Here is a 53220-nt window from a genome sequence, read left to right on the forward strand (position 1 = left end):
GCCCGCGCCGGTGACGCGGGTGACCATGACGGGGGGCGGGGCGGCGCTGATCACGCCAGCGCCTGCGCGGCCGCAGGCGGCGGCGCGGCCGCCATCGGTGACGAGCACCCGCTGCGCGCCGCGCGCGAGCAGCCCTTCGGCGGCGGCACCCGCGCTGGCGAAGTCGCACTGGCACAGGATGCCGGCTTCCTCGAGGTTCACATAAAGCGTCGCCCGGCCATGGCGCAGCAGCGGCTGCAGCCGCTCGGCCTTGCCGGGGCTTGCGGGCGCGACCCGCAGATCGGCGCGGGCAAACAGCGGCGAGCGCGCGATCTCGGCGATCAGCGCCTCGGTCAGATTGCCGTCGAGCGCCACCGGCCCCTCCCAGGGCGCCTCCGCGCGGCCAAGCCGGCCATCGGCCAGCGGCCGCAGGATCTTGTCGCCTGCGGCCTCCAGCGAATGCGCATCCGCAATCGCGGCCACGAGCCCGTTCGCGCCCTCGATCGCCATGTAGCGGTCGGTCGGCAGATCGTCCGAGAGATACACATGGCTACAGTCGATCCCGAGCACCCCCGCCGCCCCGATCAGCTCCGCGCCCTGCGGATCGCGCCCGATCGCGGTGAGCACCGCCGGGCGCAGGCCGAAGCGGGTCAGCGTCATCGCGATGTTCATCGCCACGCCGCCCGGGATGCGGGTGATCCGGCCGGGCACATCGGCGCCCGGGCGCATATGGACGGGGGCACGGCCGATGATGTCCCACAGGACCGAACCGATGCACAGGATGTCGGGTGTCGCGCTCATCCGTCCTTGGTGCTATGACGGCGCGGCGCGCGCAAGGGGTATCGGCTTTGTTGCCGGGGGGCTTGCCAGCCCGGCGTTTCGCCGCTATATGGCGCGCACTTCACAGGCGGAGGCGGGCCTTCGGGGGAGACATCCCCGCAGGTCCACCGGTTGGGAGAGATCCCTGATCCTCCGCTCAGGCGCAAACCGGAAAAGGAATGGACATGGCGCTTCCCGATTTCTCGCTGCGTCAGCTGCTCGAAGCTGGCGTTCACTACGGCCACCAGACGCAACGCTGGAACCCGCGCATGGCGGAGTTCATCTATGGCGAGCGCAACGGCATCCACATCGTCGACCTGACCCAGACCGTGCCGATGCTGGACGCGGCTCTGCAGGTGGTGCGTGACACCGTCGCCAAGGGCGGCCGCGTGCTGTTCGTCGGCACCAAGCGTCAGGCTGCGAAGGCCGTCGCGGAAGCCGCTGAAAAGTCGGCGCAATACTACATGAACCACCGCTGGCTCGGTGGCACGCTGACGAACTGGAAGACCGTGTCGCAGTCGATCCAGCGTCTGAAGCAGATCGACGAAGTCCTGGCTTCGGGCGCCGAAGGCCTGACCAAGAAAGAAAAGCTCCACATGGAGCGCGAGCAGACCAAGCTTCAGGCCTCGCTCGGCGGCATCCGTGAAATGGGCGGCCTGCCGGACCTTCTGTTCGTCATCGACGTGAACAAGGAAGATCTGGCGATCCTCGAGGCGCAGAAGCTGGGCATCCCGGTCGTCGCCGTCGTCGACACCAACTGCTCGCCCAAGGGCGTGGACTATGTGATCCCGGGCAACGATGACGCCGCCCGCGCGATCGCGCTCTATTGCGACCTGGTGAGCCGTGCCGCGCTCGACGGCATGACCGCCCAGATGGGCGCCGCCGGCGTCGATCTCGGCGCGCTCGAAGACGCCCCGGCCGAGGAAGAAGTCGAGGCCTGAGCCTCGGCACTGTCACCGGACTGACATGGGGGCGGGGTTACACCCGCCCCGACACATAATCTGAGGAGGCCGCTATGGCGATCACCGCTGCTATGGTGAAGGAACTGCGCGAAACCACCGGCGCAGGCATGATGGATGCGAAAAAAGCGCTGACCGAGACCGACGGCAACATGGAAGCCGCGATCGACTGGCTGCGCACCAAGGGCCTTGCGAAGGCCGCGAAGAAGGCCGACCGCGTTGCGGCCGAGGGCCTGGTCGGCGTCGCCGTTTCGGGCGGCAAGGGCGTCGCGGTCGAGGTGAACTCGGAAACCGACTTCGTCGGCAAGAATGCCGATTTCCAGAAGCTGGTCTCGGGCATTGCCAAGGCCGCGCTGAACGTGTCGGATCTCGAGGCGCTGAAGGCGGCCGATCTGGACGGCACCCCGGTCGCCGAGGCGATCACCAATGCGATCGCCGTCATCGGCGAGAACATGACCCTGCGCCGGATGGCCGGTGTCGAGGGTGATGTCGTCGTCTCCTACGTGCACAACGCTGCTGCCCCCGAGCTGGGCCGCATCGGCGTTCTGGTCGCGCTGAAGGGCGCCGACAATGGCATCGGCAAGCAGATCGCGATGCATATCGCCGCGACCGCGCCGCTGTCGCTGAACGAAGAAGCGCTGGATCCGGCGGTTCTCGCGCGTGAGCTGGAAGTGCAGACCGCCAAGGCGCTCGAAGAGAACGCGTCCTCGGCGAAGCCGAAGCCCGAGCAGGTGATCCACAACAACATCATCCCGGGCCGGATGCGCAAGTTCCTGGAGGAAGTCACCCTCCTGAACCAGAAGTTCGTCATCAACCCCGACATCACCGTGGCCCAGGCCGCGAAGGAAGCCGGTGTCGAAGTTCTGGCCTACGAGCGTATCGCCGTCGGCGAAGGCATCGAGAAGAAGGAAGAGGACTTCGCTGCCGAAGTGGCGAAGACCATGGCTGGCGCCTGAGCCGTCCCTCCTGCGTAAAGCACGCCGCCCTCCTGGGCGGCGTTTGCATTTTGCGAGTGCAATTGCCCGAATCGCTGGGAAGCGCTTCGAAAATATGTATTTTTAAGGTATCTTTCCCTGAGACGGCCAGGCGACTGGAAATACAGCCGCCTGAACCGAACCCGGTAACCGGGGTGGAATGATTGCCGGATCAATCCTCGGCGCGCATCCCTGTTCCTGGCCGAAGCCACCACTCACGGAACATGATCATAAAGCGCCTTGTCGGGCGGATTGGCCAGTGGGGATTCCCTTACTTTTCGCCTTCGGCGATGGCCGGGTTCAGCACATGATTCTGATAGCCCCCGCGCAGGAATAGCTGCTTCTGCATCGTGGCCTTCAGCACGGCCTGCGCCGTGGTCTCCACATCCAGCGCCTCGCGCGCGAGGCGCAAGTGCTTTTCCACCGTGGCGACGGTCAGCCCCATGATCAGCGCGATATCGGCAATGGTCTTGCCGTCGGCCACCCATTCCAGCACCTCGCGCTGGCGCACGGTCAGGGCGCGGCGCGCCGTCACCAGCGGCAGGTTGGAGATCTTCAAGTGCACGATCAGGTTCAGCACCATCAGCTCGCGCTCGTGCCGCGCCCAGATGTCATCGACCTCGGTCTGGCTCAGGCCACGCTCGGCGCAGAGCCCGATCCCGCCCTTGGAGCGGGCCGAACTGTCGGCGAAGGCGATCGAATAGCCGGCGATCACACCATGGGCGGCGTTGATGCGCAGCACCTGTTGCTCGGTCTCGCTCAGCAGGCCAAGGCGGCGCTGATCCTCGACCCAGTTCCAGGAGCAGACCCCGGTGTTGGACATGGTCCAGCGCACCATCGGCGATTCCAGGAACATCTTCTCGTGAAGGAAGCTGCGCAGATAGGCGGTATCGTAGTTCGACAGGATCAGCGCATCGGCGATGTCGTCGTGGCCCGGCACGGCGCGATAGGGAATGAAGGCATAGATCAGCCTGTCAAACCCGTATTGCGCCATCAAGCTGCAATGCATGCTCCAGATCGTTTCCACGTCGTCCGAGAGCAGCACCTTTTCCAGATGTTCGAGCATCAATATCCTTGCACGGCGGTGGCAGCCCACCCCATGCGGTATCTCACATGGTGGAGCGCGTCATTGCAATCCGGGAGGTGGGGGCTGACGTCGCGGAAATCGGCCGGGTCGCGAGTTGTCAGGCGGTTTCGGCGCGCGCGGCGATCAGCGGCGCGAGGCCGCTATGGTCGTAGCCGGCGGCACCGGCCAGCGCCACGATCTCGGCGACGGGGCGGTAGGGCGCCTCGGCCAGGGCCCAAAGATGCGAGGAGCGCGTGCCCGAGCGGCAATAGGCCAGCACCGGCTTTTCGGCCTCGGCGAAGGCTTCGGTGAAGGCATCGGCGAGGCGCGCCGTCAGCTCGCCCGGGTAATAGGGCAGGTAGTGGAAGGCCAGCCCCGCCGCCTGCGCGGCTTCGGCCATGGCGGCGCTGTCGTAGCCCGGCGCGGTCTCTTCGTCGGGGCGGTTGCAGATCAGCGTGCGAAAGCCCAGCCGCGCCGCTTCGGCCACGTCCTCGGGGGCGATCTGCGGCGAGACCGTGATATCCGGGGTGATCTGATGCAGCTCCATGGGGACCTCCTGTGCGCGCGTGCCGCGCATCTTTACGCCAGCAGCATGCGGGCGCAAGCGCCGTTTAGCGGGGCGCGGGCCAGTGTGCGACGATGCCGGGCAGCATCGCATGGTCGCTGAAGGCGATGTCATGGCGGATGGCGTGAAGATCGCTGCGGCGATAGCCCTCGGTATAGAGCGCGAAGCCGAGGCCCGCGCGTTCGGCGGTCTCGGCGTCAATCTCGCTGTCGCCGACATAGAGCACCGGGCCGCGGCCGAGCAGGAAATGCGCCTGATGCAGCGGCGCCGGATCGGGCTTGCGCACGGCGAGGCTGTCGCCGCCCACCACGGCGCCGAACAGCGCCTCGAGCCCGAAGTGGCGCAGCACCGCCAGCGTAGGCGCGACCGGCTTGTTCGTGCACAGCCCCAGCGGATGGCCCGCCGACGCCAGCGCCTCCAGCGCGCCGCGCACACCGGGATAGAGCGTGGTGAGCGCGACCGCATCGCTGTAGCGCGCGACGAATTCCGCCACCATCTGCGCATGCAGCGGCCCCTCCGGGTCGGCGTCCGATGCCGCGATCAGGCAATGCACCAGATGCGGCACGCCGCGGCCAACGAAGCCGCGCACCTGCGCCACCGGAAGGGGCGCGAAGCTGTGCAGCGCCAGCACCGCATTCGCCACCGCGTGGATATCGGGCGCGGAATCGATCAGGGTTCCATCGAGGTCGAAGATCACCGCCGTCTGCATCACGCCACCTTCCATTTGATCGAACAGCCCATCGAGGGGATCTGCCGCTCCGGCCCGTGCCCGGTCCGGGCGATCAGATCCATCGCCTCCACCAGCTCGCGCCGCGCATCTGCCGGCCCTGCGCTACGCCCCGAGGCATCGAGCCGGCCGCGGTATTGCAGCCCGTCCTGCGCGTCGAAGCCGAAGAAATCCGGCGTGCAGGCGGCGCCCCAGCTCCGCGCGACCTGCTGGCTCTCATCATGCAGATAGGGGAAGGAGAAGCCGCGCCCGATCCGGGCCATGTTCTCGAAGCTGTCCTCGGGGTATTCGGCCGCGTCATTGGCGCAGATCGCAGCGACGCCGATCCCCATCGCCTGTACCGCCGCCGCATCGCGCACGATCCGGTCCAGCACCGATTGCACATAGGGGCAGTGGTTGCAGATGAACATGATCAGCGTGCCCCGGGGGCCGCGGATGTCGTCCAGCGTCCAGATCCGGCCATCGGTGCCGGGCAGGGAAAAGGGCAGGGCCTTCCAGCCGAAATCGCAGACGGGCGGGCTGACCGCCATCAGCGCGCGGCCTCGGCGGCTGCGCGGATCGCGCGGATATTGGCGCCATAGGGCGCCGGGTCGGCGACCGAGCCGCCCTTGAACACGCCCGATCCTGCCACCAGCACATCGGCGCCGGCCGCGGCCATCAGCGGCGCGGTTTCGGGGGTGATGCCGCCGTCGATCTCGATATGGATCGGGCGGTCGCCGATCAGGGCGCGCAGGCGGCGCGTCTTCTCGACCTGGCTGTGGATGAACTTCTGCCCGCCGAAGCCCGGGTTCACCGTCATCACGCAGACGAGATCCAGCAGGTCGAGCAGGTTCTCGACCCCGTCGAGCCCGGTGCCTGGGTTGATCGCGAGGCCCGCCTTGCAGCCCGCGGCGCGGATCGCTTGCAGCGTGCGGTGGATATGCGGCCCCGCCTCCAGATGCGCGGTGAGCACATCGGCGCCCGCCTCGGCGAAGGCCTCGATATAGGGATCGACCGGCGCGATCATCAGATGTACGTCCATCACCGTCTTGATATGCGGCCGGATCGCCTTGCACAGCGTCGGGCCGAAGGTCAGATTCGGCACGAAATGCCCGTCCATCACATCCACATGGACCCAATCGGCGCCCTGCGCCTCGATCGCCTGGATCTCCTGCCCGAAATTGGCGAAATCGGCGGAGAGGATCGAAGGGGCGATCTTGATCGAACGGTCCAAGGTCATGGCTGTCTCCTGTGGGGGCAGGGCGGATATGGCCGCGCCCGCGCCCCCGGTCAAGTCAGAGTTCGTGGTCCGGCAGGTGCCCGGCGCGCTCGGGCGCGTCGTGATAGAGCGCGATCCGCTTCACCTTCACCGCCGTGCCAAACACGAAGGGCGTGCGGCCATGCAGCGCCTGCGGCACCAGATCGAGGATCGCGGTCTGGCCATCGGTGGCGAGGCCCCCCGCCTGTTCGATGACGAAGGCGATGGGCGCGCATTCATACACATGGCGCAGGCGGCCCCGCTCATAGCCCTTGCGGTTGTCCGACGGATAGAGGAACACCCCGCCGCGATGCAGGATCCGGTAGCTCTCGGCCACCAGAGAGGCAATCCAGCGGGTGTTGAAATTGCGCTGCCGCGGGCCTTCGGCGCCGGCCACCAGATCGGCCACATAGGCCTGGATCGGCGCCGTCCAGTGGCGCTGGTTGGAGGCGTTGATCGCATATTCGGTGGTGTCCTCGGGCAGGGGGGCGAGGTCCGCCAGCCGCTCGAACCGGCCGGTATCGGGATCCAGCACCCATTTCAGCACGCCCGCGCCGAAGGTCGCGATCAGCGCGCATTGCGGCCCGTAGATGAAGAACCCGGCCGCGATCTGCGCGCGCCCTGCGCGCAGGAAGCTCGCCTCCGGGGTGGCTTCGGCCGGAAACACCGAGAAGATCGTGCCGATCGAGACATTCACCTCGATGTTGGAGGAGCCGTCCAGCGGGTCGATCGCGAGCGCCAGACGCCCGGGCCAGAGGGTGATGAAATCCTCGTCCTCCTCGGAGGCGAAATGCGCGACCGCCGAGCCCTCGAGTGCGGTCTTGAAGGCCTCGTCGGCAATCACGTCGAGCGCCTTCTGGCCGTCGCCCCCGGCATTGGTGCCTTGTGCCGCCGCCAGGTCCTGGGTGATCCCGTTGCGCGCGATCACGCGCTGCAGCCGCGCGGCCACTCCGGTCAGGCGTTGCATCAGGTCGGACAGGTCCGGCGCGAGCGCCAGACCCTGCAGGTCGATGGACATGGGCACCTCCGTTTTCCGCTGCTTGCGCCAAATCCGCGCGCCGCGCAACGCCTATCCGAGCGATCGTGCCGGAGGCCCCCGCTCAGAGCCCGCGCGCGATCACCAGCCGCTGGATATCCGACGTGCCCTCATAGATCTGGCAGACGCGGACATCGCGGTAGATCCGCTCCACCGGGTAGTCCGCCAGATAGCCATAGCCGCCCAGCGTCTGGATCGCGGCAGAGCAGACGATTTCGGCGGTTTCGGAGGCAAACAGCTTCGCCATGGAGGCCTCGGTCAGGCAGGGCCGCCCGGCCTCGCGCAGGCTCGCCGCATGCCAGACCATCTGCCGCGCGGCCGCGAGCCGCGCCGCCATGTCGGCCAGCCGGAAGCCCACCGCCTGATGGTCGATGATCCGGCTGCCCATGCTCTGGCGCTCCTTGGCATAGGCCACCGCCGCCTCCAGCGCCGCGCGCGCCATGCCCACCGATTGCGCGGCGATGCCGATCCGCCCGCCCTCCAGGTTCGCGAGCGCGATCCGGTAGCCCTCGCCCTCGGCGCCGAGCCGGTTCTCCACCGGCACGCGCATGCCGCTGAACGCCAGCGCGCAGGTATCGGAGGCATGCTGCCCGAGCTTGTGCTCGACCGAAACGACCTCATAGCCCGGCGTATCGGTGGGCACGATGAAGGCCGAGATCCCCTTTTTGCCCGCCGCCGGATCGGTCACCGCAAAGACGATCACCACATTGCCGTTCTTGCCGCTGGTGATGAACTGCTTCGCGCCATCGATGATGTAGTGATCGCCCTCCCGGCGCGCCCGCGTGCGCAGCGCCGAGGCATCCGAGCCCGCATGCGGCTCGGTCAGGGCGAAGGCGCCGATCCATTCCCCCGCCGCCATCTTCGGCAGGAACCGCGCCTTTTGCGCATCGGTGCCGAAGCGCAGGATCGGCGCGCAGCCGACGGAAGAGTGCACCGACAGGATCGTCGAGGTGGCGCCTTCGGCCGCGGCGATCTCCTCCAGCACCAGCGCATAGGCGAGGGTGCCGGTCTCGGATCCGCCATGCGCCTCGGGCACCAGCATGCCCATGAAGCCCAATTCGCCCATCTGCCGCAGCCCCTCGCGCGGGAAGGCGTGGTCGCGGTCGCGCGCGGCCGCCCCCGGGGCCAGTACCTCCTGGGCGAAAGCGCGGGCGGCGTCGCGGATCTGCTCCTGTTCCTCGCTCAGGATCATAGCAGTTCCACCGCCATCGCCGTCGCCTCGCCGCCGCCGATGCACAGGCTGGCGATGCCACGCTTCATCCCATGCGTGCGCAGCGCGCCCAGCAGCGTCACCAGAACCCGCGCCCCCGATGCCCCGATCGGATGGCCCAATGCGCAGGCCCCGCCATGCACATTGACCCGCTCCGGATCGAGGCTGAGCGCGCGCGTCGCGGCCATCGTCACCACCGCGAAAGCCTCGTTGATCTCGAACAGGTCCACGTCCTGCAGCGCCCAGCCGGTTTTCTCCGAGAGCTTGCGGATTGCCCCGATCGGTGCCGTCGGGAACAGGTTCGGGCGGTCCGCATGGGTGGCGTGCCCCACCACCCGCGCAATCGGGGTGAGCCCCCGCGCCGCCGCCGTCCCGGCTCGCATCAGTACCAGCGCCGCCGCCCCATCCGAGATCGAGGAGGAATTCGCCGCCGTCACCGTGCCGTCCTTGCGGAAGGCCGGGCGCAGGGTGGGGATCTTGTCGAGCCGCGCCTTGCCGGGCTGCTCGTCGGTGTCCACATCGCCCACGGCGGTGATCTCCGCCCGGAACCAGCCCTCGGCGATGGCCTTCTGCGCGCGCTGCAGCGAGCCGATGGCGAAATCGTCCTGCGCCTGGCGGGTGAACTGGTAGGTCTCGGCGCAGTCCTCGGCGAAGGTGCCCATCAGGCGGCCCTTGTCATAGGCGTCCTCCAGCCCGTCGAGGAACATGTGGTCCTTCACCTCGCCGTGGCCCATGCGGTAGCCCGCCCGCGCCTTCGGCAGCAGGTAGGGCGCCCTGGACATGCTCTCCATGCCGCCCGCCACCACCACATCGGCCGAGCCCGCGCGCAGAAGGTCATGGCCGAACATCGCGGCCTTCATGCCGGATCCGCACATCTTGTTGATGGTGGTCGCCCCGGCGCCGAGCGGCAGCCCCGCCTTCAGCGCCGCCTGCCGGGCGGGCGCCTGGCCCTGGCCCGCGGGCAGCACGCAGCCCATGACGATCTCCTCCACCGCCTCGGGCGGCAGCGCGCCCAGGGCCGCGCGGATCGCGGCCGCGCCCAGCTCGGATGCCTCCACTTGGGCGAAATCCCCCTGAAACCCGCCCATCGGCGTGCGGGCCATGCCGGTGATGACGATGTCTTCCATGCTTGCCTCCCTCACTTCGGCCCCATCCGCAGCGCGCCGTCCAGCCGGATCACCTCGCCGTTCAGATAGGGGTTCTCGACGATATGGCGCACCAGCGCCGCATATTCGGCAGGCCTGCCCAGCCGCGACGGATAGGGCACCGAGCCGCCCAGGGCATCTTGCACCTCCTGCGGCATCGCGGCCATCATCGGCGTGGCGAAAATGCCGGGCGCGATCGTCACCACCCGGATCGCGTGGCGCGCGAGCTCGCGTGCCGCGGGCAGGGTCAGCGCCGCGACGCCGCCCTTGGAGGCCGCATAGGCCGCCTGGCCGATCTGGCCGTCCTGCGCGGCGATGGAGGCGGTATTGACGATCACCCCACGCTCGCCGCTGTCGCCCGGCACTTGGCGCGCCATGGCATCGGCCGCGAGGCGCAGCATGTTGAACGTGCCGATCAGGTTGATGCTGACGGCGCGGGCGAAGCTCTCCAGCGCATGCGGCCCGGATTTGCCGACGATCTTCTCTCCGGGCGCGACGCCCGCGCAATTCACCAGCACATCCACGCGCCCGAAAGTGCCGATCGCGGCCTCGACCGCTGCCTGGCCCTCCGGCCCCGAGGTCACATCGGTGCGCACGAAGGCCGCATTCGCGCCCAGCTCCGCCGCCGCCCGCACTCCCACTTCGGCATTCACGTCGAGCAGGACGGCCTTCGCCCCCGCCTCGACCGCCATCCGCGCCACAGCCGCGCCCAGGCCCGAGCCGCCGCCCGTGACCAGGAACACCCGGTTCTCGATCTGCATGAAGTCCTCCCTCGACTTCGCGCCAGAATACCCGCGCCCCCATTGCAGGCAATGACAAAACCCCGCACTATCGCTGAGCGGAAATGCCATGGAGGCCGGGTGGAGCGACGCACGATCACGCCGGGGTTCGTCTCGGATGCGCTGGCTGCGGTGCCGGGGCCGGAGGCGCTGATGGCGCGGGTGGGCATCGTGCCCGGCCAGCCCGTCAGCCACGAGGCCTATGGCCGGCTCTGGCGCGCCATCGCCGCCCAGACGGAGGATGAATTCTTCGGCCTCGGCGCGCGGCCGATGCGGCCGGGTAGCTTCGCGATGATGTGCCATGCGGTGCAGCATGCAGGCACGCTGGAGCGCGCCTTGCAGCGCGCGGTGGCGTTCCTGAACCTGGTGCTGGATGCGCCGCGCGGCGGGCTCAGGGTGGCCGAGGGCGTGGCCGAGATCACCCTGACCCCGGCCGGGCCCTTTGCCACCCGCACATGGTGGCTCCTGCTGATGGGGCTGGCCTGCTGGCTGGCGGGGCGGCGGATCGCGCTGCGCCGGGTGGATTTCGCCTGCCCGGCGCCGGTGAACCGGGCCGATTACATGCAGTTCTTCGGCGCCCCGGTGCGCTTCGATGCGCCGGTGAGCCTGCTTGCCTTCGATGCGCGCTACCTCGCGCTGCCGGTGGCGCGCTCGGACCGGGCGCTGGCCGCGTTCCTGAAAGGGGCGCCCGCGAACATCCTCGTGCGCTACCGCCATGATGGCGGCCTTTCGGCCCGGCTCCGGGCGCGGCTCCGGGCGCTGCCGCCCGCGCAGTGGCCGGGGGCGGAGGCGCTGGCCGCCGATCTGGGCCTTTCGCCCGCAACCCTGCGCCGCAGGCTTCAGGCGGAGGGGCAGGGCTTCGCCCGGATCCGCGATGCGCTGCGCCGGGAGGCGGCAGAACGGCTCCTGCGCGAGAGCGCGATGCCGGTGGCCGCGATCGCGGCCGAGCTCGGCTACAGCGAGCCCGGCGCCTTCCACCGCGCCTTCCGCGGCTGGACGGGCGCTGCTCCGGGCGCCTTCCGCGCGCGCGCCCTGCTGCCCTGAGCGGGGCATCTGCGCAATGGCGGCTTGCCGCCTGTGCATTTTGCTGGCACTGGCGCGCCGGACGGGCACAATCCTGCGACGGAAAGCTTTCGCTGCGCCGTAGCATGGCGAAACCGGGCGCGTCGGGCGGGCCGGTCATATGGGCGCGGCGATACGGGACGCGGGTACGAAACATGGCATCGGGCGGAAACATGAAGAAACGCGGCTGGATCGTCGCCGCAGCCGTGGCCGCGGCCGTGGCCATTGGCGGCTCCTGGGCCTGGCAGCGCGGGGCGGCCGAACAAAGCGCCGATGCACCGCTGACGTCGGCGGTGACCCGCGGCACGGTGGAGCTCGCGGTGCTGGCCACGGGGCAGGTTGAGGCGAAGCAGCTCGTCAGCGTCGGCGGCCGGGTTTCGGGGCAGATCGAGACGCTGGCCGTGGGGCTTGGAGATACGGTGAAGCCGGGGGACCTGATCGTACAGATCGACTCGCGCGATCAGGAGAACAACGTGGCGCAGGCGAAGGCGAACCTCGCCAATATCGACGCCCAGATCGCCGCCACCGAAGCCAACAAGCGCAAGGCCGAACTGGAGCTCGAGCGCCAGCAGAGGCTGGCGAAATCCGATTACAGCTCGCGCCAGACGCTGGAGACGGCGGAGGCCGATCTGCAGGTCTATGCCGCGAACCTCGATGCGCTGGACGCGCAGAAGACCAATGCCCGGATCGCCGTCGGCAATGCCCAGATCGCGCTCGACCGCACCACGATCAAGGCGCCGAGCGCGGGGACCGTCGTCGCCGTCAACGTGCAGCAGGGCCAGACCGTGAATGCCACGCAATCGGCGCCCACCATGGTGAAGCTCGCCGATCTCGATACCGTCATCGTCAAGGCGGAGATTTCCGAGGCGGATGTGGTGAATGTGGTGCCCGGGCTGAATGCCACCTTCACCATCCTCGGCGCCGAGACCCGGTTTCGCGCGAAGGTGACGGCGGTGGAGCCCGCACCCTCCGAGATCAAGGACAGCGACACGATCTCGACCGACAGCGCGATCTATTACAACGGCATCCTCGAAGTGCCGAACCCCGAGCATACGCTGCGCATCGGCATGACCACGCAGGTGACGATCGTGCTCGACCGGGCGGAGAATGTGCTCACGGTGCCGGCTTCGGCGCTGCAGCGCGAGCGCAACGGCACCTTCGTCGAGGTGATGGGCCTGATGGGGCCGACGAAGACCGCGGTCGAGGTCGGCCTCAACGACCGGGTGACGGCCGAGATCCGGTCCGGCCTGTCGGAGGGGGACCGGGTGGTGATCGGCCGCCAGCTCGCCTCTCGCGCCCAGAGCGGGCAGAGCACCCAGCGGCGGATGCCGCCGATGGGGTTCTGAGATGGCCGCGCCGCTGATCTCGCTGCGCGGTGTCGGGCGCAGCTTCCAGGCCGGCGAGGAGAAGATCTCCGTCCTGCGCGGGGTCGATCTCGATATCTGGCCGGGCGAGCTGGTGGCGATCATCGGCGCCTCCGGCTCCGGGAAATCCACGCTGATGAACGTGCTTGGCCTGCTCGACCGGCCGAGCGAAGGCAGCTACCGCTTCGCGGGCGAGGATGTGGCGGCGCTCGACGCGGATGATCAGGCGCGCCTTCGCCGGGCGCATTTCGGCTTCATCTTCCAGCGCTACCAGCTGCTGGGTGACCTCGATGCGGTGGAAAACGTGGAGGTGCCCGCGGTCTATGCCGGGGAGGGGCGCGGGGCGCGGCGGCGGCGGGCGGAGGAGCTGCTGCGCAAGCTCGGCCTGGGCGACAGGATGGACCACCGGCCGAGCGAGCTTTCGGGCGGGCAGCAGCAGCGGGTCTCGGTTGCGCGGGCGCTGATGAACGGCGGTGAGGTGATCCTTGCCGACGAGCCCACCGGCGCGCTCGACAGCCGCAGCGGCGAGGAGCTGATCCGGCTTCTGCTGGAGCTGAACGCCCAGGGCCATACGATCATCATGGTCACCCATGACCCGAATGTGGCGGCCCATGCCAGCCGGGTGATTGAGATCCGCGACGGCGAGATCATCGCCGACAATGGCGGCGGGCCGCCCGCGGCGCCCGCGCTGCCGCCGCCCCCCGCCACCGGGCGCGGCCCGGGCGTGCTGCTGCGCCGCCAGCTGGAGGCGCTGAGCATGGCGCTGAAGGCGATGCTCGCGCACCGGATCCGCAGCTTCCTGACCATGCTCGGCATCATCATCGGCATCGCTTCGGTGGTGCTGGTGGTGGCGCTTGGCAATGGCACGCAGGAGAAGGTGCTGGAGGGGATCTCTTCGCTCGGCACCAACACGATCACGGTGCGCTCGGGCTCTGGCTTCGGGCGGCGCGATGCCTCCAGGATCCGCACGCTGGTGCCCACGGATGCGCTGGCGATCGCGCAGCAGAACTATGCGCTCGGCGCCGCGCCCGCGGTGAACACGACGAAGAATGTCGTCGCGGGCAATGTCAGCGCCAGCTCTGCGATCAATGGTGTGAGCGGCGATTATTTCGAGGTGCACAATTACGTCACCGTCTCCGGCAAGGTCTTCGATCCGGCCGATGTGCGCGCACTGGCGCAGGTGGCGGTGATCGACGAGGACACCCGCAACACCTTCTTCCCGAACGGCGCCGAGCCCCTGGGCGGGGTACTTATGGTGCAGCAGGTACCGGTGCGGGTGATCGGGGTGGTGCGCTCCAGCGGCGCGACCTTCGGGCCGAGCTCGCTCAATGTCTGGATGCCTTATACTACAGTGATGTCGCGCGTGACCGGGCAGAACTACCTGAGCAGCATCGGCGTGCGCGTGGCCGACAATTACGACATGACCGAGGCGCAGGAGCGGATCACCGCGTTGCTGCGCCAGCGCCACGGCGCCGAGGATTTCTGGCTGCAGAACAGCGATTCCATCCGCCAGACGCTCACCTCCACCACCCAGACGATGACCTATCTGGTCGCGGCGATCGCGCTCATTTCGCTTGTCGTGGGCGGGATCGGGGTGATGAACATCATGCTGGTCTCGGTGACCGAACGCACCCGCGAGATCGGTGTGCGGGTGGCGGTGGGGGCGCGGCGCTCGGATATCGTCAGCCAGTTCCTGATCGAGGCGGTGCTGGTCTGCCTGGTGGGCGGCATGCTCGGGATCGCGATGGCGATCGGCGTGGGCGCGCTGATCGCGCAGCTCTCGGAGGAGGTCCGGCTCACGTTCTCGGCGGTGTCGATCGTGGTGGCGTTCCTGTCCTCCACCGCGATCGGGATCACCTTCGGCTTCCTGCCCGCGCGCTCCGCCGCGAAGCTCGACCCGGTGGTGGCGCTGAACCGGGAGTGAGACCGCACGGGCCGCTGCGGTGCGGCCCGTGGCCACACCGCAGCGCCCATCTGGCGGCCCGCGTAGCGCCTGGCCTGACCGGGGGGGCCGAAGGCCGTTTGCGGCGGGGGGCACCCTGCGCCCACACCTTTGCGCCCCTCTGGCGGCCGGGGCGCTCCGGCCTGGCGGGCCGGACCGAAGGCGGCTTGGGCTTGCCGGAGGGCACATCTGGCCTTCGGCACGGGTTCCGGTCTGCCTCTCCGGGCCTTGGCCGTGATGGGCGCCTACAGGCGCGGAGGGCGTTTGCGCGCCGCCGGGGCGTTACTCCACCGCGAGGATCATATTGCGCACCACCGGATAGATCTCGTTCTCCCATTTGCGGCCGTTGAAGGTGCCGTAATGGCCGACGTTCGCCTGCAGGTGGTGGCGCTTCAGATGCGGGCGCAGCGAGCAGCACAGGTCATGCGCCGCGGAGGTCTGCCCGAGGCCGCAGATGTCGTCGCGCCCGCCCTCCACGGTGAGCAGCGCCGTGTTGCGGATCGCGCCCGGATCCACCCGCCGCCCGCGCCACATGAATTCGCCCCGCGCCAGATCGGCGTTCTGGAACACGCGCTCGATCGTTTCCAGGTAGAATTCCGCGGTCAGGTCCAGCACGGCGAAATACTCGTCGTAGAATTCCTTGATCTTGCGCGCCTCGGCGGTATCGCCTGCGGCGAGGTGATCGTAGAGCTTCTTGTGCTGGTCCTGATGGCGCTCCATGTTCATCGCCATGAAGGCTGTCAGCTGCACGAAGCCGGGGTAGACCTTACGCCCGCCGCCCGGGTAGCGCGGCGGAACTGTGGCGATCACGTTCTGCTTGAACCAGTCCAGCGGCTTTTCATTGGCGAGGCCGTTCACCTCGGTCGGGCTTTCGCGCACGTCGATCGGGCCCGCCATCAGCGTCACCGAGCGCGGCGTGGCGGGGTTGTGGTCTTCGGACATGATCGCCACCGCCGCCAGCGCCTGCACGCAGGGCTGGCACACCGCCAGCACATGCGACCCGGGGCCCATGGTCTCGAGGAAGCGGATCACATAGTCCACATAATCATCGACACCGAAGGCGCCCGCGCTGCGCGGCACGTCGCGCGCATTGGTCCAGTCGGTGATATAGACGTCATGGTCGCGCAGCATGGTGCGCACCGTTCCTGCGAGCAGCGTTGCGAAATGGCCCGACAGCGGCGCGGTGATCAGCACCTTCGGCTGCGGCGTGTCCATGTCGCGCTTGAAGCGCAGCAGCTTGCCGAAGGGCAGGTCCAGCACCACCTCCTCCGTCACCGGCACGTCGCGGTTATCGACCCGCACCGAGGTAATGCCGAATTTCGGCCGCTCATGATGCAGCCGGAACCGGGTGATCATCTCCAGCGCCGCCGCCTGCTGGCGCAGCAGGCCCGCGAAGGGGCCGGCTGCCCGGGGGGTAAAGGACAGGGCTAGATTCGCGGCGGTTCGCAGGGGGCTGAAAAAATCATCAAGCCCCTGGTATGTTGCATAAAGCATGACGTCTTTCCCCGATTCTTGCCGGCCAGAAGGCACAGTAGCCACGCACAGCCTGCGCCGGAATTGGACCAAGGTGCAGTCTGATCCCAGTTGGAGGATGCTACGATGCAGGCAACGCTTACTATTTCATCGAAAAACTACTCGTCCTGGTCGCTGCGCGGCTGGTTGTTGTGCAAAATGGCCGGGCTGGCCTTCGACGAGCAGCCGGTGGACCTGACCGACATCCATGCCCGCCAGGAGCTGCTGCTGCTGTCGCCCTCCGTGCTGGTGCCGCGCCTCACCCATGGCAAGGTCGAGGTCTGGGATACGCTGGCGATCGCGGAATACCTCAACGAGGCCTTCCCGAAGGCCGGGCTCTATCCGGAGGACAAGGCCGCGCGCGCGCATTGCCGCTCCATCTCCGGGGAGATGCATTCGGGCTTTTACAACCTGCGCTCGGCGCTGCCGATGAACCTGAAGGCGCGGCACGAGAGCTTCAAGATCTTCTCCGGCGCGCGCCCCGATGTGGAACGGGTCAAGACGATCTGGCGCGAATGCCTGGCGCAATATGGCGGCCCGTTCCTGTTCGGGGCGGCGCCGAGCGTGGCCGATGCGATGTATGCGCCGGTCTGCACCCGGTTCCGCACCTATGCGGTGGCGCTCGATGCGCGGCTGGAGGCCTATGTGGAGACGATCCTTGGCTGGGCGCCGATGCAGGACTGGACGGCGGGTGCCCTTGCCGAGCCCGAGGAAATCGCCGAACTGGAGGTCGAATTCTGAGCGGCGCTTGACCGTCACGGGGAAACCCGTGACAATCGCACGAATTCGCCGGGGAGACAGGATGAACGAGAAGCCCAATATGCGTGAGCGCCTGTCCCAGAACCCGCATGCCCTGCGCGACAGCCGCGAGAAGAACCTGGAGGTGGCCATCGGCCGCCAGGTGCGTGAGCTGCGCAAGCGCCAGCGCATGACCGGCACCGACCTTGCGCAGCAGACGGGCCTTTCGGTGGGGATGCTGTCCAAGATCGAGAATGGCGTGATCTCGCCGTCGCTGACCACGCTGCAGGCGCTGGCCAATGCGCTGCGGGTGCCGCTCGTGCAGCTGTTCTCGGGCTTTGAGGAAGCGCGCGGCGCGATGCATGTGAAGGCGGGGCAGGGCGTGGAGATGGAGCGCGCGGGTACGCGCGCGGGGCATCAGTATCACCTGCTCGGCCATATCGGCTCCAACAATTCGGGCGTCGTGGTGGAGCCCTATCTGATCACGCTCACGACCGAGAGCGACCGTTTCCCGACTTTCCAGCATGAGGGGATCGAGATGCTCTACATGCTGGAAGGGACGGTGGATTACCGCCACGGCGAGCAGATCTACCGGCTGGAGCCCGGCGACAGCCTGCTGTTCGATGCCGATGCGCCGCATGGGCCCGAGAGCCTGCTGACGCTGCCGGCGCGCTATTTGTCGATCATCACCTATCCGCAGGCGAAATAGGAACAGATCAACCGAAAATTCAGTGTTCCCGCGCCAACCTTCGCGAAATCTGGTTGGCGAGGGAAGCAAATCAGATTTGGTTTGTTCTGGGCGGCGGGTTGATCGCGTTGGTCTGGTTGGCGGCGCGGTGGTTTTCGCTGTTTCGCGCGTCCGGATCCCGCTCACGCGCGCGGCGCCGGAGATGGCGAAGATGTCGGCTTGGCCCTTTGGCAAGGAAGTGGTCCATGTCCGTGACCTCGGCCAGAAGGGGCTTTCGGTAATGACGGGCACGATCAGGTTTGTCTTTAGCCTGATCTGGGCCGTGACTTTTGGGATCGGGCTGTTCTTTGCCTGTCTTGTCGCCGGGGTCATCAACTGCCTGACACTGATTGGCATCCCGCTCGGGCTGCAGAGCTTCAAACGCGCGGCGCTTTCCCTGTGGCCGGTTGGGCGGAGGGTCGTCCCGGTCGAAGCGGCGCAGATCGTGCGGGCGGGAAAAGCGGCGGCGCTGGTGGAAAAATACCGCGCCGCCTGAGCGATGCCCCGGCTTTCGCCGGGGCTCCGGCCTCAGGCCAGCATCGAGCCGGTTTCCACGAACCGCTGATGCCAGGACAGCGCCTCATCGAGCAGCGTCGGCGCGTGCCGGCCCCAGCTCGCGGCGAGCGCGCGGTCGTAATAGTCTTCCAGCAGCGGCCGGTAGGTCGGATGCGCGCAATTGGCGATGATCGCGGCCGCGCGCTTTTTGGGGGCGAGCCCGCGCAGGTCCGCAAGGCCCTGTTCGGTCACGATCACCTGCACATCCTGGCTGATGTGATCGACATGCGCCGCCATGGGCACGATGGCGGAGATCTTGCCGCCCTTCGCGGTGGAGGGGGTCATGAAGATCGACATGAAGGCATTGCGTGCGAAATCGCCCGAGCCGCCGATGCCGTTCTGGATCCGCGAGCCCATCACATGGGTCGAGTTGACGTTGCCGTAGATATCCGCCTCGATTAGCCCGTTCATCGCGATCACGCCGAGGCGGCGCACCAGTTCGGGGTGGTTCGAGATTTCCTGCGGGCGCAGGATCAGCTTGTCGCGGTAGCGGTTGGCATTGGCGTTCATCTCCTCGGCCCGGTCGGGCGAGAGCGAGAAGGCCGTGGCCGAGGCCATGCGCAGCTTGCCCGCGTCGATCATGTCGAGCATGCCGTCCTGGATCACCTCGGTGAAGGCGGTCATCGGCTCGAACGGGGCCTCCACGAGCCCGGCCATCACCGCATTGGGCACGTTGCCCACGCCCGATTGCATCGGCAGGAGCGCGGCCGGCAGGCGGCCCTTCTTCACTTCGTTGCCAAGGAAATCAAGGATATGTTCGGCGATCGCCTTCGCCGTGGCATCGGGCGGGCTGAAGGGGGCGTTGCGGTCCGGCGCGTCGGTCTCCACGATCGCCACCACACGCGCGTGATCGACGTGGAACGCGGGCTCGCCGATGCGGTCATCGGGCTTCACCAGCGGAATCGGCACGCGATGCGGCGGCAGGCGGGTGCCGTAATAGATGTCGTGCATCCCCTGCAGCGCCTCGGACTGCCAGCGGTTCACCTCGAGGATGATTTTCTCGGCGCGGTCGAGCCAGGTCTTGTTGTTGCCGATCGAGGAGGACGGGATCAGCCGCCCGTCGGGCGTGATGCCCGAAACCTCGACCACGGCGAAATCGAGATGCCCGTAGAGCCCCTCCCAGACCATGGGCGCGACCTGGCTCAGATGCATGTCCACATAGTCCATCTCGCCCTTGTTGATCCGGTCGCGCAGGATCGGATCGGAATTGTAGGGCAGGCGGAATTCGATGCCGTCGGCCCGCGCCAGCGCGCCGTCGAGCTCGGGCCCGGTGGAGGCGCCGGTCAGCACCCGCACCCGGAACGGGCGCCCGGCCTCATGCTCGGCCTCGGCGCGCTCCGCGAGCGCCAGCGGCACCGCCTTCGGATAGCCCGCGCCGGTGAAGCCGGACATGCCGATGGTGGCGCCATGCGGGATCAGGGCGGCCGCATCGGCGGCGCTGACAATCTTCGCGGCAAGGCCGGAATGACGAATGCGGGAATTCAATGTCTGGCTGGCGGTCACTCGCCCCTCCCTGACCACGGTGAAATCACAGGCGTGTTGCATGCAGGAACACGCATATGGATTTGACGGAACCATGGCGGCCCGCAATTGTCTATGGCGCGGCAGCCATGCATTGTATGCATAGGTATGCCGTTTGAGCCAGTCGCTCCGGCGATGGCTCCTGGCGCAACCGGCGCTTGCTCCGGCGCTGCGGGCAGGGTTCAACAGATGGATCGCCGCAGCAAGGGGAATCGGCATGGACGGATCAGGACGCGCCTCCGGGCCCGCGCGCGCGCGCCGCGCGGCACCGGCCCGGCCCGTGGATGCGGCCTCGCGGATCGATGCGGCCTATCTGGAAGAGACCCCGGCGCGCCACCGCAAGGCCTATGCCCAGGTGCTGACCCCGCCCGATCTCGCGGCCCTGATGGCGGAATGGGTGGCGCGCGGCGCGCCCGATGAGGTGCTCGATCCCGCCTTCGGTACCGGGGTGCTGGCGCGGGCGATGGCTGCGGCCCGGCCGGGCCTGCGGATCCGCGCGCATGAGGTCGACCCGCGCATCGCTGCCGCGGGGCAGGCGGCCTGCGCGGCGGCCGGGGTCGTGCTTGCGCTGGAGCCGGGGGATTTTCTGGGCAGCGCGCCTGCGCCCGTGGCCGGGGTGATCGCCAATCCGCCCTGGCTGCGGCCGCGGGTGGGCGATGGCCTCTCGGCGCAGATCCGCGCCCTCTCTGACCGGGCGGGGCTGGTGCTGGGCGGGCAGACCAATGCCTATGTGCTCTTCGTGCTGGAATGCTGCCTGCGGCTGCGGCCGGGCGGATATGGGGCGTTCCTGCTGCCTGCGGAATGGGCCAATGCCAACAGCTGCGCCGGGCTGAAACGGTTCCTGATCGAGCGCGGCTTTCTGCGGCGGCTGGTCTATGTGTCGAACCTGCGCCCGGTCTTTGCCGATGCGCTGACGACGGCGAGCCTCGTGCTGGTGCAGGCGCCCCTGCGCCCGGGGCCGGTGGCGGAGGTCGAGACGCTGTTCGTGGGCGAAGGCGCCTGCCTGCCGGGGCCGGAGGCGCCGGGGCGGCTGGTTCCGGCTGCGGCGCTGCTCGGGGCTGCGAAATGGGATGCGCTCCTGCGCGGGGCGGAGCCGGGCTTGCCTGCGGGCCATGTGCGGCTGGGCGATCTGGCGCGGACGCGGCGCGGACTTGCCACCGGGGCGAACGGGTTCTTTCACCTGAGCGCGGTCGATGCCCAGGCCCGCGGCATCGCGCCCGCGCGGCTCCGGCCCTGCGTGGCGAAGGCCGCCGATGCACCAGGGCGGCTGTTCCGGGCGGGCGACATTGCCCGGCTGGAGGCGCGCGGGCGGCCCGGCCATTTCCTGGACCTGACGCCGCCGCTGTCTGAGGCTGAGGCGCGCTATGTCACCGAAGGCGCGGCGGCGGGGCTGGATCAGCGCTTCCTCACCCGCAACCGCACGCCCTGGCATGCGCCCGAGCGGCTGCATGTGGCGCCGATCTGGGCCTCGACCTTCGCGCGCGAGGATCTGCGCTTCGTCTATAATGCGGCGGGGGCGCTGCAGATGACGGCCTTCCACGGCATTTTTCCGGAGCGGACCGATGCGCCCTGGCTGCGCGCGCTCACCGCCTGCCTGAATGCGCCCGAGACCCGCAAACGGGCCGAGACGCAGCTGCGCCGCTATGGCGGCGGCCTGCGCAAGATCGAGCCGCGCGACCTGCTGGAGATCGCCGTGCCGGACCTGCGCCGGGTCGCTCCGGCGACGGTCGCGGCGCTGTCGCGCGTATTGGAGGGGCCGGAGACCGCGCTGCAGCGGCGCGTGGCAGAGGCGGTCGAGGAGGCACGATGAGCATCGAGGCGGATTTCGCGCGGCTGGCGCGGGGCAATGCGCGCAGGCGCACCGGGTTCGATCTGGCCGCGCGGCGCCAGGTGCTGCGGTTGCTGTCCGCGGCGATCCGGCGGCGCGAGGCCGATATCATCGCCGCGCTGGCGGACGATCTGGGCAAGCCCGAGGCCGAGACCCGCCTGACCGAGATCCTCCCCGTGCAGGCCGAGATCCGCCACGCGCTGCGCCATCTGAAGCGTTGGATGCGCCCGTGCCGGGTGCGTCCGACGCTGGCCATGCTGGGCACGAGCGCCCGGATCCGGATGGAGCCGCGCGGCACGGTGCTGATCATCGCGCCGTGGAACTACCCGTTCGGGCTCGCGCTCGGGCCGCTGGTGTCGGCGCTGGCGGCGGGGAATGCGGCGGTGGTGAAGCCCTCGGAGATGGCGCCGGCCACCTCCGCGCTGGTGGCGCGGATCCTCGCGGACCTGCCCGGGGAGCTGGTCGCGGCGGCGGAGGGCGGGGCGGAGACCGCGACCGCCCTGCTGGAGCTGCCTTTCGACCATATCTTCTTTACCGGGTCGCCCGAGGTGGGCCGGGTGGTGATGGCCGCGGCCGCGCGCACGCTTGCCTCCGTCACGCTGGAGCTTGGCGGCAAATCGCCGGCGCTGGTCGGGCCGGGCGCCGATCTCGCGCGCGCGGCGCGGATGATCGCCTATGGCAAATTCGCCAATGCCGGGCAGACCTGCGTCGCGCCCGATCATGTCTATGTGCCGCGGGTGCAGATGGGCCCGTTCCTCACCGCGCTGCGCGCGCGGATCCGGGCGATGTATGGCGCCGAGCCGAAGGCCTCGGCGAGCTTCGGGCGGATCGTGAACGCGCGTCATTTCGCGCGCCTGACCGGGCTGGTGGATGCGGCCCGCGCTTCGGGCGCCGAAGCCGAAGGGGCGTCCAGCGATGCCGAGGCGCGCTACCTGGCGCCCACGCTCCTCACCGGCACCACGCCCGCGATGGAGGTCTCGCGGCAGGAGATCTTCGGCCCGGTGCTGCCGCTGATCCCCTATGACAGCCTCGACGAAGTGCTGGCCCGGATCGAGACCGGGCCGAAGCCGCTCGCGTTCTATCTGTTTGAGCGCGACCCGGGCACGATCGCGCGGCTGACGGCGGCAGTGAGCGCGGGCGCCGTGGGCGTGAACGTGACGCTCGCGCATTACCTGCACCTGAACCTGCCCTTCGGCGGCATCGGCCAGTCCGGCATCGGGGCCGCGCATGGCCAGTGGGGCTTTCGCGCCTTCAGCCACGAAAAGCCGGTGCTGCGCGACCGCTTCTCCCTTCTGCCGCTCCTGATGCCGCCCTATGAGGGGCTTTCGGGGCGGCTCGCGCGGCTGGTGCAGCGGCTGCTGGGCTAGACCTCGCCCGGCGCGGGGGCTAAGGGAGCGGGGGCACAGGAGGCAAGAATGCGCGGCATGGGACGGATCGGGCCGATGGCACTGGCGGCACTGGCGCTGCCGTCGCTGTTCTGGGCGGGGAATTTCATCGTGGCGCGGGCGGCGCGCGGCGAGGTGCCGCCGATGGCGCTGAGCTTCGGGCGCTGGCTGATCGCGGGGCTGTGCCTGCTGCCCTTCGCGCTGCCGCATCTGCGCCGCGACTGGCCCTGGTACCGCGCCAACTGGAAGCTGGTGGTGGGCACCGGCATCCCCGGGGTCACGCTATTCAATGCGCTGGTTTATCTCGGGCTGCGCTATACGGTGGCGGCGAACGGGATGCTGCTGAATTCCACCATTCCGGTGCTGATCCTGCTGATCGGGGCGCTGTTCCTCGGGCGGCCGTTGCGGCTCGGGCAGGGGCTCGGGCTCGCGGTGTCGCTCATCGGGGTGGCGGTGGTGATCCTGCACGGAGACTGGGCGCGGCTGGTCGGGCTCGAATTCTCCCGCGGCGACCTGATCATCTTCGGGGCGATGCTGTGCTGGGCGGTCTATACGCTCGGGCTCACGCGGGTGCCGCGCGAGGTGAACCGGCTCGGGCTGCTCACCGTGCAGATCGGGATGACGCTGGTGCTGCTGTTGCCGTTCCTCGCCTGGGAAGTGGCCTCGGGGCAGGTGCCCAGCTGGTCTCCGGCCGCGATCGGGGCGCTTCTCTATGTAGGGATCGTGCCCTCGGTGATGGCGACGCTGCTTTACATGAAGGCGGTGGCGCTGGCGGGGCCGCAGCTCGCGGGCCAATCGGTGCACCTGATCCCGCTTTATGGCGCGGTGCTGTCGATGCTGTTTCTGGGCGAGCCGCTGCAGGCCTATCACCTGGAGGGCTTCGCGCTGATCCTGGCGGGGATCGGAATTGCCAGCAGGGGCTGACGCGGGCGTCATCGCTCCCTAGATAGGGAGAGAAAGGAACCGCGATGATCCCCTATTCCCTGCTCGACCTCTCGCCGATCCCGGCGGGCGCCACGCCCGCCGATGCGCTCGGCAATACCGTCTCGCTCGCCCGCCATGCCGAGGCCCTCGGCTATCACCGCTACTGGCTGGCGGAGCACCACAATTCTACCGGCATCGCCTCGGCCGCGACGGCGGTCGTCATCGGCCATGTCGCGGGGCAGACCCGCACGATCCGCGTGGGCGCGGGGGGCATCATGCTGCCGAACCATGCGCCGCTGCAGGTGGCCGAAGCCTTCGGCACGCTGGAAACGCTCTATCCCGGCCGGATCGACCTCGGCGTCGGGCGTGCGCCCGGCACCGATCAGCTGACGGCGCAGGCGCTGCGGCGGGGCGTGCTGAACGCGGACCGCTTCCCGGAAGATGTGGTCGAGCTGCTGGGCTATCTGAAGCCCGCGGAGCCCGGCCAGCCGGTGCAGGCGGTGCCGGGGCAGGGCACCAATGTGCCGGTGTGGATGCTGGGCTCGTCGCTGTTCGGCGCGCAGCTCGCGGCCTATCTCGGCCTGCCCTATGCCTTTGCCTCGCATTTCGCCCCCGATGCGCTCGATGAGGCGGTGTCGCTCTATCGCGAGCGGTTCCGCCCCGGCGTGATCCAGGCGCCACGCTTCATGCTGGCCGTGAACCTCTTCGCCGCCGCGACGGACGCCGAGGCGCATCTGCTGCGCTCCTCCATGCTGCAGAATTTCATCAACCTGCGCCGGGGCGCGCCGGGGCCCTTGCCCGCGCCGGTGGCGGATCTGACCACCGTGGCCTCGGCGGGCGAAATCGCGATGGCGGACCGGGCGCTGCGCGTGGTCGCGGCCGGAAGCCCGCAGACGGTGCGCGACCGGCTTGCGGGCTATATCGGTACCTACCAGCCCGACGAGATCATCCTGACCGGGCACATCTATGACCATGCCGCGCGGCTGCGCAGCTTCGAGATCGGCGCGGAGGTGATGCGCGGGCTCTAGCGCGCGCCCATCACCAGCGCGGCCAGTACCGCAAGCAGCACCCCCGCGCGCAGCCAGCCCGGCAGGCGCAGGCCGGCGCAGGCTTCGGGCAGCCACAGCAGCGCGAGCGACAGGCCGCAGAAGAGCGCGGCCTGCAGGCCCTGCTGCGCGAGGACCCGCAGCGGATCGGCGCCGCCCAGCAGCGCGAGGACGCCGATATGGAACTGCGCGCCGATGAGCACGCCCAGCACGAAGATCACCCCTTCGGCGATGACCCGGCCGAGGCGCAGCGCGAAGGGCCAGCCGCCAAGCCCGAGCGCCAGCAGCGCCCAGACGAGGCACATCGCCAGCATCTGATCGCGGCTGAGGAGCGAAAGCGGCAGCTCCGGCACACGCGCGGCCCGGGTGCCGAGCCAGGGCGCCGCGGCGGTGAGCGCGAGGCTCGCCCCGAGCGCAAGCCCGTAGCAGACCGCGCCCGCCAGAATGATCAGGGCGGTCAGGCGGATGAGATCGGCGATGAGTGGCGCGCGGAACATGGCATTTCCCTTTTTACGCTGTGGATACCGGCCCGCCGCCCGGCCCGCAACCGCGGTTCGGGGCTTGCATTCCGGGCCCGTCCGCGTATAAGGCGCGGACTTCCGCAATCATGTGAACCGGCGGAGCCTCTCGTGGTGGGCCGCGGAAGTCATCGCCCTCCTATGAAGCCGCCTAATGAAACAGGAGCATACATGCCGCTTTACGAGCATGTCCTCATCGCGCGTCAGGACCTGTCCAACGCGCAGGCCGAAGGCCTCGTCGAACATTTCTCGACCGTTCTCGCCGACAATGGCGGCAAGGTCGTGGGCACCGAATACTGGGGTGTCAAGACGATGGCCTACAAGATCAACAAGAACCGCAAGGGGCACTACGCCTTCTTCCGCACCGACGCGCCCTCGGCCGCCGTGCAGGAAATGGAGCGTCTGGCCCGTCTGCATGACGACGTGATGCGCGTGCTGACCGTCAAGGTCGATGCCCATGACGACGGCGCCTCGATCCAGATGCAGAAGCGCGAAGAGCGCGAAGACCGTGGCCCGCGCGATGATCGCGGCCCCCGTGGTGACCGCGGCGATCGCGGTGACCGTCGCGAGCGTCGTTGATCGGAGGACTGACACATGGCCAACAAACCGTTTTTCCGCCGTCGCAAGGTCTGCCCGTTCTCGGGTGAGAACGCGCCGAAGATCGACTACAAGGACACCCGTCTGCTGCAGCGCTACATCTCTGAGCGCGGCAAGATCGTCCCCGCCCGCATCACCGCCGTCTCGGCCAAGAAGCAACGTGAGCTCGCCCGCGCCATCAAGCGCGCCCGCTTCCTCGCGCTGCTCCCCTATGCCGTGAAGTAAGGAGCAAGTCCCATGCAAGTCATCCTGCTGGAACGTGTGGCCAAACTCGGCCAGATGGGCGAGGTCGTCAACGTCAAGGACGGTTACGCCCGCAACTTCCTGCTGCCGCAGGGCAAGGCGCTGCGCGCGAACGAAGTGAACATCGCTTCCTTCGCGGAACGCAAGGCGCAGCTCGAGGCGCGCAACCTGGAAACGAAGAAGGAAGCCGAAGCTCTCGCCGAGAAGCTCGACGGCCAGACCTTCGTCGTCATCCGCTCTGCCTCGGATTCGGGCGCGCTCTACGGCTCCGTCACCCCGCGTGACGCCGCCGAAGCAGCGACCGCCGGTGGCTTCTCGGTCGACCGCAAGCAGGTCGCCCTGAAGGCGCCGATCAAGGATCTGGGCCTGCACGAGCTGCACGTGGTCCTGCACCCGGAAGTCGATGCGACGATCATCCTGAACGTCGCGCGTTCGGCTGAAGAGGCAGAGCTGCAAGCGTCGGGCAAGTCGATCCAGCAACTCGCCGCCGAAGCGGAAGCCGAGGCCGAGTTCGAGATCGCCGAGCTGTTCGACGAAGTCGGCGCGGCCGCGTCCGACGACGAGTAAGAGATCCCCATACGGGGTCTTGTGGCCGCGTCCTTCGGGACGCGGCCGTTTTCATTTGGAGGATTGAGATGATCGAGACCGAACGGCTGATATTGCGCCCGGTGGCGATGGCGGATCATGCGGAGGTGGCGGCGATGCTGCGCGACCCGGCGACCGCGCAGTTTCTGGGCGGGGTCAGCGATCCGGAAGGGATCTGGAACAAGCATCTGCGCAATATCGGGCATTGGGTGGCCTTCGGCTACGGCATCTTTACCGTGCGCCGGGCCCTGGATGGTGCGCATGTGGGGCAGGTCGGCCTCGGGCATTTCTGCCGCGGGCTGGGGGAGGATTTCGATCCCTGGCCGGAGGCGAGCTGGATCCTCGACGGGCGGATGCATGGCCAGGGCTATGCGCTGGAGGCGGCGCGCGCGGTCGAGAGCTGGTTCACCGCGCAGCACGGAGCGGGGCGCCGGGTCTGCATCATCCATCCCGACAATGCGCCCTCGCTGCGCGTGGCGGAGCGGATGGGGTACCGGCCCTATGGCGCGGCCGCGTATCGCGATGCGCGGCCGGTGAAGCTCGAACGCCTCGCCTGAGGCCACGGCGGGAAATGCAAAAGGCCGCCCCGGAGGGCGGCCTTCGATCTGGTGGTCCCGGCAGGGATCAGAGCTCGTCCAGAGCCTCGATCGCCTTTTGCAGGTCTTCCTTCGAGACTTCCTTCTCGTTGACCTTGGCGCCTTCGACGATGAAATCGACGACCTTGTCTTCGAAGATCGGCGCGCGCAGCTGTTGCTGCATCTGCGGGTTCTGCTGCACGAATTCGAAGAACGCGCGCTCCTGGCCCGGATATTGGCGCGCCTGGTTCAGCACGGCCTGAGTGAACTCGGCATCGGTCACTTCGATGTTCTGCTTGCGGCCCAGTTCGGCCAGCAGCAGCCCAAGGCGCACGCGGCGCTCGGCGAGCTTGTTGTGCTCGTCGGTCGGCTCAATCGCACCGTGGTCGTGATCGTGATCTTCCGGATGCTCTTCGTGATAGAGCTGGTGCGCGATCTGATGGGCTTCGGCTTCCACCAGCGAGGGCGGCAGCTCGAACTTCACCTTGCCATCCAGCGCGTCCAGCAGGCCACGCTTCAGCACGGCGCGCGAAGCGCCCTTGTATTCGGCTTCCAGACGCTCAGCGATCTGGCCCTTCAGCGCAGCCAGATCCTCGGCGCCGAACTTCTTCGCCAGCTCGTCGTCGATCTCGGCTTCCTTCGGCGCCTTCACGGCCTTCACGGTCACCTTGAAGGTCGCGTCCTTGCCGGCCAAGTGCTTCGCACCATAGGTTTCCGGGAAGGTGACCTTCACTTCGACTTCTTCCTCGGCCTTGGCGCCGGTGAGCTGCGCCTCGAAGCCCGGGATGAAGGTGTTGGAGCCGATGATCAGCGGGTAATCCTCGCCCTTGCCGCCCTCGAAGGGCTCGTCGCCGAGGAAGCCTTCGAAGTCGATCACGACCTGATCGCCGTCTTTCGCCTTGGAGCCCTTGCGGCGGTCCTCGAAGACCTGCGCGGTCTTGGCGAGGTTTGCGAGCGCTTCGGTCACGGCTTCGTCCTCGGCCTTCACGACCAGACGCTCCAGCTCGACATCGCCCAGATCGACTTCCGGGATCTCCGGCAGCGCCTCGTAGGACACGTTGACGACCACGTCATCGCCTTCCTTCCAGGTCTCGCCGTCCTTCATCTCGACCTTCGGCTGCAGCGCCGGGCGGTCGCCGGACTTGTCGAAGTGCTCTTTCATCGCGCCGTCGACGGCTTCCTGCATCGCATCGCCGAGCACGCGTGCGCCGAAGGTCTTGCGCAGCATCGGCAGCGGAACCTTGCCCTTGCGGAAGCCTTTCAGCTCGACTTCGGGCTGCGCCTCCAGCAGTTTCTCGGTCACCTTCGCATCCAGTTCCGCAGCGGGAATGGTGATGGTGTAGCCGCGTTTCAGGCCTTCGTTCAGCGTCTCGGTGACCTGCATGGGTATCCTCTACTGTGCAAGGCGCGCCGCGCGGGCGCGCGTAATTCCCGAATTTCAGCCGCCCTTCTATTGGTCGCGGCGGCGGGAGGCAAGGCGAAAAGCAGGGCCTCAGCGGCAGGGCACCCGCATCGCGCCGAGCCCCCAGGCGGTGATCTGGCCCACCAGCTCCCGCTGGGCGGCATCGAAGCCCGCGATCAGATCCGGCGTCGCGGTGGAGCCCAGCTCGCGCACCGCCTGGAACCGGCCGCGCGCTGCCACGCGGCCATCGCCCTCATGCACCAGCTGCGCGGTGACGCTGAGCACCACCCGCGCGCCGGTCTCGGTCCTGACCGCGTTGAAGTCCTCGATTTCCGACAGGAGCGCGTAATCCCCGGCGCCGGCGAGCGGCGTGCGCCCGACATGGCCGAAAGCCGGGTAGCGGGCGAAGCTGCGCACGAGCAGCGTCTGCAGCGTTACCGGCACGGTATCGCCCCATTGTGCATCGGGCAAGTACTGCGCCTGCAGCGCGCTCGGGCGGATCATGATCCGGTCGGTATCGAGCGTGCTGCGCGCCTTCGGCAGCTCGACCACGAGCTCCGCCGCCCCGGCCCGGCAGGCCACCGGCGCATCGGAGGCGGGCAGCAGCTCGAACACATCGCGCTTTGGCTGGTTCAGCGCGCCCAGGGCCGAGCATCCGGCGAGCGACAGCACGAGGGGAAGGGCAACGAGACGCATGGGGGACCTCACCGGCGGAATTCGGGCGCGCGCTGCCCGGAGATGGCCTGCGCCGGGCTGCGGCGCAGGGCGGAGACGAACTGGTTGGTATTCTCGATCAGGGTCTGCAGATCGGCCGCCACGCGGGTCAGCCGCGGCAGGCCATCGCGGGTGAAGCTCTGCACCGGGCCCTGCGCGCCCGTCAGCATGCCGCGCAGGCTGGCAAACGCCTGATCGGCGGAGCCTGCGGCGCTGTGGAGCTTCGCGGTGATCGCGGGGATATCGGCGGAGACCTTCGCCACCGCCTCGTTCAGCGTGGCCAGCGTGGTGCGCAGGTCGCTCAGGGCAGGGCCGAAATCGGTCTCCAGCGCGCCCGCGGCATTGTCGAAGGCGCGCTCGGCGGAGGCGAGGGTGCGCGCGGTCTGCGGCATCGCGGCGCTCAGCTGCCCGGTGAGCGTGGTCAGATCCGCCGCGACATAGCCGCCGACGGTTTCGAGCGTGCGGGTGCCGCTCTCGATCAGCGCATCGGCCTTGCGCGTCGTTTCGGTGAGCTGCGTCAGCGCGGCATCGGCATTGCCGAGCGTTACCTGCGCCGCGTCGCCCAGGCCCTTGATCTTGTCGCCGAAATCCGAAATCCCGCCCGCGGCCTTGCCGATCGCGGCGGTGGCGGCGGAAATGTCGGTCATCGCCTTGTCCAGATTGCCGCTGGAACGCTCGACATTGTCGAGGATGTTGCGCACCCGGGCCTGGTTCTCGTCGCCCAGGAGGGTGGTCAGCTGCTGGGTCACGGTGTTGAGCCGCTCGATCATCTGCGGCCCCTGGTCGCTCAGCGTCTGCAGCACGGAGCCCCGCGCACGGATCTCCGGGACGCCGCTGGCCGCTTCGCGCAGCAACGGCGCGCGGGGGCTGCCCGATGTGATGGCCACATTGTTCACCCCGGTCACGCCCTGCGGCACTAGCGAGGCGGTGGAATCCGTCCGCACCGGGGTATCCTCGCGCACCTCGACCCGCACCCAGACCCGGCCATCGTCGCGGTCCGACAGGCCCATCTCGATCACCTTGCCCACCGACAGCCCCGAGAACGTGACATTGGAGGCGACGCTGAGCCCGGCCACTTCGGGGAAATAAATGTCGTACCAGGCGAACTGCCGGTTCAGCTGCAGCTTCGCGAACCACATCAGGAACAGCAAGATCCCCAGGAACCCGGCCAGGGTGAAGGCGCCGATCAGCACATAATTGGCCTTCGTCTCCATCTCTCATTCCCTCCTGCGGCCGCTTTCCATCGCGGCATGGGCGCGCGGCCCGTGGAAATATTCGTGTACCCAGGGGTGATCCACCTGCATCATCTCGGCCATGGTGCCGGTGGTGAGCACCTTCTTCTCCGCGAGCACAGCGATCCGGTCGCAGCAGGCGTGCAGCGTATCGAGATCATGCGTCACCAGGACCACGGTCAGGTTCAGCGCGTCGCGCAGGCTCACGATCAGCTGGTCGAAGGCATCGGCGCCGATCGGATCGAGCCCGGCCGTGGGCTCATCGAGGAACACGATCTCGGGATCGAGCGCCAGCGCCCGCGCGATGCCCGCCCGCTTGCGCATGCCCCCCGAGAGATCCGACGGATATTTGGCATTGGCGTTCCAGGGCAGGCCGGAGAGCGAGACCTTCAGCTGCGCCAAGGCTACGCGCTGCGCATCGCTCAGCCCGGGCACGTCGCGCAGCGGCACCTCCACATTCTCCTGCACGGTGAGCGAGGAGAACAGCGCGCCGTTCTGGAACATCATGCCCCAGCGGCGCTCCAGCGCCGCGCGCGCATCGGGCGGCAGCGTGCCGATGGTCTGGCCCAGCACCCTGACCGTGCCCGCGGCCGGCTGCACCAGCCCGACGATGGCGCGCAGCAGCACTGATTTCCCGGTGCCCGAGCCGCCGACGATGCCGAGAATCTCGCCCCGGTGCACATCGAGATCGAGGTTTTCATGCACGACATGGGCGCCGAAGCGGTTCACGAGGCCGCGGATTTCGATCACGGTTTCGGTCATATCCCGACCTGTGCGAAGAAGACGGAGAACAGCGCATCGAGCACGATCACCGCGAAGATCGCCTCGACCACGGCCGAGGACGTCATCGCGCCGAGCGAGGCCGCATCCTTGCCCACCTTCATCCCGGCGCGCACGCCGATGATGCCGATGATCACCGCGAAGACCGGCGCCTTGGACAGGCCCACCACCACATGGCCCGGCGCCGTATCCGCCACCAGGCGTGCCACGAACATGGAGGGCGAGATGCCGAGCGTGACCCAGGACATCAGCCCCCCGCCCAGCAGCCCCGCCACATTCGCCACCAGCCCGAGGATCGGCAGCATCAGCACCAGCGCCAGCACCCGCGGCACCAGGAGCACCATGTCGGGATCGAGGCCGAGGGTGCGCATGGCGTCGATCTCCTCCTGCATCTTCATGGAGCCGATGGAGGCCGTCAACGCGGAGGCGGTGCGCCCCGCGACCACGATCGCCGTCATCAGGATGCCGAGTTCGCGCAGGAGCGAGATCGCGATCAGGTTCACCACGAAAATCTCTGCGCCGAACTGCTTCAGCTGTGCCGCGCCCTGAAAGGCCAGCACGATCCCGATGAGGAAGGCCATCAGCGCCACAATCGGCACCGCGCGCAGCCCGGTCTCCTGGCAGTGATAGATAAGCGCGGTGAAGCGGAAGTCCGAAGGGTGGCGCACGGCGCGCCAGCAGCCCGCGAGGAAGCGCCCGAGATATTCGGCCATCTCCATCACCTGCCCGGCGAGGAAGGCCATATGGGCGCCGAGGCGCGCGAGCAGCACGCGCCATCCGGCATGGCCCTGCGGCGCGGGCTCGGGCCGGGGCAGGGCGGCGGTGACAACCTCCAGAAGCTTCGCATGCGGCTCCGAGAGCCCCTCGAGCTGCGCCCCCGCGCGCTGACGCTCCGCCAGTGCCCAGGCGCCCGCCGTATCGAGCCGCGCGAGCCCCGACAGATCCAGCCGCGCGCCGCCCTCGGGCAGGTCGGGCAGGGTCCAGACCGTCAGCTCCCCGCGCAGCCGCAGCAGCGTGTCCTCAGTGGTGCTGCTCAGGGAATGCGGGGGACGGATCTCAACCACGTTTGCCCCCCGGGGGTCTCGTTACATGCACAGTGCCACTCCCGGCGAAACCGTCCTCACTCTGGCATCAATTTACCTTCCGGGAAAGCTAGACGTCAAGCTCCTCCACGAAACGGGCATTTTCCTGGATATACTGGAAGCGCAGCTCCGGCTTCTTGCCCATCAGCCGCTCCACCAGATCCGAGGTTTCGCCCGGGAAATCGTCGGCGGTGGTGACCCGGATCAGCTTGCGGGTGGCGGGGTTCATCGTGGTGTCCTTCAGGTCCTTGGCGTCCATCTCGCCGAGGCCCTTGAAGCGCTGCACGTCGATCTTGCCCTTGCCGCCGAGGCCCTTCTGCAGCCAGATTTCCTTTTCGGCGTCATCGGCCACATAGATCCGCCGCGCGCCCTGCGTCAGCCGGTAAAGCGGCGGGCAGGCCAGATACAGGTGGCCCTTGTCGATCAGCGGCCGCATCTGGGTGAAGAAGAAGGTCATCAGCAGCGAGGCGATATGGGCGCCGTCCACATCGGCGTCGGTCATGATGATGACCTTGTCATAGCGCAGATCGTCGATGCGGAATTTCGTGCCGAGCGCCACGCCAAGCGCCTGCGACAGGTCGTTGATCTCCTGGTTCTGACCGAGCTTCGCGCTGGCCGCGCCGAGCACGTTCAGGATCTTGCCTCGCAGCGGCAGGAGCGCCTGGTGGGTGCGGTCGCGCGCCATCTTGGCCGAGCCGCCGGCCGAGTCCCCTTCGACGATGAACAGCTCGGTGCCGTCGCGGTTGGTGGCGGAGCAATCCACCAGCTTGCCGGGCAGGCGCAGCTTCTTCGTCGCGGTCTTGCGCGAGGTTTCCTTCTCCGCGCGCCGCCGCAGCCGCTCCTCGGCGCGCAGCACCAGGAAATCGAGGATCGCGCCCGCCGATTTCGGATCCGAGGCCAGCCAGTTATCAAAATGGTCGCGCACCGCGCTTTCGACCCATTTCGCGGCTTCCTCGGTGCTCAGCCGGTCCTTGGTCTGGCCGACGAAGGAGGGCTCGCGGATGAACACCGACAGAAGCGCACAGCCCCCGGTGAGCATGTCGTCGCGGGTGATGAGCGCGGCCTTCTTGTTGTTCGACAGCTCGCCATAGGCGCGCACGCCCTTCAGGATCGCGGCCCAGAACCCTGCCTCATGGGTACCGCCCTCGGGGGTGGGCACGGTGTTGGTGTAGCTGTGGATGAAGCCGTCGCGCATCGGCGTCCAGTTGATCGCCCATTCCACCGCCCCCGGAATGCCGAACTTCTCCTCGAAGCTGACGCGGCCTGCGAAGGGGCGATCCGAATAGGTGGAGGTGCCCGAAAGCGTCTCGTTCAGGAAATCGGCGAGCCCGTTCGGGAAGTGGAACACTGCCTCGACCGGGGTTTCGCCATCGTCGATCGCGGATTTCCAGCGGATCTCCACGCCGGAGAACAGATAGGCCTTGGAGCGCGTCATCCGGAACAGGCGCGCAGGCTTCAGCGTGAGCGCACCGAAGATCTCCGGGTCGGCGTGGAAGGTCACCGTGGTGCCGCGCCGGTTCGGGGCGGCGCCGAGCTTCTCCACCGGGCCCTGCGGCACCCCGCGCGAGAAGCGCTGCTCGAACAGCTCCTTGTTGCGCGCGACCTGCACGATCATGATGTCCGAGAGCGCGTTCACCACCGAGGAGCCCACGCCATTGAGCCCGCCCGAGGTGGAATAGGCCTTGTTGGAGAACTTGCCCCCCGCATGCAGGGTGCACAGGATCACCTCGAGCGCGGATTTGCCGGGGAATTTGGGATGGGGGTCCACCGGAATGCCGCGGCCGTTGTCGGTGATGGTGACGGAGCCATCGGCGTTCAGCTCGACCCCGATCCGGGTCGCATGGCCCGCCACCGCCTCGTCCATCGCATTGTCGAGGATCTCGGCCACCATATGGTGCAGCGCGCGCTCGTCGGTGCCGCCGATATACATCCCCGGGCGCTTGCGCACCGGCTCCAGCCCTTCGAGCACCTCGATCGAGGAGGCGTCATAGGTCTCTGCCTGCGCGGAGAGGAGATCGTCGGCCATGCTGCTCTTTCCTTTGTGGTCTTTGACCGAAGGGATACCGCAGCTTGGGGGGCAGGGGCAAGCGGCGCAGGGCCCGGGCAGGGGCGGCCACGGCCCCGCGCCCGGATTTCAGGCAGAACCGGCGCCCAGAACCGGCGCCCGTCAGACCGGCTCCGCGAGCCGGGCCTGCCACATCTTCTTGAAGGCCGGGCGCGCCTGGCACAGCTCCAGCCAGCCCTTCGCCCGCGGGAAGCGTGCCATCAGCGCGGCGTCCGCCTGGGCATAGCGCAGGATCTCGGCCATGTTGATGTCGGCCACGGTGAAGCGCCCGCCGACCATATGGCTGTGCGTGGCCAGATGTGCCTCCAGCACCGCGAGCGGGCGGGCGAGCTTCGCCTCGGCGACGGAGAGCGCCGATTCCTCGCGCTCCTCGGCGGCAAAGAGGGTCTGGATCGCGAGCGCATGCTCCTCGATCCAGGTCGCGCCATAGAGCGCCCATTGCATCATCTGCGCCGTCTCGCGCGCGTCCTTCGGCGCGAGCGGCCCGCCCGCCTTCTGCGCCAGCCACAGGTTGATCGCGAGCGATTCCGTGAGCACGAAGCCCGCCTCCTCCATCACCGGGATCGCGCCCGCGGGCGAGAGCCGCAGGAATTCGGGCGAGCGGGTGTTGAACGGCGCATCGGGCGCGCGCGGGTCGATCTCCTTCGCCTCCAGCCGGTACGCCTGGATCACCGGGCGCAGCCGCCATTCGAGCCCCAGCTCCTCCAGAGCCCAGATGTTGCGCGTGGCGCGCGAGCGGTACACACCCCAGATCGTGATCATGATCCCTCCTGTTTTGCCGAACCGTGCCCCGGCGCGGCGCGAAAGGGAAGGGGCGGATTGATGCGGGTCAAAGACGGGGCGTCATGCGGCTGTTACACTGCGCCGGATTTTTACAGGAGCGCATACCGCATGGATGACCGGACCTTCCCCCCGCCGATCCCGCCCGCCGATGACCTCTCCGAGCCCCAGGCCACCCCGATGCCGCAGACGGGCGCCGCCGCGTGCGGGCCCGAGGCCACAGCTCTGCCACAGGCGGGCGACGCCGCGCTGAGCGGGCCGCAGGCCTTCCCGAAGCTCGATCCGAATGCGATCCGCATCGCTTTCGAGAGCGGCCGCTACCCCTATCCGCGCCGCATGGGCCGGCCGGCCTACGAGCAGGAGAAGGCGCTGTTGCAGGCGGAGCTGCTGAAGGTGCAGATCTGGGCGCAGGAGACGGGGCAGAAATTCGTGATCCTGTTCGAGGGGCGCGATGCCGCGGGCAAGGGCGGCACGATCAAGCGCTTCATGGAGCATCTGAACCCGCGCTTCGCCCGGGTGGTGGCGCTGAACAAGCCCTCCGAGCCCGAGAAGGGCCAGTGGTTCTTCCAGCGCTACATCCGGCACCTGCCGACGGCGGGCGAAATGGTGTTCTATGACCGCAGCTGGTACAACCGCGCCGGGGTGGAGCGGGTGATGGGCTTCTGCACGCCCACCGAATATCTGGAATTCATGCGCCAGACGCCGGATCTCGAGCGGATGCTGGTGCGCTCCGGTATCCGGCTTTACAAATACTGGTTCTCGGTCACTCAGCCCGAGCAGCGCCGCCGCTTTCAGGAGCGTGAGACCGACCCGCTGAAGCGCTGGAAGCTGAGCCCGATCGACCTCGCCTCGCTCGACAAATGGGACGATTACACCGAGGCCAAGGAGGCGATGTTCTTCTATACCGACACCGCCGATGCGCCCTGGGTCATCGTGAAATCGAACGACAAGAAGCGCGCCCGGCTGAACTGCATGCGCCATTTCCTCTCGACGCTGGATTACCCGGACAAGGACCCGGCCATTGCCACCGAGCCCGACCCGCTGATCGTGGGCCATGCGAGCCATGTGGTGCACCGCTCGGAGCATGTGCTCGGCTCGGCGCTGCACCCCTCGCTGCGGGGCTTCGGCCGCGGGGCGGCGCCGGAAGCGGCCAAATGAGCCTGTGGCATGGCCCGCCGCGGGCCGCGCCGCAAAGGTCTGACAAAGTGTAATAATGTGGCGCGGGCATGACTTTTGCGTGATCCGCGCCCCTGCGTTCTGGACGGAATGCTGCGCAGCATGGCAGCCTTGTTGCACTGCGGCGAAACCGCGCTGCGGTGCAATATTCTCGACCCCGGATTATCAGGAGCCGACCCATGCGCAGATTTGCCCTTTTCACTCTCCCCGCCGCCCTCGTCCTCGGGGCGCTGAGCATCGCTCAGGCCGATACCGCAGGCGCGGTTGCCGACCGGCAGGCCTATTTCAAGAGCCTCGGGCAGCAGGCCAAGAAGATGGGCGAGCTGGCGAAATCCTTCGATCCGGCGGCGGCGAAGGCGCAGGCGGCGCAGCTCGCGCCGCTGCTGGCGAAGGATTTCAAGACCATCTTCCCGGCCGGCACCTCCGCGAAAGAAATCCCGGGCGACAATGAGGCAAAGCCCGAGATCTGGGCGAATTTCGACGATTTCCTGAAGAAGGAAGCCGCGTTCAAGGCCGCAGGTGAAACGCTGGTCGCGGCGGCGCAGGGCACCGATGGCAAGGCCTTCGCGGCGGCGATGGGGCAGATGGGCGGCACCTGCAAGGCCTGCCACGACGCCTATCGGCTGAAATGAGCGGGCCGCAGGAGGGGCCGCAGGACTGGCCGGTGTGGGACCCGCTGCTGCGGCTGTTCCACTGGGCGCTGGCGGCGGCGGTCACGGCGGGGTGGCTGCTGGGCCGGTTCGGGCCGCTGCAGATGACCTGGCATTTCTGGCTCGGCTATGCCGTCTGCGGGCTGCTGGCGTTCCGGCTCGTCTGGGGCATCATCGGGCCGCGGACGGCCCGGTTCGCCGCCTTCGTGCGCGGGCCGGGCGCGGTGCTGGCCTATCTGCGCACCCTGCCCGCGCGGCAGGCCTCCCCTCTGCGCGGGCACAATCCGCTCGGGGGCTGGTCGGTGGTGGCGATGCTGCTGGTGCTGACGGCGCAGGTCGTGACCGGGCTCACCATGGATCCGGAGGATTACATCAACACCGGGCCGCTGGCGGGCTATGTCTCTGCGGGGTGGAACCGGCAGGCGGTATCGCTGCACGGGCTTCTGGGTAATGTGCTTCTCGGGCTGGTGGCGCTGCATGTGGCGGCGATCCTTTATTACCGGCTCTGGAAGCGGCAGGATCTGATCACGCCGATGATCACCGGCCGCGCGCGCGACTGAGGCTTCCTGCGCCCTTCTCCTGGCCGAGCGCGCATCGGCCCGGGGTGCCTGTATCGGTACAAGGCGGCGCTGGACGGGGCGGGGGGGCTTCGCTAGCGTCCGCACCATGTCCATGCATCGCCCCCAGACCGCCCCGCGCCTCAGCTTCGCCGCCCAGATCCGGGCGCTGCTCACGCTCGGCCTGCCGCTGGTCGGGTCGAACCTCGCGCAGATGGGGCTCCATGTCACCGATACGGTGATGATGGGCTGGTACGGGGTGCAGGAGCTGGCCGCGGTGGTGCTGGGGGCGGGGTTCTTCTGGGTGCTGTTCCTGCTCGGCTCCGGCTTCGCCTATGCGCTGATGGGGCGGATCGCGGCCGCGCTCGGCGCGGGCGACGAAACCCAGGTGCGGCGCGATGCGCGCATGGCGATCTGGCTGTCGATGCTGGCGGGGCTGTGCATGCTGCCGGTGCTGTGGCAGTCGGGCGCGATCCTGCGCGGCCTCGGCCAGAAGCCCGAGATCGCCGCGATGACGCAGGAATTCCTGCGCGTGGCGATGTGGGGCATGGTGCCGGCGCTGGTCGTCGCGGTGATGCGCGCCTATCTGAGCGCATTTGAGCGCACGCGGGTGGTGTTGTGGGTCACGCTCGCGGCGGTGTGCTTCAATATCGTTTCGAACTGGCTCCTGATCTTCGGCAATCTCGGCCTGCCGCAGCTCGGCCTGCGCGGCGCGGCGCTCAGCTCGGTGATGGTGCAGTTTCTCTCGGCGGGCATTCTGATGCTCTATGCCGCGCGCCAGCGCGAGCTGCGCCGGTTCGATCTCTTTGCCCGGTTCTGGCGCCCGGATTGGGAGGCATTCCGCCTCGTGTTCCGGCTGGGCATGCCGATCGGGCTGACCTCGGTGTTCGAAACCTCGATGTTCCAGGCTTCGGCGGTGATGATGGGCTGGATCGGCACGGTGGAGCTTGCCGCGCATGGCATCGCGCTCGAGCTCGCCTCGCTCGCCTTCATGATCCATATGGGGGTTTCGAACGCCGCCACGATCCGCGCCGGGCGGGCGCGCGGCGCGGGCGACCTGCGCGGCCTGCGCGACGGGGCGATCGCGGCGCTGGTGCTGTCGTTCTCCGTTGGGCTGCTGACGGTGGTGGCCTTCCTGGCCATGCCCAAGATCCTGATCGGGCTGTTCCTCGACAGGAGCGCCGCGGAGGCCGCACAGATCCTGGCCTTCGGCACGCTCCTGCTGGCGGTGGGCGGGCTGTTCCAGCTGTTCGATGCCGGGCAGGTGATGGCGCTCGGCCTGCTGCGCGGGGTGCAGGATACGCGGGTGCCGATGATCGTGGCCGGGTGCAGCTACTGGCTGGTGGGGATCCCGGTGAGCTACCTGCTCGCCTTCGGGCTGGGCTTTGGCGGCGTCGGGCTCTGGGCGGGGCTGGCGGTGGGGCTCGCCTGCTCGGCCAGCATTCTCACGCTGCGGTTCTGGCGCGGGCCCTGGCTGCGGGCCTGACCCGGCGCGCCCTGTGCTGAGCCTGCCCGTCACGCGATGAAGAAGGGCGCCCGAAGGCGCCCTCACGTTTCTCCCTGGCAGGGGCCGGGCTTATTTCAGCCCTTCGCAGAAGGCCTTGATCCGGGCGCAGGCCTCGGTCAGCTGCGCGTCCGACGTGGCATAGCTGATGCGGAAGTTGGGCGAGAGGCCGAAGGCCGCGCCGAACACCACGGCGACGCCGTTCTCCTCCAGCAGCGCCGAGGCGAAGGCTTCGTCATCGGCAATATTGACGCCGCCCTTTGAGGTCTTGCCGATGCAACCCGCGATCGAGGGATAGACGTAGAACGCGCCTTCCGGCACCGGGCAGGTGATGCCGGGGCAGGTGTTCAGCGCGGCCACCACCAGGTCGCGGCGGCGCTCGAAGGCCTGCTTGCTCTCGGTGATGTAGTCCTGCGGGCCGTTCAGCGCCTCCAGCGCCGCATATTGGCTGATCGAGGAGGGGTTCGAGGTCGATTGCGACTGCACCTTGCCCATCGCCTTGATCAGGCTTTCCGGCCCGCCCGCGTAGCCGATCCGCCAGCCGGTCATCGCATAGGCCTTGGACACGCCGTTGCAGGTCAGCGTGCGGTCATAGAGCGCGGGCTCCACCTGCGCGGGCGTGGTGAATTCGAAATCGCCGAACACCAGATGCTCGTACATGTCGTCCGACATGACCCAGACCTGCGGATGCTTCAGCAGCACTTCGGTGAGCGCCTTCAGCTCGGCCCGGGTATAGGCCGCGCCGGAAGGGTTCGAGGGCGAGTTGAAGATGAACCACTTGGTCTTCGGCGTGATCGCGGCATCGAGCTGCTCGGGCGTGATCTTGTAGCCCGTCTGCATGTTGCCCTCCACGAAGGTGGGCGTTCCGCCGGCCAGCAGCACCATGTCCGGGTAGCTCACCCAGTAGGGCGCCGGGATCAGCACTTCGTCGCCCGGGTTCAGCGTGGCCACCAGCGCGTTGTACAGCACCTGCTTGCCGCCGGTGCCTACCGTGATCTGCGACGGCTTGTAGCTCAGCCCGTTTTCGCGGGCGAACTTCTCGCAGATCGCCTGCTTCAGCTCCGGGATGCCGTCGACGGCGGTGTATTTCGTCTTGCCGTTCTCGATCGCGGCGATCGCGGCCTTCTTGATGTTGTCCGGAGTGTCGAAATCGGGCTCGCCTGCGCCGAGGCCGATCACGTCGCGGCCCGCGGCTTTCAGCTCGCGGGCCTTGTTGGTGACCGCGATGGTCGGCGAAGGCTTCACGCGTGCCAGCGTATCGGAAAGGAAGGCCATTTCGGATGCTCCGGTTGAATCTGGGGTACTCTCACCGGGGCCATGCTTTACGCCCGCCCGCGCGCCGGTTCAACGGCGATCTGGCCTCTTGACGCGCGCGCGGGCACGAGGCAAGCCCGGTCCAAACAGGAGGACCCGATGGAAACCACCGAGGCACGGCTGAAACGGATGCGGATGCGCAGCTGGCGGCGCGGCACGAAGGAGATGGACCTCATCCTCGGACCCTGGTCGGACGAGCGGCTGGCGGGGATGTCGGAGGCGGCGCTGGATCTCTATGACGCACTGCTCGAGGAGAACGACCAGGATCTCTATCCCTGGATCACCGGCGGCCAGCAATGCCCGGAAAAATATAGTGTTTTGCTGGCCGAAATCGGCGCTTTCGCGCGCGCCCGGCACCGCCCTGCAGGCAGCGTACGGTGAATTTTTCCGCGCTTAACTGAATGTTCGGGCTTTTGTACGAATCTCTGTCGGGTACGAAACGGCGGAGATTTGAATGACTTTCCAGACCCCCATGAAGAAGCCCGAGGAGGCGCAGGTTCCTTCGCCGGTCTTCGCGGACTATCTTGAGTTCCTGGGATTGATCGAGCGTCTGCATCGGCTGCTTCTCGATGTGATCAAGGACGAGTTCGAGCGGCTGGGGATTCTGGAAATCAATCCGGTGCAGGCGCTTCTGCTCTACAATATTGCCGAGAACGAGGTCACCGCGGGCGAGCTGAAGAGCCGTGGCTACTATCAGGGCTCCAATGTCAGCTACAATCTGAAGAAGCTGGTCGAGGCGGGCTATATGCATCACCAGCGTTCCGAGATCGACCGCCGCTCCGTCCGCGTGCGGCTGACGCCGAAGGGGCGCGCGCTGCGCCAGACCGTCTCGGATCTGTTCGAGCGGCACGCGACCGGCCTCGTCTCGCGCCACATCCTGAGCAGCGCCACGCTGGTCGAGATGAACGACTCCCTGCGCCTGATCGAGCGCTACTGGGCCGATCAGATCCGCTACATCTACTGATCCGGCCCGGCAGGACCGGCCGCCCGCACGCATCGCGAGGGCAGCCGATCCGGATGCGATGACATCCCTGTAACAGCCTCTTGTCCGAATCCTGACGCTCGCGCACCCTGATCACGAAATCGGGAGGAGCGAAGATGGGAATGGAGGCTTCGGTCAATGTCCTCGGCGGGCGGCTCGAGCCATGCTCGATGGAGCCGCGAACCGGGTTCTTTCGGGATGGGTATTGCAATACCTGCGTCCAGGATACCGGCCAGCACACGGTCTGCGTGATTGCCAACGCGGAGTTTCTGGCCTGGTCCAGATATATCGGCAACGACCTCAGCACGCCGCGGATCGAGTTCAAATTCCCGGGGCTGAAGCCGGGGGACCATTGGTGCCTGTGCGCGGCGCGCTTTCTGGAGGCGCATCAGGAGGGATGCGCGCCGCATGTGGTGCTGGAGGCGACGCATCGGCGGGTCCTGGATATCGTGCCGATGGAGGTGCTGCGGCAGTACCGCGTGTTCTCGCCGTTCTGAGCTGCCGTTTCCCTGCCAGGGAGGCGGCAGGGACAGCGGTTGCGTGTCGGGGCCAGCCAAGAATACACGCCTTCGGCCCGGCGTCTCGCGGCTTCGCCGGTTCTGCCCTGGGCTGGCCCCTGCTGCGGTGCGCGCATCGCGCAAGCCGCAGTGGCTTTCCCGATTTCAGCGCCGGGGAGGCGAGAGGTCGGCCACCGGCGTCCAGATCACATCGTCTATCCGCGGCGCGGAGGTGGCCAGCATCACCAGCCGGTCGAAGCCGAGGGCGATGCCGCTGGCCGCGGGCATCTGCGCCAAAGCGTCCAGAAACTCCTCGTCGATCGGGTAGCGCTCGCCGTAGATCTGCGCCTTTTCGTCCATTTCCAGCTCGAAGCGGCGGCGCTGCTCGGCGGCATTCGTCAGCTCCCCGAACCCGTTCGCAAGCTCCACCCCGCAGGCATAGACCTCGAACCGCTCCGCCACGCGGGCATCATCGGGCGCCGGGCGCGCGAGCGCCGCCTCCGCCGCCGGATAGCGGTCGAGGACCGTCACGCGGCCATGGCCCAGATGCGGCTCGACCTTCTCCACCAGGATTTTCGACAGCAGGAAGGACCATGTGTCATCGTCGCGCACGCCGATCCCCTGCGCCCGGGCCTGCGCGCGCAGGGCAGCCGCATCGGTCTCGGCGCCGTCGCAAGTGGCCAGCAGGTCGATCCCGGCATGGCGCGCGAAGGCCTCGGCCACGCTCAGCCGCTCATAGGGCGCGAACGGGTCGCAGTCCGCGCCGCGGAAGCGCAGCCGCTCTGCCCCGGCTGCCTGCGCGGCCAGCCCGATCATCACATGGGTGTCGTCCATCAGAACGGTGTAGTCCTCGCCCGCGCGGTACCATTCCAGCATGGTGAATTCGGGGCTGTGCAGCGCGCCGCGCTCACGGTTGCGCCAGACATGGGCGAAGGCATAGATCCGCCGCTCGCCCGCCGCGAGCAGCTTCTTCATCGCGAATTCCGGCGAGGTGTGCAGATACATCGGCTGCGCGCGCCCGTCATTGCCGATCGCGCTGGTGGCAAAGCCGTGCAGATGCGCCTCGTTGCCGGGGCTGACCTGCAGCGCCGCCGGATCCACCTCCAGGAACTCCCGTGCGTCCAGCCAGCCGCCGATCGCGCGGCGAATCCGGTTGCGCGCCAGCAGCAGCGGGCGGCGGTCGGCGTGGCGTTCGGGAGACCACCAGGGCGTATCGGGCATCTTGCAGGCTTTCGACTGGAAATTCGCTTCGGGATGGTTTAGGCGCTCTGCCATCCGGGCGCCAGAGCCTGCCACGACCAACCAAGGACCGCATCTATGGCCAAAGTCATCGCCTCCTCGATCCGCAAGGGCAACGTCATCGACATGGACGGCGTGCTCTACGTCGTTCTCACCGCCGAGAACATCCACCCGGGCAAGGGCAACTCGGTCACCCAGGTCGAAATGCGCCGCATCCTCGATGGCGTGAAGGTCTCGGAGCGCTGGCGCACCGTCGATACCGTCGAAAAGGCGCATGTGGACGAGAACGAATACGACTTCCTCTACGAGGATGGCGAAGGCTTCCACTTCATGAACCCCGAAAGCTACGACCAGATCACCGTTTCGGGCGATGTGGTGGGCGATGCCAAGGTGCACCTGCGCGACGGGATCCGCGTCTGGCTGCTGACCCATGAGGGCGTGGCGCTGTCGATCGAGCTGCCGCAGAAGGTGACGGTGGAGGTCGAGGAGACCGAGCCGGTGGTCAAGGGGCAGACCGCTTCCTCCAGCTACAAGCCCGCCACCTGCACCGGCGGCATCCGCGTGATGGTTCCGCCGCATATCGGCGTGGGCACCCGCATCATCATCAGCACCGCCGACAACAGCTACGTCGAGCGCGCCAAAGACTGATCTGCCCGGCATGGGCGGCATTGGCCCCGGGGGAAACCCCGGGGCCTTTTGCATTTCGGATCAGAGGGTCACGGTGGTGATGACCTCGATATTGCCGTGGGTGGCGTGGCTGTAGGGGCAGATGCCATGGCCTGCGGCGGTGAGGCGCGCGGCGTCCTCAGCCGTGAGGCCGGGCAGGGCGACGTCGAGCCCGACCTTCAGGCCGAAGCCCTGATCCGGGCGCGGGCCGATGCCGACGGTGGCTTGCACGGTGATATCGACGGGCACGCGCGGCAGGCTCTTGTCCTGGCTGGCCGCGAATTTGATCGCGCCGAGATAGCAGGCGGCATAGCCCGCGGCGAAAAGCTGCTCGGGGTTGTTGCCATCGCCATTGCCGCCCAGCTCGCGCGGCGTGGCGAGCTTCACGTCGATGGCGCCATCGAGCGTACGCGCGCGCCCGTCGCGGCCGCCGGTGGCGATGGCGGTGGTGGAATAGGCGGGGGTGATCGGGGTGGTCATGAAGGGCTCCGTTGCTGACAATTAGATTGCGCGCAATTCAATAAACTGAAATCGGGCGGCTTGCAAGAAGATTGCGCGCAATGTATTTTGCCTTATGACCCAGACCCTCTCCCCAGCAGACATGATCTGCTACGCGATCTACGCCGCCAATCACGCGCTCACGCGGACCTATCGGGTCCTGCTGGACCCGCTGGGGCTGACCTATCCGCAGTATCTGGTGCTCACCGTGCTCTGGTCTGCGCCGGAGCCGCTGCCGGTGAAGGCGCTCGGGGCGCAGCTGCGGCTGGATTCAGGGACGCTGACGCCGCTGGTGAAGCGGCTGGAAGGGGCGGGGCTCGTGGCCCGAGCGCGCAATCCGAAGGATGAGCGCGAAACACTGGTCTCGCTGACGGCGGCCGGACAGGCGCTGCAGGCGCAGGCCGCCCATGTGCCGGAGGCAATCCTAGAGGCGACGGGGATGCCTATGGCGGAGCTGGTCGATCTGCGCGACCGGATCACCGCGCTGCGGGCGCGGCTGGACGGGGAGGCGGGCTGACGGCGGAGCGCGCGCTCAGGCCTTGCGCACCCGGATCACCACATCCACGCGGGTGATCACGGTGCCCGCGGGCGGGACCGGCAGGCGGGCGAGCTCCAGCTCCTCCGGCGGGGCATCGGTCAGCAGGTTCTCGTCCTCCCACAGGAAATGCGGGTGGTCGTCGATTCGGGTGTCGAAGTAGCTGCGGCTGCCGTCGACGGTGATTTCGTGCATGATGCCCGCATCGCAGAAGGCGCGCAGCGTGTTGTAGACGGTGGCGAGCGAGACCCGCTCGCCCCGGGCGCTGGCGGCGGCATAGAGGCTCTCGGCGGTGACATGGCGGTTCTGCCCGTCGCCGACCAGAAGTGCTGCAAGCGAAAGCCGCTGGCGCGTCGGCCTGAGGCCGCCCGCCACCAGCCATACGCGGCCGCGCTGCTGCTCATCCGCCGTCATCTTTGCGCATTCCCTGTCCATGAAGAAGATATAGGGCCTGCACCCGGCCCGTGACAATGAGAAAACCGCGCCGGAGGCGGGGCAGGCGGCGGGGCCGAGCGGCCTTGCACCGGCGCCCCGCCGGGTGATAAGGGAGTGCAAACCATTTGGGGGGAAAGGCTTCGATGACGCTCTATCCGACGAGTTTCGGTAAAGAAGACCTGCTGAAATGCGCGCGCGGAGAGCTGTTCGGGCCGGGCAATGCCCAGCTGCCCGCGCCGCCGATGCTGATGATGGACCGGATCACCGAAATCTCCGCCGATGGCGGGACGCATGGCAAGGGCCATGTGGTGGCGGAATTCGACATCACCCCGGATCTGTGGTTCTTCGAATGCCATTTCCCCGGCAACCCGATCATGCCGGGCTGCCTCGGGCTCGACGGGCTGTGGCAGCTGACCGGGTTCAACCTCGGCTGGCGCGGCTGGCTCGGGCGGGGCTATGCGCTCGGCGTGGGCGAGGTGAAGCTGACCGGCATGGTCCGCCCGGACCGCAAGATGCTGACCTACAAGGTCGATTTCACCAAGGCCGTGCAGACCCGCCGCCTGACAATGGGCGTCGCCGATGGTATCGTCGAGGCGGACGGAGTAGTGATCTATCAGGTCAAGGACATGAAGGTCGCTCTTTCCGAGAGCTGACCCAGAACAGGAGGCCATCATGCGCCGTGTCGTCGTCACCGGGCTGGGCATCGTCTCGCCGATCGGGAATTCCGCTGCGGAAGTGGTGGAGAGCCTGAAGGCCGGCCGCTCCGGCATTTCCGCGAACCAGGACATGATCGAGCGCGGCTTCCGCAGCCAGATCGCGGGCGCGGTGAAGCTCGATGTGGCCGAGCATGTGGAGAAGCGCACGCTGCGCTTCATGGGGCCGGGCGCGGCCTATGCCTGGATCGCGATGGATCAGGCGATCCGCGATGCGGGCCTGACCGAGGCGGATGTGTCGAACGTCCATACCGGGCTGATCGCGGGCTCCGGCGGACCCTCGACCTCGGCGATGTTCGCGGCGCATCAGGTGGTGCTGAATTCCGGCTCGCCGAAGCGGATCGGGCCGCTTGCGGTGCCGAAATGCATGTCTTCGACCATCTCGGCGAACCTGTCGACGGCGTTCAAGATCAAGGGCATCAGCTATTCGATCACCTCGGCCTGCTCGACCTCGCTGCATTGCATCGGTGCCGCGGCGGAGCAGATCGCCTTCGGCAAGCAGGATGTAATGTTTGCCGGCGGGGCGGAGGAGCTCGACTGGACGCTCAGCTGCCTGTTCGATGCGATGGGCGCGATGTCCTCGAAGTTCAACGACACGCCGGAGAAGGCCTCGCGCGCCTTCGACGCGAACCGCGACGGCTTCGTCATCGCGGGCGGCGGCGGCATCGTCGTGCTCGAGGAATTGTCGCACGCGCTGGCGCGCGGTGCGAAGATATATGCCGAGGTCACGGGCTTCGCCGCGACCTCGGACGGCCACGACATGGTGGCACCCTCGGGCGAGGGCGGCGAGCGCGCGATGCGGATGGCGCTGAAATCGCTGCCCGAGGGCCGCAAGGTGAGCTATATCAACGCCCATGGCACCTCGACGCCGGTGGGCGATGTGGGCGAGATCGAGGCGGTGCGCCGGGTATTCGGGCGCGGTCATACGCCGCCGGTGAGCTCGACCAAGTCGATGACCGGGCACAGCCAGGGCGCGACCGGGGCGGCCGAGGCGATCTATTGCCTGCTGATGCTGCAAGACGATTTCATCGCGCCCTCGATCAATGTCGAGACGCTGGATCCGGCGCTCGACCCGGCCGAAATCGCGACGAAAACCGTCCTCAACGCGGGCCTCGACACGGTGATGACCAACAGCTTCGGCTTTGGTGGCACCAATGGCTCCATGCTGCTTTCGAAATATCTGGGGTAATCCATGGCTGAACTGATGAAGGGCAAGCGCGGGCTGGTCATGGGCGTCGCCAATGACCATTCGATCGCCTGGGGCATCGCCAAGGCGCTGCATGCCGAGGGCGCGGAGCTGGCGTTTTCCTATCAGGGCGAGGCCTTCGGCAAGCGGGTAGCGCCGCTTGCGGCCTCGCTCGGCTCCGAATTCCTGCTTGATGTCGATGTGAACAACGATGCGAGCCTGGATGCGGCCTTCGCGCGGCTGAAGGCGGAATGGGGCAGCATCGATTTCCTCGTCCATGCCATCGCCTATTCCGACAAGAACGAGCTGGCCGGCCGCTTCGCCGATACCTCGCGCGAGAATTTCAAGAATTCGATGTGCATCTCGGTCTACAGCTTCATCGACGTGGCCCGGCGCGCGGCGGAGATCATGCCGGAGGGCGGCTCGCTGGTGACGCTGACCTATGGCGGCTCGAACCGGGTGACGCCGTTCTACAACGTGATGGGCGTGGCCAAGGCCGCGCTCGAGAGCTCGGTGCGCTATCTGGCCAATGACCTCGGCCCGCAGGGGATCCGCGTGAATGCGATCAGCCCCGGCCCGATGAAGACGCTGGCGGGCGCGGCCATCGGCGGCGCGCGCAAGACCTTCCGCTTCACCGAGGCAAACAGCCCGCTGCGGCAGAACGCGACGCTGGAGGCCGTGGGCGGCACCGCGGTGTGGCTCTGCTCCGATTACGGCAAATGCTCCACGGGCGATGTGGTGCTGGTGGATTGCGGCTTCCATGTGCTCGGCATGCCGCAGCCCGAGAACCTCTAGGCATCCTTGATATGGCGGAGCTCCTTGCGGAGCTTCTCCTGGCCTTTGCAGAATCCCTCGGCGTCGCCGTAGTCGCAGAAATCGCAATAGTGCCGGTGCGTGCCCTTCACCCGGGAGGCATGCTTGATCGGGCACCAGTATTTCTCGGTACGCCCGGCGATTTCGCGTGCTTAGGAAATCACCCCGTTGCCATAGGCGCAGTAGAGGCAGTTGAATTTCTGCAGCGCGTTCAGATAGGCCAGATACTGGCGGTCGAACACGATATGGTCGCGCGGCCGCACCTTCTGGATCCGGTACACCGGGAAGCAGATCGCCTGATAGCTGCTCACGAACAGGTCCAGCAGCACGAAGGGCACGATTCCCGCATAGATCACCGGCGCGGTGAGCACCACCAGCAGGTTCGTGCGCCGCAGGAAGGCCCAGAGCCGCACCCGGGCGCGGCGGTGCGCGGCGCGGACATTGTCCTCGAAGATCACCCGGCCGCGCTCGATCCGGTAATGCATCGCCGCGCGGCGGGCCTCCCATTCCTGTTCGATCCGGGTTTCCAAAGCGCTGAGGCGGGCCTGCAGATCTTCGAGCGTGTCGGGCATGGTCTTCTCAGTTCCTGAGGCTATGGTAACGGGGAACGGGGCTCTGCCAAGGGGAGACACAGGGACATGCGCAGTTTCCAGGCCGATGACGGCGCGCGGATCGCCTATCAGGACGAGGGCGAGGGCCTGCCGGTCTTGGCGCTTTCGGGGCTCACGCGGAACGGGCGGGATTTCGATTATGTCGCGCCGCATCTGCCGGGGATCCGGCTGATCCGGATGGATTATCGCGGCCGGGGCGGCAGCGATTTCACCGGCGCCGCCAGCTATACCGTGCCGCGCGAAGGGGCGGATGCGCTGCAACTGCTGGATCATCTCGGGCTCGCGCAAGCGGCGGTGCTCGGCACGTCGCGCGGCGGGCTGATCGGGATGTATCTCGCGGCCGTGGCGCGGGACCGGCTTCTGGGTCTCGCGCTGAATGACGTGGGGCCGGTGCTGGAAAAGGCGGGGCTGCAGCGGATCTTCGATTATCTGGGCCGGAACCCGGCGGCGCGCTCGCTCGAAGAACTGGCCGAGAAGCTGCCCGGCGCGCTTCCGGGCTTTGCCAACGTGCCGCCCGAGCGGTGGCGCGCGGAGGTCGCGCATCAATATGTGGAGCGCGACGGGCGGGTGGTGATCACCTATGATCCGGCCCTGCGCGAGCCTTTCGTTGCGGCCTTCACCGGCGCCGAGATCCCGACCGCCTGGCCCCTCTTCGATGCCTGCGCGGGGCTGCCGCTCTGCCTCGTGCGCGGCGCGAATTCAGACCTGCTCGGGGCCGATGCGGCGGCGGAAATGCGCGCCCGGCGGCCGGATATGATCTTTGCCGAAGTGCCCGACCGCGCCCATATCCCGTTCCTGGACGAGCCGGAGGCCGTGGCGGCGCTGCACGCCTGGCTCGATCTGATGCGATGATCCGACTTACGGGGCGGCTGATCTGCGCGAATGCGGCGGAGGCGGCGCTGGTGCGGGCGCATCTGCCGGAGCATATCGCGCGCACGCGGGCGGAGCCGGGCTGCCTGTCCTTCACGGTGGAGCCCGCGGCGGATCTGGTATGGACGGTGGCGGAGGACTTCGTGGACCGGGCAGCCTTCGCGGCGCATCAGGCGCGGGTACAGGCCTCGGACTGGGGCCGGGCGACGCGGGAGATCCGGCGCGACTACGCGATCACCGAGACGCCCTGAGGGCCCCGGCGCGCGGATCGCGCGCGCCGGTGGCAGGGATCAGGCCAGCATGGCCACAGGGTTTTCCAGGTTCTCGACGATCGCCGCCAGAAGCTGCGCGCCGAGCGCCCCGTCGATCACCCGGTGATCGACCGACAGCGTCATCGACATCATGGTGGCGACCTCGATCTGGTCGTCCTTGCCCACCACGGGCTTCTTGATGCCCGCACCGACGGCGAGGATCGCGCCATGCGGCGGGTTGATCACCGCGTCGAAATTCTCGATCCCGAACATGCCGAGGTTCGAGATCGCGAAGCTGCCGCCCTGGTATTCATGCGGCGCGAGCTTGCGGTCGCGGGCGCGTTTGGCCAGGTCCTTCATCTGCGCCGACAGGGCCGAGAGCGATTTCGCCTCCGCATCCTGCAGCACCGGGGTGAACAGCCCGCCCTCGATCGCGACCGCCACGGCCACGTCCGAGGCCTTCATCTTCAGCACCCGGTCGCCCGCCCAGACGGCATTGGCATCGGGCACCTGCTGCAGCGCGATGGCGCAGGCCTTGATGATGAAGTCGTTGACCGAGAGCTTCACGCCCCGGGCCGAGAGCTTGTGGTTCAGCTCGGTACGGAAGGCGAGCAGCGCGTCGAGCTTCACCTCGCGGCGGAGGTAGAAATGCGGGATCGTCTGCTTCGCCTCGGTCAGGCGCGCGGCGATGGTCTTGCGCATGCCGTCGAGGGTGACCTCCTCATAGGCGCGGCCCTCATAGAGCTTCGCGACATTGGAGGCCGCGGGCGCGGGTGCCGCCGCAGGCGCCGCGACGGGCGCGGCCGCTGCGGGCGCCGGAGCCGCCGCCGCGGGCTTCGCCCCCACCACATCGGCCTTCACGATCCGGCCATGCGGGCCGGAGCCCGCGAGCGTGGACAGATCCAGCCCCTTTTCGGCCGCGATCCGGCGCGCGAGCGGCGAGGCAAAGACGCGCTTGCCATCGGCCTTCGGCGCGGCCGGAGCCGCAGCCACGGGGGCCGCGGCCGGCGCTTCGGCCTTCGGGGCCGTCGCTGCCTTCGGCGCGGGCGCGGCCGAAGCCTCCTCGCCCTCTTCGACCAGCACGGCGATGGGCGTGTTGACCTTAACCCCGGCGCTGCCTTCGGGCACCAGGATCTTGCCCAGGATGCCCTCGTCCACCGCCTCGAATTCCATCGTCGCCTTGTCGGTCTCGATTTCGGCGATGATGTCACCGGATTTGATTTCGTCGCCCTCGCGCTTGAGCCATTTCGACAGCGTCCCCTCCTCCATGGTGGGGGACAGCGCGGGCATCAGGATTTCGGTTGCCATCTCTCATACCCCTCAGCGGTAGGTGACTTTCTTGACCGCCGCGACGATCTCGTCCGGGGTGATCAGCGCGAGCTTCTCGAGGTTTGCCGCATAGGGCATCGGCACGTCCTTGCCCGTGCAGTTGATCACCGGCGCGTCCAGGTAATCGAAAGCGCGCTCCATGATCACGGCCGACAGGTGGTTGGAGAAGGCGGCCACCGGCCAGCCCTCTTCCACGGTGACGCAGCGGTTCGTCTTCATCACCGAAGCAAGCACCGTGTCGTAATCCACCGGGCGCAGGGTGCGCAGGTCGATCACCTCGGCGGAAATGCCCATTTCGGCGAGCCGGTCCGCGGCCTCCAGCGTGTGCACCATGCCGATGCCCCAGCTCACCAGCGTCACATCGCTGCCCTCGCGCCAGATCCGCGCCTTGCCGAAGGGGATGGTGAAATCGGGCAGGTCCGGGACCTCGAAGGACTTCCCGTAAAGGATCTCGTTTTCGAGGAACACGACCGGGTTCGCATCGCGGATCGCGGTCTTCAGAAGGCCCTTCGCATCGGCCGCCGAATAAGGCATCACCACCTTCAGCCCCGGCACCGAGGCATACCAGGCGGCATAATCCTGCGAGTGCTGCGCGCCCACGCGGGCGGCGGCGCCGTTCGGGCCGCGGAACACCATCGGCGCCCCCATCTGGCCGCCCGACATATAGAGCGTCTTGGCGGCCGAGTTGATGATATGGTCGATCGCCTGCATGGCGAAGTTGAACGTCATGAATTCGACGATCGGGCGTAGGCCGCCGAAGGCCGCGCCGACGGCGATGCCGGTGAAGCCGTATTCGGTGATCGGCGTGTCGATCACGCGCTTCGCGCCGAATTCATCGAGCAGCCCCTGGCTGATCTTGTAGGCGCCCTGATACTCGGCGACTTCCTCGCCCATCAGGAACACGGTCTCGTCAGCGCGCATCTCCTCGGCCATGGCCTCGCGCAGAGCCTCGCGCACGGTCATGGTCTTCATCGGCGTGCCTTCGGGCCAGTCGGGCGAGGCGTTCGACACCACCGCAACCGGCGCCGCGGGCGCAGGCGCAGCGGCCGCGGCCGCCACCGGGGCAGGGGCAGCAGCCGGGGCCGCGGCGGCATCGGCATCGGCATCGGCGCTCTCGCCCTCCTCGACCAGCACCGCGATCGGGGTGTTCACCTTCACCCCGGCCGTGCCTTCGGCCACGAGCAGCTTGCCCACCGTGCCTTCATCGACCGCCTCGAATTCCATCGTGGCCTTGTCGGTTTCGATTTCCGCGATGATCTGGCCGGAGGTGACGCTGTCGCCCTCTTTCACCAGCCATTTCGACAGCGTGCCTTCCTCCATCGTGGGGGAGAGCGCGGGCATCAGGATTTCGGTTGCCATCGTGTCAGTCCCTCACGCGTAGATATCGGTCCACAGCTCGCTCAGCGCGGGCTCCGGGCTTTCCTTGGAGAATTCGGCCGAGTCGTTGACGATCGCCTTGATCTCCTTGTCGATCGCCTTCAGGTCCTCGTCGGTGGCGTGGCCACCCTCGACCAGCAGCGCGCGGACATTCTCGATCGGGTCGCGCTCGTCGCGCATCTTCTGCACTTCCTCGCGGGTCCGGTATTTCGCCGGGTCCGACATGGAGTGGCCGCGGTAGCGGTAGGTCATGATTTCCAGGATATACGGCCCGTTGCCCGCGCGGCAATGCGCCACGGCCTTTTCGCCCGCAGCCTTCACCGCCAGCACATCCATGCCATCCA

Annotated in this window: 58 protein-coding genes (1 of these 58 only partly in view); 30 read left to right on the forward strand and 28 right to left on the reverse strand. The window is 67.9% G+C overall.

Translation table 11 applies throughout. From position 1 onward, the window contains the following. Positions 1 to 780 (reverse strand): PfkB family carbohydrate kinase (locus ACOMG5_RS08880; RefSeq protein ID WP_420343440.1); only part of this gene is annotated, 780 nt, incomplete at its 3' end. Between the two features lie 197 nt (positions 781 to 977). Between ACOMG5_RS08880 and rpsB the strand changes: the two genes are divergently transcribed. After that, the gene (rpsB, locus tag ACOMG5_RS08885) at positions 978 to 1739 is read left to right on the forward strand and encodes a 30S ribosomal protein S2 (RefSeq protein WP_420343441.1); all 762 of its coding nucleotides are present in this window, start codon (positions 978 to 980) and stop codon (positions 1737 to 1739) included. Between the two features lie 74 nt (positions 1740 to 1813). Next, positions 1814 to 2713, forward strand: coding sequence for a translation elongation factor Ts (gene tsf / locus ACOMG5_RS08890; RefSeq protein ID WP_420343442.1), 900 nt, complete (start codon positions 1814 to 1816; stop codon positions 2711 to 2713). A 289-nt stretch (positions 2714 to 3002) separates the two neighbouring features. Here tsf and ACOMG5_RS08895 read toward each other — a convergent pair whose 3' ends face one another. From ACOMG5_RS08895 to ACOMG5_RS08935, 9 genes are all read right to left on the reverse strand, one after another. After that, complete coding sequence (locus ACOMG5_RS08895) at positions 3003 to 3797, reverse strand: LuxR family transcriptional regulator (RefSeq protein WP_420343443.1); 795 nt, start codon at positions 3795 to 3797, stop codon at positions 3003 to 3005. A 118-nt stretch (positions 3798 to 3915) separates the two neighbouring features. Continuing rightward, positions 3916 to 4344: a TIGR01244 family sulfur transferase gene (locus ACOMG5_RS08900; RefSeq protein WP_420343444.1), complete on the reverse strand. Its 429-nt coding sequence runs from the start codon at positions 4342 to 4344 to the stop codon at positions 3916 to 3918. Between the two features lie 64 nt (positions 4345 to 4408). Further along, positions 4409 to 5071 (reverse strand): phosphoglycolate phosphatase, encoded by a 663-nt coding sequence (gene gph, locus ACOMG5_RS08905; RefSeq protein WP_420343445.1) that lies wholly within the window; start codon positions 5069 to 5071, stop codon positions 4409 to 4411. Next, a complete protein-coding gene (locus ACOMG5_RS08910; protein ID WP_420343446.1) occupies positions 5071 to 5619 on the reverse strand; it encodes a thioredoxin family protein in 549 nt (182 codons plus the stop codon). Before ACOMG5_RS08910 ends, gph begins: the two co-directional genes overlap by 1 nt. Next, positions 5619 to 6308 carry a ribulose-phosphate 3-epimerase gene (rpe, locus tag ACOMG5_RS08915; RefSeq protein WP_420343447.1) on the reverse strand — a complete coding sequence of 230 codons (690 nt, stop codon included), beginning with the start codon at positions 6306 to 6308 and terminating at the stop codon, positions 5619 to 5621. The genes ACOMG5_RS08910 and rpe overlap by 1 nt, the downstream gene beginning before the upstream one ends. Before the next feature lie 55 nt (positions 6309 to 6363). Next, positions 6364 to 7344 (reverse strand): class 1 fructose-bisphosphatase, encoded by a 981-nt coding sequence (locus ACOMG5_RS08920; protein WP_420343448.1) that lies wholly within the window; start codon positions 7342 to 7344, stop codon positions 6364 to 6366. Positions 7345 to 7426: 82 nt separating this feature from the next. After that, positions 7427 to 8554, reverse strand: coding sequence for an acyl-CoA dehydrogenase family protein (locus tag ACOMG5_RS08925; RefSeq protein ID WP_420343449.1), 1128 nt, complete (start codon positions 8552 to 8554; stop codon positions 7427 to 7429). Continuing rightward, the gene (locus tag ACOMG5_RS08930) at positions 8551 to 9699 is read right to left on the reverse strand and encodes an acetyl-CoA C-acyltransferase (RefSeq protein ID WP_420343450.1); all 1149 of its coding nucleotides are present in this window, start codon (positions 9697 to 9699) and stop codon (positions 8551 to 8553) included. The genes ACOMG5_RS08925 and ACOMG5_RS08930 overlap by 4 nt, the downstream gene beginning before the upstream one ends. A gap of 11 nt (positions 9700 to 9710) precedes the next feature. Then, positions 9711 to 10478, reverse strand: coding sequence for an SDR family NAD(P)-dependent oxidoreductase (locus ACOMG5_RS08935; protein WP_420343451.1), 768 nt, complete (start codon positions 10476 to 10478; stop codon positions 9711 to 9713). A 99-nt stretch (positions 10479 to 10577) separates the two neighbouring features. On the opposite strand from ACOMG5_RS08935, the gene ACOMG5_RS08940 reads away from it, so the two are divergent. The 3 genes from ACOMG5_RS08940 (at position 10578) to ACOMG5_RS08950 (ending at position 14846) form a co-directional block, all read left to right on the forward strand. After that, positions 10578 to 11540 (forward strand): AraC family transcriptional regulator, encoded by a 963-nt coding sequence (locus ACOMG5_RS08940; protein ID WP_420343452.1) that lies wholly within the window; start codon positions 10578 to 10580, stop codon positions 11538 to 11540. 191 nt (positions 11541 to 11731) lie between these two features. After that, the gene (locus tag ACOMG5_RS08945) at positions 11732 to 12904 is read left to right on the forward strand and encodes an efflux RND transporter periplasmic adaptor subunit (protein WP_420343453.1); all 1173 of its coding nucleotides are present in this window, start codon (positions 11732 to 11734) and stop codon (positions 12902 to 12904) included. 1 nt (position 12905) lies between these two features. Further along, the gene (locus ACOMG5_RS08950; RefSeq protein ID WP_420343454.1) at positions 12906 to 14846 is read left to right on the forward strand and encodes a MacB family efflux pump subunit; all 1941 of its coding nucleotides are present in this window, start codon (positions 12906 to 12908) and stop codon (positions 14844 to 14846) included. A gap of 300 nt (positions 14847 to 15146) precedes the next feature. Here the strand turns inward: ACOMG5_RS08950 and ACOMG5_RS08955 are convergent, their stop codons facing one another. Next, positions 15147 to 16358: a polyhydroxyalkanoate depolymerase gene (locus ACOMG5_RS08955; RefSeq protein ID WP_420343455.1), complete on the reverse strand. Its 1212-nt coding sequence runs from the start codon at positions 16356 to 16358 to the stop codon at positions 15147 to 15149. Between the two features lie 105 nt (positions 16359 to 16463). On the opposite strand from ACOMG5_RS08955, the gene ACOMG5_RS08960 reads away from it, so the two are divergent. From ACOMG5_RS08960 to ACOMG5_RS08970, 3 genes are all read left to right on the forward strand, one after another. Further along, the gene (locus ACOMG5_RS08960) at positions 16464 to 17117 is read left to right on the forward strand and encodes a glutathione S-transferase (protein ID WP_420343456.1); all 654 of its coding nucleotides are present in this window, start codon (positions 16464 to 16466) and stop codon (positions 17115 to 17117) included. 61 nt (positions 17118 to 17178) lie between these two features. Beyond that, positions 17179 to 17823 (forward strand): helix-turn-helix domain-containing protein, encoded by a 645-nt coding sequence (locus ACOMG5_RS08965; RefSeq protein WP_420343457.1) that lies wholly within the window; start codon positions 17179 to 17181, stop codon positions 17821 to 17823. Between the two features lie 181 nt (positions 17824 to 18004). Next, positions 18005 to 18337, forward strand: a complete 333-nt coding sequence (locus ACOMG5_RS08970; protein WP_420343458.1) for a YccF domain-containing protein — start codon at positions 18005 to 18007, stop codon at positions 18335 to 18337. A gap of 32 nt (positions 18338 to 18369) precedes the next feature. On the opposite strand, the gene ACOMG5_RS08975 is transcribed toward ACOMG5_RS08970, so the two are convergent. Next, the gene (locus tag ACOMG5_RS08975; RefSeq protein WP_420343459.1) at positions 18370 to 19899 is read right to left on the reverse strand and encodes an acetyl-CoA hydrolase/transferase family protein; all 1530 of its coding nucleotides are present in this window, start codon (positions 19897 to 19899) and stop codon (positions 18370 to 18372) included. A 235-nt stretch (positions 19900 to 20134) separates the two neighbouring features. Between ACOMG5_RS08975 and ACOMG5_RS08980 the strand changes: the two genes are divergently transcribed. The 4 genes from ACOMG5_RS08980 to ACOMG5_RS08995 are packed head-to-tail and all read left to right on the forward strand — an operon-like array spanning position 20135 to position 25082. Beyond that, positions 20135 to 21727, forward strand: a complete 1593-nt coding sequence (locus ACOMG5_RS08980; RefSeq protein WP_420343460.1) for an Eco57I restriction-modification methylase domain-containing protein — start codon at positions 20135 to 20137, stop codon at positions 21725 to 21727. Continuing rightward, complete coding sequence (locus ACOMG5_RS08985; protein WP_420343461.1) at positions 21724 to 23112, forward strand: aldehyde dehydrogenase family protein; 1389 nt, start codon at positions 21724 to 21726, stop codon at positions 23110 to 23112. Before ACOMG5_RS08980 ends, ACOMG5_RS08985 begins: the two co-directional genes overlap by 4 nt. A 48-nt stretch (positions 23113 to 23160) precedes the next feature. Beyond that, positions 23161 to 24054 carry a DMT family transporter gene (locus ACOMG5_RS08990; protein WP_420343462.1) on the forward strand — a complete coding sequence of 298 codons (894 nt, stop codon included), beginning with the start codon at positions 23161 to 23163 and terminating at the stop codon, positions 24052 to 24054. A 44-nt stretch (positions 24055 to 24098) separates the two neighbouring features. Then, entirely contained in the window at positions 24099 to 25082 is a 984-nt protein-coding gene (locus ACOMG5_RS08995) for an LLM class flavin-dependent oxidoreductase (RefSeq protein ID WP_420343463.1), read from the forward strand. Here ACOMG5_RS08995 and ACOMG5_RS09000 read toward each other — a convergent pair. Continuing rightward, entirely contained in the window at positions 25079 to 25597 is a 519-nt protein-coding gene (locus ACOMG5_RS09000) for a hypothetical protein (RefSeq protein ID WP_420343464.1), read from the reverse strand. The two genes, ACOMG5_RS08995 and ACOMG5_RS09000, sit on opposite strands and share 4 nt — an antisense overlap. Before the next feature lie 192 nt (positions 25598 to 25789). Between ACOMG5_RS09000 and rpsF the strand changes: the two genes are divergently transcribed. The 4 genes from rpsF (at position 25790) to ACOMG5_RS09020 (ending at position 27600) form a co-directional block, all read left to right on the forward strand. Further along, positions 25790 to 26197, forward strand: coding sequence for a 30S ribosomal protein S6 (gene rpsF, locus ACOMG5_RS09005; RefSeq protein WP_420343465.1), 408 nt, complete (start codon positions 25790 to 25792; stop codon positions 26195 to 26197). A gap of 15 nt (positions 26198 to 26212) precedes the next feature. Further along, positions 26213 to 26440 carry a 30S ribosomal protein S18 gene (rpsR, locus tag ACOMG5_RS09010; protein WP_036636385.1) on the forward strand — a complete coding sequence of 76 codons (228 nt, stop codon included), beginning with the start codon at positions 26213 to 26215 and terminating at the stop codon, positions 26438 to 26440. 12 nt (positions 26441 to 26452) lie between these two features. Continuing rightward, positions 26453 to 27025, forward strand: a complete 573-nt coding sequence (gene rplI, locus ACOMG5_RS09015) for a 50S ribosomal protein L9 (protein ID WP_420343466.1) — start codon at positions 26453 to 26455, stop codon at positions 27023 to 27025. Between the two features lie 68 nt (positions 27026 to 27093). Then, on the forward strand, positions 27094 to 27600 hold the full coding sequence (locus ACOMG5_RS09020; RefSeq protein ID WP_420343467.1) for a GNAT family N-acetyltransferase: 507 nt from the start codon (positions 27094 to 27096) through the stop codon (positions 27598 to 27600). Between the two features lie 67 nt (positions 27601 to 27667). Here ACOMG5_RS09020 and tig read toward each other — a convergent pair whose 3' ends face one another. The 7 genes from tig to ACOMG5_RS09055 form a co-directional block, all read right to left on the reverse strand. Further along, positions 27668 to 29002, reverse strand: coding sequence for a trigger factor (gene tig / locus ACOMG5_RS09025; protein WP_420343468.1), 1335 nt, complete (start codon positions 29000 to 29002; stop codon positions 27668 to 27670). A 108-nt stretch (positions 29003 to 29110) separates the two neighbouring features. Next, a complete protein-coding gene (locus ACOMG5_RS09030; RefSeq protein WP_420343469.1) occupies positions 29111 to 29716 on the reverse strand; it encodes an ABC-type transport auxiliary lipoprotein family protein in 606 nt (201 codons plus the stop codon). A gap of 8 nt (positions 29717 to 29724) precedes the next feature. Then, a complete protein-coding gene (locus ACOMG5_RS09035) occupies positions 29725 to 30948 on the reverse strand; it encodes an MlaD family protein (RefSeq protein WP_420343470.1) in 1224 nt (407 codons plus the stop codon). A gap of 3 nt (positions 30949 to 30951) precedes the next feature. Continuing rightward, complete coding sequence (locus ACOMG5_RS09040; RefSeq protein ID WP_420343471.1) at positions 30952 to 31728, reverse strand: ABC transporter ATP-binding protein; 777 nt, start codon at positions 31726 to 31728, stop codon at positions 30952 to 30954. Next, a complete protein-coding gene (locus tag ACOMG5_RS09045) occupies positions 31725 to 32810 on the reverse strand; it encodes an MlaE family lipid ABC transporter permease subunit (RefSeq protein WP_420343472.1) in 1086 nt (361 codons plus the stop codon). The genes ACOMG5_RS09040 and ACOMG5_RS09045 overlap by 4 nt, the downstream gene beginning before the upstream one ends. A gap of 88 nt (positions 32811 to 32898) precedes the next feature. Next, positions 32899 to 34854, reverse strand: a complete 1956-nt coding sequence (gene parE / locus ACOMG5_RS09050; RefSeq protein ID WP_420343473.1) for a DNA topoisomerase IV subunit B — start codon at positions 34852 to 34854, stop codon at positions 32899 to 32901. 141 nt (positions 34855 to 34995) lie between these two features. Next, positions 34996 to 35655: a glutathione S-transferase family protein gene (locus ACOMG5_RS09055; RefSeq protein WP_420343474.1), complete on the reverse strand. Its 660-nt coding sequence runs from the start codon at positions 35653 to 35655 to the stop codon at positions 34996 to 34998. A gap of 129 nt (positions 35656 to 35784) precedes the next feature. Here ACOMG5_RS09055 and ppk2 point away from each other — a divergent pair, with 129 nt between their 5' ends. From ppk2 to ACOMG5_RS09075, 4 genes are all read left to right on the forward strand, one after another. Then, entirely contained in the window at positions 35785 to 36831 is a 1047-nt protein-coding gene (ppk2, locus tag ACOMG5_RS09060) for a polyphosphate kinase 2 (protein WP_420343475.1), read from the forward strand. A gap of 197 nt (positions 36832 to 37028) precedes the next feature. After that, positions 37029 to 37481 carry a c-type cytochrome gene (locus tag ACOMG5_RS09065; protein ID WP_420343476.1) on the forward strand — a complete coding sequence of 151 codons (453 nt, stop codon included), beginning with the start codon at positions 37029 to 37031 and terminating at the stop codon, positions 37479 to 37481. Then, the gene (locus ACOMG5_RS09070) at positions 37478 to 38059 is read left to right on the forward strand and encodes a cytochrome b/b6 domain-containing protein (RefSeq protein WP_420343477.1); all 582 of its coding nucleotides are present in this window, start codon (positions 37478 to 37480) and stop codon (positions 38057 to 38059) included. Before ACOMG5_RS09065 ends, ACOMG5_RS09070 begins: the two co-directional genes overlap by 4 nt. Positions 38060 to 38165: 106 nt before the next feature. Beyond that, the gene (locus ACOMG5_RS09075) at positions 38166 to 39542 is read left to right on the forward strand and encodes an MATE family efflux transporter (RefSeq protein WP_420343478.1); all 1377 of its coding nucleotides are present in this window, start codon (positions 38166 to 38168) and stop codon (positions 39540 to 39542) included. Between the two features lie 90 nt (positions 39543 to 39632). Here the strand turns inward: ACOMG5_RS09075 and ACOMG5_RS09080 are convergent, their stop codons facing one another. Next, complete coding sequence (locus ACOMG5_RS09080; RefSeq protein ID WP_420343479.1) at positions 39633 to 40835, reverse strand: pyridoxal phosphate-dependent aminotransferase; 1203 nt, start codon at positions 40833 to 40835, stop codon at positions 39633 to 39635. 138 nt (positions 40836 to 40973) lie between these two features. Here ACOMG5_RS09080 and ACOMG5_RS09085 point away from each other — a divergent pair, with 138 nt between their 5' ends. The 3 genes from ACOMG5_RS09085 to ACOMG5_RS09095 all read left to right on the forward strand — a co-directional run bounded on the left by ACOMG5_RS09085 (position 40974) and on the right by ACOMG5_RS09095 (position 42353). After that, positions 40974 to 41255 (forward strand): succinate dehydrogenase assembly factor 2, encoded by a 282-nt coding sequence (locus ACOMG5_RS09085; RefSeq protein ID WP_420343480.1) that lies wholly within the window; start codon positions 40974 to 40976, stop codon positions 41253 to 41255. A 91-nt stretch (positions 41256 to 41346) separates the two neighbouring features. Next, the gene (locus tag ACOMG5_RS09090; protein WP_420343508.1) at positions 41347 to 41838 is read left to right on the forward strand and encodes a MarR family winged helix-turn-helix transcriptional regulator; all 492 of its coding nucleotides are present in this window, start codon (positions 41347 to 41349) and stop codon (positions 41836 to 41838) included. 134 nt (positions 41839 to 41972) lie between these two features. Further along, positions 41973 to 42353 (forward strand): DUF2237 family protein, encoded by a 381-nt coding sequence (locus ACOMG5_RS09095; RefSeq protein WP_420343481.1) that lies wholly within the window; start codon positions 41973 to 41975, stop codon positions 42351 to 42353. Positions 42354 to 42518: 165 nt separating this feature from the next. On the opposite strand, the gene epmA is transcribed toward ACOMG5_RS09095, so the two are convergent. Further along, the gene (gene epmA, locus ACOMG5_RS09100) at positions 42519 to 43574 is read right to left on the reverse strand and encodes an EF-P lysine aminoacylase EpmA (RefSeq protein WP_420343509.1); all 1056 of its coding nucleotides are present in this window, start codon (positions 43572 to 43574) and stop codon (positions 42519 to 42521) included. Positions 43575 to 43670: 96 nt separating this feature from the next. On the opposite strand from epmA, the gene efp reads away from it, so the two are divergent. Beyond that, positions 43671 to 44240, forward strand: a complete 570-nt coding sequence (gene efp, locus ACOMG5_RS09105) for an elongation factor P (protein WP_420343482.1) — start codon at positions 43671 to 43673, stop codon at positions 44238 to 44240. Positions 44241 to 44300: 60 nt separating this feature from the next. On the opposite strand, the gene ACOMG5_RS09110 is transcribed toward efp, so the two are convergent. Beyond that, positions 44301 to 44738 carry an organic hydroperoxide resistance protein gene (locus tag ACOMG5_RS09110; RefSeq protein ID WP_420343483.1) on the reverse strand — a complete coding sequence of 146 codons (438 nt, stop codon included), beginning with the start codon at positions 44736 to 44738 and terminating at the stop codon, positions 44301 to 44303. 121 nt (positions 44739 to 44859) lie between these two features. Here ACOMG5_RS09110 and ACOMG5_RS09115 point away from each other — a divergent pair, with 121 nt between their 5' ends. After that, the gene (locus ACOMG5_RS09115; protein WP_420343484.1) at positions 44860 to 45273 is read left to right on the forward strand and encodes a MarR family winged helix-turn-helix transcriptional regulator; all 414 of its coding nucleotides are present in this window, start codon (positions 44860 to 44862) and stop codon (positions 45271 to 45273) included. A gap of 15 nt (positions 45274 to 45288) precedes the next feature. Here ACOMG5_RS09115 and irrA read toward each other — a convergent pair whose 3' ends face one another. Beyond that, positions 45289 to 45705 (reverse strand): iron response transcriptional regulator IrrA, encoded by a 417-nt coding sequence (gene irrA, locus ACOMG5_RS09120; protein ID WP_420343485.1) that lies wholly within the window; start codon positions 45703 to 45705, stop codon positions 45289 to 45291. A 164-nt stretch (positions 45706 to 45869) separates the two neighbouring features. Between irrA and fabA the strand changes: the two genes are divergently transcribed. Genes fabA through ACOMG5_RS09135 form a run of 3 tightly spaced genes read left to right on the forward strand, consistent with a single transcriptional unit; the run spans position 45870 to position 48420 of the window. Further along, positions 45870 to 46379 carry a bifunctional 3-hydroxydecanoyl-ACP dehydratase/trans-2-decenoyl-ACP isomerase gene (gene fabA / locus ACOMG5_RS09125; protein ID WP_420343486.1) on the forward strand — a complete coding sequence of 170 codons (510 nt, stop codon included), beginning with the start codon at positions 45870 to 45872 and terminating at the stop codon, positions 46377 to 46379. Positions 46380 to 46398: 19 nt separating this feature from the next. Then, the gene (gene fabB / locus ACOMG5_RS09130; protein WP_420343487.1) at positions 46399 to 47628 is read left to right on the forward strand and encodes a beta-ketoacyl-ACP synthase I; all 1230 of its coding nucleotides are present in this window, start codon (positions 46399 to 46401) and stop codon (positions 47626 to 47628) included. A 3-nt stretch (positions 47629 to 47631) separates the two neighbouring features. Continuing rightward, the gene (locus ACOMG5_RS09135; RefSeq protein ID WP_420343488.1) at positions 47632 to 48420 is read left to right on the forward strand and encodes an enoyl-ACP reductase FabI; all 789 of its coding nucleotides are present in this window, start codon (positions 47632 to 47634) and stop codon (positions 48418 to 48420) included. Positions 48421 to 48590: 170 nt separating this feature from the next. Here the strand turns inward: ACOMG5_RS09135 and ACOMG5_RS09140 are convergent, their stop codons facing one another. After that, on the reverse strand, positions 48591 to 49010 hold the full coding sequence (locus ACOMG5_RS09140) for a hypothetical protein (RefSeq protein ID WP_420343489.1): 420 nt from the start codon (positions 49008 to 49010) through the stop codon (positions 48591 to 48593). 66 nt (positions 49011 to 49076) lie between these two features. On the opposite strand from ACOMG5_RS09140, the gene ACOMG5_RS09145 reads away from it, so the two are divergent. Both ACOMG5_RS09145 and ACOMG5_RS09150 read left to right on the forward strand, forming a co-directional pair. After that, positions 49077 to 49901, forward strand: a complete 825-nt coding sequence (locus tag ACOMG5_RS09145) for an alpha/beta fold hydrolase (RefSeq protein ID WP_420343490.1) — start codon at positions 49077 to 49079, stop codon at positions 49899 to 49901. Beyond that, positions 49898 to 50170 carry a putative quinol monooxygenase gene (locus ACOMG5_RS09150; protein WP_420343491.1) on the forward strand — a complete coding sequence of 91 codons (273 nt, stop codon included), beginning with the start codon at positions 49898 to 49900 and terminating at the stop codon, positions 50168 to 50170. Before ACOMG5_RS09145 ends, ACOMG5_RS09150 begins: the two co-directional genes overlap by 4 nt. 39 nt (positions 50171 to 50209) lie before the next feature. Here ACOMG5_RS09150 and ACOMG5_RS09155 read toward each other — a convergent pair whose 3' ends face one another. The 3 genes in view from ACOMG5_RS09155 to pdhA are tightly spaced (at most 12 nt apart) and all read right to left on the reverse strand, a layout consistent with a single transcriptional unit that may run on beyond the window. After that, positions 50210 to 51478, reverse strand: a complete 1269-nt coding sequence (locus ACOMG5_RS09155; protein ID WP_420343492.1) for a pyruvate dehydrogenase complex dihydrolipoamide acetyltransferase — start codon at positions 51476 to 51478, stop codon at positions 50210 to 50212. A gap of 12 nt (positions 51479 to 51490) precedes the next feature. Beyond that, on the reverse strand, positions 51491 to 52858 hold the full coding sequence (locus ACOMG5_RS09160) for a pyruvate dehydrogenase complex E1 component subunit beta (protein ID WP_420343493.1): 1368 nt from the start codon (positions 52856 to 52858) through the stop codon (positions 51491 to 51493). A 12-nt stretch (positions 52859 to 52870) separates the two neighbouring features. Beyond that, positions 52871 to 53220: the 3' portion of a pyruvate dehydrogenase (acetyl-transferring) E1 component subunit alpha gene (gene pdhA, locus ACOMG5_RS09165; RefSeq protein ID WP_420343494.1), read on the reverse strand. 655 nt of this gene lie beyond the right edge of the window; the window shows 350 of its 1005 coding nt (coding positions 656–1005); its start codon lies off the right edge, out of view; it ends in the stop codon at positions 52871 to 52873.

The sequence above is a fragment of the Paenirhodobacter sp. genome, from assembly GCF_041916475.1.
GTDB lineage: Bacteria > Pseudomonadota > Alphaproteobacteria > Rhodobacterales > Rhodobacteraceae > Rhodobacter.

Excerpts from the sequence above, each read along its gene's own strand:
- rpsB (WP_420343441.1), top strand. The coding sequence starts at position 978 with ATGGACATGGCGCTTCCCGATTTCTCGCTGCGTCAGCTGCTCGAAGCT.
- tsf (WP_420343442.1), top strand. The coding sequence starts at position 1,814 with ATGGCGATCACCGCTGCTATGGTGAAGGAACTGCGCGAAACCACCGGC.
- ACOMG5_RS08895 (WP_420343443.1), bottom strand. The coding sequence starts at position 3,797 with ATGCTCGAACATCTGGAAAAGGTGCTGCTCTCGGACGACGTGGAAACG.
- ACOMG5_RS08900 (WP_420343444.1), bottom strand. The coding sequence starts at position 4,344 with ATGGAGCTGCATCAGATCACCCCGGATATCACGGTCTCGCCGCAGATC.
- gph (WP_420343445.1), bottom strand. The coding sequence starts at position 5,071 with ATGCAGACGGCGGTGATCTTCGACCTCGATGGAACCCTGATCGATTCC.
- ACOMG5_RS08910 (WP_420343446.1), bottom strand. The coding sequence starts at position 5,619 with ATGGCGGTCAGCCCGCCCGTCTGCGATTTCGGCTGGAAGGCCCTGCCC.
- rpe (WP_420343447.1), bottom strand. The coding sequence starts at position 6,308 with ATGACCTTGGACCGTTCGATCAAGATCGCCCCTTCGATCCTCTCCGCC.
- ACOMG5_RS08920 (WP_420343448.1), bottom strand. The coding sequence starts at position 7,344 with ATGTCCATCGACCTGCAGGGTCTGGCGCTCGCGCCGGACCTGTCCGAC.
- ACOMG5_RS08925 (WP_420343449.1), bottom strand. The coding sequence starts at position 8,554 with ATGATCCTGAGCGAGGAACAGGAGCAGATCCGCGACGCCGCCCGCGCT.
- ACOMG5_RS08930 (WP_420343450.1), bottom strand. The coding sequence starts at position 9,699 with ATGGAAGACATCGTCATCACCGGCATGGCCCGCACGCCGATGGGCGGG.
- ACOMG5_RS08935 (WP_420343451.1), bottom strand. The coding sequence starts at position 10,478 with ATGCAGATCGAGAACCGGGTGTTCCTGGTCACGGGCGGCGGCTCGGGC.
- ACOMG5_RS08945 (WP_420343453.1), top strand. The coding sequence starts at position 11,732 with ATGAAGAAACGCGGCTGGATCGTCGCCGCAGCCGTGGCCGCGGCCGTG.
- ACOMG5_RS08950 (WP_420343454.1), top strand. The coding sequence starts at position 12,906 with ATGGCCGCGCCGCTGATCTCGCTGCGCGGTGTCGGGCGCAGCTTCCAG.
- ACOMG5_RS08955 (WP_420343455.1), bottom strand. The coding sequence starts at position 16,358 with ATGCTTTATGCAACATACCAGGGGCTTGATGATTTTTTCAGCCCCCTG.
- ACOMG5_RS08960 (WP_420343456.1), top strand. The coding sequence starts at position 16,464 with ATGCAGGCAACGCTTACTATTTCATCGAAAAACTACTCGTCCTGGTCG.
- ACOMG5_RS08965 (WP_420343457.1), top strand. The coding sequence starts at position 17,179 with ATGAACGAGAAGCCCAATATGCGTGAGCGCCTGTCCCAGAACCCGCAT.
- ACOMG5_RS08970 (WP_420343458.1), top strand. The coding sequence starts at position 18,005 with ATGGCGAAGATGTCGGCTTGGCCCTTTGGCAAGGAAGTGGTCCATGTC.
- ACOMG5_RS08980 (WP_420343460.1), top strand. The coding sequence starts at position 20,135 with ATGGACGGATCAGGACGCGCCTCCGGGCCCGCGCGCGCGCGCCGCGCG.
- ACOMG5_RS08985 (WP_420343461.1), top strand. The coding sequence starts at position 21,724 with ATGAGCATCGAGGCGGATTTCGCGCGGCTGGCGCGGGGCAATGCGCGC.
- ACOMG5_RS08990 (WP_420343462.1), top strand. The coding sequence starts at position 23,161 with ATGCGCGGCATGGGACGGATCGGGCCGATGGCACTGGCGGCACTGGCG.
- ACOMG5_RS08995 (WP_420343463.1), top strand. The coding sequence starts at position 24,099 with ATGATCCCCTATTCCCTGCTCGACCTCTCGCCGATCCCGGCGGGCGCC.
- ACOMG5_RS09000 (WP_420343464.1), bottom strand. The coding sequence starts at position 25,597 with ATGTTCCGCGCGCCACTCATCGCCGATCTCATCCGCCTGACCGCCCTG.
- rpsF (WP_420343465.1), top strand. The coding sequence starts at position 25,790 with ATGCCGCTTTACGAGCATGTCCTCATCGCGCGTCAGGACCTGTCCAAC.
- rpsR (WP_036636385.1), top strand. The coding sequence starts at position 26,213 with ATGGCCAACAAACCGTTTTTCCGCCGTCGCAAGGTCTGCCCGTTCTCG.
- rplI (WP_420343466.1), top strand. The coding sequence starts at position 26,453 with ATGCAAGTCATCCTGCTGGAACGTGTGGCCAAACTCGGCCAGATGGGC.
- ACOMG5_RS09020 (WP_420343467.1), top strand. The coding sequence starts at position 27,094 with ATGATCGAGACCGAACGGCTGATATTGCGCCCGGTGGCGATGGCGGAT.
- tig (WP_420343468.1), bottom strand. The coding sequence starts at position 29,002 with ATGCAGGTCACCGAGACGCTGAACGAAGGCCTGAAACGCGGCTACACC.
- ACOMG5_RS09030 (WP_420343469.1), bottom strand. The coding sequence starts at position 29,716 with ATGCGTCTCGTTGCCCTTCCCCTCGTGCTGTCGCTCGCCGGATGCTCG.
- ACOMG5_RS09035 (WP_420343470.1), bottom strand. The coding sequence starts at position 30,948 with ATGGAGACGAAGGCCAATTATGTGCTGATCGGCGCCTTCACCCTGGCC.
- ACOMG5_RS09040 (WP_420343471.1), bottom strand. The coding sequence starts at position 31,728 with ATGACCGAAACCGTGATCGAAATCCGCGGCCTCGTGAACCGCTTCGGC.
- parE (WP_420343473.1), bottom strand. The coding sequence starts at position 34,854 with ATGGCCGACGATCTCCTCTCCGCGCAGGCAGAGACCTATGACGCCTCC.
- ACOMG5_RS09055 (WP_420343474.1), bottom strand. The coding sequence starts at position 35,655 with ATGATCACGATCTGGGGTGTGTACCGCTCGCGCGCCACGCGCAACATC.
- ppk2 (WP_420343475.1), top strand. The coding sequence starts at position 35,785 with ATGGATGACCGGACCTTCCCCCCGCCGATCCCGCCCGCCGATGACCTC.
- ACOMG5_RS09065 (WP_420343476.1), top strand. The coding sequence starts at position 37,029 with ATGCGCAGATTTGCCCTTTTCACTCTCCCCGCCGCCCTCGTCCTCGGG.
- ACOMG5_RS09070 (WP_420343477.1), top strand. The coding sequence starts at position 37,478 with ATGAGCGGGCCGCAGGAGGGGCCGCAGGACTGGCCGGTGTGGGACCCG.
- ACOMG5_RS09075 (WP_420343478.1), top strand. The coding sequence starts at position 38,166 with ATGTCCATGCATCGCCCCCAGACCGCCCCGCGCCTCAGCTTCGCCGCC.
- ACOMG5_RS09080 (WP_420343479.1), bottom strand. The coding sequence starts at position 40,835 with ATGGCCTTCCTTTCCGATACGCTGGCACGCGTGAAGCCTTCGCCGACC.
- ACOMG5_RS09085 (WP_420343480.1), top strand. The coding sequence starts at position 40,974 with ATGGAAACCACCGAGGCACGGCTGAAACGGATGCGGATGCGCAGCTGG.
- ACOMG5_RS09090 (WP_420343508.1), top strand. The coding sequence starts at position 41,347 with ATGAAGAAGCCCGAGGAGGCGCAGGTTCCTTCGCCGGTCTTCGCGGAC.
- ACOMG5_RS09095 (WP_420343481.1), top strand. The coding sequence starts at position 41,973 with ATGGGAATGGAGGCTTCGGTCAATGTCCTCGGCGGGCGGCTCGAGCCA.
- epmA (WP_420343509.1), bottom strand. The coding sequence starts at position 43,574 with ATGCCCGATACGCCCTGGTGGTCTCCCGAACGCCACGCCGACCGCCGC.
- efp (WP_420343482.1), top strand. The coding sequence starts at position 43,671 with ATGGCCAAAGTCATCGCCTCCTCGATCCGCAAGGGCAACGTCATCGAC.
- ACOMG5_RS09110 (WP_420343483.1), bottom strand. The coding sequence starts at position 44,738 with ATGACCACCCCGATCACCCCCGCCTATTCCACCACCGCCATCGCCACC.
- ACOMG5_RS09115 (WP_420343484.1), top strand. The coding sequence starts at position 44,860 with ATGATCTGCTACGCGATCTACGCCGCCAATCACGCGCTCACGCGGACC.
- irrA (WP_420343485.1), bottom strand. The coding sequence starts at position 45,705 with ATGACGGCGGATGAGCAGCAGCGCGGCCGCGTATGGCTGGTGGCGGGC.
- fabA (WP_420343486.1), top strand. The coding sequence starts at position 45,870 with ATGACGCTCTATCCGACGAGTTTCGGTAAAGAAGACCTGCTGAAATGC.
- fabB (WP_420343487.1), top strand. The coding sequence starts at position 46,399 with ATGCGCCGTGTCGTCGTCACCGGGCTGGGCATCGTCTCGCCGATCGGG.
- ACOMG5_RS09135 (WP_420343488.1), top strand. The coding sequence starts at position 47,632 with ATGGCTGAACTGATGAAGGGCAAGCGCGGGCTGGTCATGGGCGTCGCC.
- ACOMG5_RS09140 (WP_420343489.1), bottom strand. The coding sequence starts at position 49,010 with ATGCCCGACACGCTCGAAGATCTGCAGGCCCGCCTCAGCGCTTTGGAA.
- ACOMG5_RS09145 (WP_420343490.1), top strand. The coding sequence starts at position 49,077 with ATGCGCAGTTTCCAGGCCGATGACGGCGCGCGGATCGCCTATCAGGAC.
- ACOMG5_RS09150 (WP_420343491.1), top strand. The coding sequence starts at position 49,898 with ATGATCCGACTTACGGGGCGGCTGATCTGCGCGAATGCGGCGGAGGCG.
- ACOMG5_RS09155 (WP_420343492.1), bottom strand. The coding sequence starts at position 51,478 with ATGGCAACCGAAATCCTGATGCCCGCGCTGTCCCCCACCATGGAGGAG.
- ACOMG5_RS09160 (WP_420343493.1), bottom strand. The coding sequence starts at position 52,858 with ATGGCAACCGAAATCCTGATGCCCGCGCTCTCCCCCACGATGGAGGAA.